General features: G+C 62.6%; 47 protein-coding genes, 1 tRNA gene, 1 other RNA gene and 9 pseudogenes (1 of these 58 only partly in view). 29 read left to right on the plus strand and 29 right to left on the minus strand.

Annotation, left to right across the window (positions count from 1 at the left end; all coding sequences use genetic code 11):
• Window positions 1-371: 371 nt before the first annotated feature.
• Complete coding sequence (locus tag AUC70_RS12180; protein WP_069445130.1) at window positions 372-671, minus strand: GIY-YIG nuclease family protein; 300 nt, start codon at window positions 669-671, stop codon at window positions 372-374.
• A 152-nt stretch (window positions 672-823) separates the two neighbouring features.
• On the opposite strand from AUC70_RS12180, the gene AUC70_RS12185 reads away from it, so the two are divergent.
• Complete coding sequence (locus AUC70_RS12185) at window positions 824-2,140, plus strand: GGDEF domain-containing protein (protein WP_069445131.1); 1,317 nt, start codon at window positions 824-826, stop codon at window positions 2,138-2,140.
• Window positions 2,141-2,362: 222 nt separating this feature from the next.
• Here AUC70_RS12185 and AUC70_RS12190 read toward each other — a convergent pair whose 3' ends face one another.
• Window positions 2,363-3,031, minus strand: a complete 669-nt coding sequence (locus tag AUC70_RS12190) for a GNAT family N-acetyltransferase (protein ID WP_069445132.1) — start codon at window positions 3,029-3,031, stop codon at window positions 2,363-2,365.
• A gap of 557 nt (window positions 3,032-3,588) precedes the next feature.
• Here AUC70_RS12190 and AUC70_RS12195 point away from each other — a divergent pair.
• Both AUC70_RS12195 and panD read left to right on the plus strand, forming a co-directional pair.
• The gene (locus tag AUC70_RS12195; protein WP_069445133.1) at window positions 3,589-4,905 is read left to right on the plus strand and encodes an adenylate/guanylate cyclase domain-containing protein; all 1,317 of its coding nucleotides are present in this window, start codon (window positions 3,589-3,591) and stop codon (window positions 4,903-4,905) included.
• Window positions 4,906-5,084: 179 nt separating this feature from the next.
• Window positions 5,085-5,429 (plus strand): aspartate 1-decarboxylase, encoded by a 345-nt coding sequence (gene panD / locus AUC70_RS12200; RefSeq protein WP_371515024.1) that lies wholly within the window; start codon window positions 5,085-5,087, stop codon window positions 5,427-5,429.
• Window positions 5,430-5,450: 21 nt separating this feature from the next.
• Here panD and AUC70_RS12205 read toward each other — a convergent pair.
• Both AUC70_RS12205 and AUC70_RS12210 read right to left on the minus strand, forming a co-directional pair.
• Window positions 5,451-7,456 (minus strand): annotated as a pseudogene (locus tag AUC70_RS12205) (protein-L-isoaspartate(D-aspartate) O-methyltransferase).
• A gap of 214 nt (window positions 7,457-7,670) precedes the next feature.
• Window positions 7,671-8,390, minus strand: coding sequence for an SIMPL domain-containing protein (locus AUC70_RS12210; protein ID WP_069445135.1), 720 nt, complete (start codon window positions 8,388-8,390; stop codon window positions 7,671-7,673).
• 173 nt (window positions 8,391-8,563) lie between these two features.
• On the opposite strand from AUC70_RS12210, the gene AUC70_RS12215 reads away from it, so the two are divergent.
• A tRNA-Ile gene (locus tag AUC70_RS12215) sits at window positions 8,564-8,640 on the plus strand.
• Window positions 8,641-8,678: 38 nt separating this feature from the next.
• On the opposite strand, the gene AUC70_RS12220 is transcribed toward AUC70_RS12215, so the two are convergent.
• From AUC70_RS12220 to AUC70_RS18915, 5 genes and pseudogenes are all read right to left on the minus strand, one after another.
• A complete protein-coding gene (locus AUC70_RS12220) occupies window positions 8,679-10,232 on the minus strand; it encodes a PepSY-associated TM helix domain-containing protein (protein ID WP_069445136.1) in 1,554 nt (517 codons plus the stop codon).
• Window positions 10,229-10,588, minus strand: coding sequence for a hypothetical protein (locus AUC70_RS12225; RefSeq protein WP_069445137.1), 360 nt, complete (start codon window positions 10,586-10,588; stop codon window positions 10,229-10,231). Before AUC70_RS12225 ends, AUC70_RS12220 begins: the two co-directional genes overlap by 4 nt.
• 14 nt (window positions 10,589-10,602) lie before the next feature.
• Complete coding sequence (locus AUC70_RS12230; RefSeq protein ID WP_069445138.1) at window positions 10,603-10,788, minus strand: hypothetical protein; 186 nt, start codon at window positions 10,786-10,788, stop codon at window positions 10,603-10,605.
• Between the two features lie 116 nt (window positions 10,789-10,904).
• A complete protein-coding gene (locus AUC70_RS12235; protein ID WP_069445139.1) occupies window positions 10,905-12,785 on the minus strand; it encodes a TonB-dependent siderophore receptor in 1,881 nt (626 codons plus the stop codon).
• A 206-nt stretch (window positions 12,786-12,991) separates the two neighbouring features.
• Window positions 12,992-13,333 (minus strand): annotated as a pseudogene (locus AUC70_RS18915) (TonB-dependent receptor plug domain-containing protein); the annotation flags it as partial.
• A gap of 1,118 nt (window positions 13,334-14,451) precedes the next feature.
• Between AUC70_RS18915 and exbB the strand changes: the two are divergent.
• The 5 genes and pseudogenes from exbB (at window position 14,452) to AUC70_RS17195 (ending at window position 18,315) form a co-directional block, all read left to right on the plus strand.
• Complete coding sequence (exbB, locus tag AUC70_RS12245; protein WP_083241534.1) at window positions 14,452-15,342, plus strand: tonB-system energizer ExbB; 891 nt, start codon at window positions 14,452-14,454, stop codon at window positions 15,340-15,342.
• A gap of 4 nt (window positions 15,343-15,346) precedes the next feature.
• Window positions 15,347-15,799 (plus strand): TonB system transport protein ExbD, encoded by a 453-nt coding sequence (gene exbD / locus AUC70_RS12250; RefSeq protein ID WP_069445141.1) that lies wholly within the window; start codon window positions 15,347-15,349, stop codon window positions 15,797-15,799.
• A gap of 513 nt (window positions 15,800-16,312) precedes the next feature.
• Window positions 16,313-16,591 carry a TonB family protein gene (locus AUC70_RS16400; protein WP_158007440.1) on the plus strand — a complete coding sequence of 93 codons (279 nt, stop codon included), beginning with the start codon at window positions 16,313-16,315 and terminating at the stop codon, window positions 16,589-16,591.
• Between the two features lie 83 nt (window positions 16,592-16,674).
• Window positions 16,675-17,969 (plus strand): annotated as a pseudogene (locus AUC70_RS18105) (dicarboxylate/amino acid:cation symporter).
• A 205-nt stretch (window positions 17,970-18,174) separates the two neighbouring features.
• The gene (locus AUC70_RS17195; RefSeq protein WP_158007441.1) at window positions 18,175-18,315 is read left to right on the plus strand and encodes a hypothetical protein; all 141 of its coding nucleotides are present in this window, start codon (window positions 18,175-18,177) and stop codon (window positions 18,313-18,315) included.
• Between the two features lie 68 nt (window positions 18,316-18,383).
• Here AUC70_RS17195 and AUC70_RS12260 read toward each other — a convergent pair whose 3' ends face one another.
• Both AUC70_RS12260 and AUC70_RS12265 read right to left on the minus strand, forming a co-directional pair.
• On the minus strand, window positions 18,384-19,079 hold the full coding sequence (locus AUC70_RS12260) for a sulfotransferase family 2 domain-containing protein (protein ID WP_069445142.1): 696 nt from the start codon (window positions 19,077-19,079) through the stop codon (window positions 18,384-18,386).
• 74 nt (window positions 19,080-19,153) lie between these two features.
• Window positions 19,154-19,570, minus strand: coding sequence for a TerB family tellurite resistance protein (locus tag AUC70_RS12265; protein ID WP_069445143.1), 417 nt, complete (start codon window positions 19,568-19,570; stop codon window positions 19,154-19,156).
• 132 nt (window positions 19,571-19,702) lie between these two features.
• Here AUC70_RS12265 and AUC70_RS18110 point away from each other — a divergent pair.
• The 3 genes and pseudogenes from AUC70_RS18110 to AUC70_RS16855 all read left to right on the plus strand — a co-directional run bounded on the left by AUC70_RS18110 (window position 19,703) and on the right by AUC70_RS16855 (window position 21,684).
• Window positions 19,703-20,745: pseudogene (locus tag AUC70_RS18110) on the plus strand (ELM1/GtrOC1 family putative glycosyltransferase).
• 78 nt (window positions 20,746-20,823) lie between these two features.
• On the plus strand, window positions 20,824-21,351 hold the full coding sequence (locus AUC70_RS12280) for a hypothetical protein (RefSeq protein ID WP_069445146.1): 528 nt from the start codon (window positions 20,824-20,826) through the stop codon (window positions 21,349-21,351).
• 90 nt (window positions 21,352-21,441) lie between these two features.
• Window positions 21,442-21,684: a hypothetical protein gene (locus AUC70_RS16855; RefSeq protein WP_069445147.1), complete on the plus strand. Its 243-nt coding sequence runs from the start codon at window positions 21,442-21,444 to the stop codon at window positions 21,682-21,684.
• Between the two features lie 19 nt (window positions 21,685-21,703).
• Here the strand turns inward: AUC70_RS16855 and AUC70_RS12290 are convergent, their stop codons facing one another.
• Window positions 21,704-22,102 carry an EF-hand domain-containing protein gene (locus tag AUC70_RS12290; RefSeq protein WP_141702155.1) on the minus strand — a complete coding sequence of 133 codons (399 nt, stop codon included), beginning with the start codon at window positions 22,100-22,102 and terminating at the stop codon, window positions 21,704-21,706.
• A 226-nt stretch (window positions 22,103-22,328) separates the two neighbouring features.
• Here AUC70_RS12290 and ettA point away from each other — a divergent pair.
• A pseudogene (gene ettA / locus AUC70_RS12295) lies at window positions 22,329-23,986 on the plus strand (energy-dependent translational throttle protein EttA).
• Between the two features lie 23 nt (window positions 23,987-24,009).
• Here ettA and AUC70_RS12300 read toward each other — a convergent pair.
• Together AUC70_RS12300 and AUC70_RS12305 are read right to left on the minus strand one after the other, a co-directional pair.
• Window positions 24,010-24,738 (minus strand): class I SAM-dependent methyltransferase, encoded by a 729-nt coding sequence (locus AUC70_RS12300; RefSeq protein ID WP_206599381.1) that lies wholly within the window; start codon window positions 24,736-24,738, stop codon window positions 24,010-24,012.
• A gap of 266 nt (window positions 24,739-25,004) precedes the next feature.
• Window positions 25,005-25,814, minus strand: a complete 810-nt coding sequence (locus AUC70_RS12305; protein WP_069445150.1) for a peptidoglycan-binding protein — start codon at window positions 25,812-25,814, stop codon at window positions 25,005-25,007.
• A gap of 155 nt (window positions 25,815-25,969) precedes the next feature.
• Here AUC70_RS12305 and AUC70_RS12310 point away from each other — a divergent pair, with 155 nt between their 5' ends.
• The 5 genes and pseudogenes from AUC70_RS12310 to metH form a co-directional block, all read left to right on the plus strand.
• The gene (locus tag AUC70_RS12310) at window positions 25,970-27,082 is read left to right on the plus strand and encodes an ArsR/SmtB family transcription factor (protein WP_069445151.1); all 1,113 of its coding nucleotides are present in this window, start codon (window positions 25,970-25,972) and stop codon (window positions 27,080-27,082) included.
• On the plus strand, window positions 27,082-28,053 hold the full coding sequence (gene metF / locus AUC70_RS12315; protein ID WP_083241537.1) for a methylenetetrahydrofolate reductase [NAD(P)H]: 972 nt from the start codon (window positions 27,082-27,084) through the stop codon (window positions 28,051-28,053). Before AUC70_RS12310 ends, metF begins: the two co-directional genes overlap by 1 nt.
• Window positions 28,050-29,111, plus strand: coding sequence for a homocysteine S-methyltransferase family protein (locus AUC70_RS12320; protein ID WP_069445152.1), 1,062 nt, complete (start codon window positions 28,050-28,052; stop codon window positions 29,109-29,111). Before metF ends, AUC70_RS12320 begins: the two co-directional genes overlap by 4 nt.
• Window positions 29,112-29,115: 4 nt before the next feature.
• Window positions 29,116-29,808 carry a class I SAM-dependent methyltransferase gene (locus tag AUC70_RS12325; RefSeq protein WP_158007443.1) on the plus strand — a complete coding sequence of 231 codons (693 nt, stop codon included), beginning with the start codon at window positions 29,116-29,118 and terminating at the stop codon, window positions 29,806-29,808.
• A gap of 70 nt (window positions 29,809-29,878) precedes the next feature.
• Window positions 29,879-32,536, plus strand: a pseudogene (gene metH, locus AUC70_RS12330) (methionine synthase); the annotation flags it as partial.
• 500 nt (window positions 32,537-33,036) lie between these two features.
• Here metH and AUC70_RS17200 read toward each other — a convergent pair.
• The 5 genes from AUC70_RS17200 to AUC70_RS12355 all read right to left on the minus strand — a co-directional run bounded on the left by AUC70_RS17200 (window position 33,037) and on the right by AUC70_RS12355 (window position 36,658).
• A complete protein-coding gene (locus tag AUC70_RS17200; protein WP_158007444.1) occupies window positions 33,037-33,531 on the minus strand; it encodes a GNAT family N-acetyltransferase in 495 nt (164 codons plus the stop codon).
• Entirely contained in the window at window positions 33,528-33,971 is a 444-nt protein-coding gene (locus AUC70_RS17205; protein WP_069445155.1) for a polysaccharide deacetylase family protein, read from the minus strand. Before AUC70_RS17205 ends, AUC70_RS17200 begins: the two co-directional genes overlap by 4 nt.
• Window positions 33,914-34,339, minus strand: a complete 426-nt coding sequence (locus tag AUC70_RS12345) for a polysaccharide deacetylase family protein (protein WP_206599382.1) — start codon at window positions 34,337-34,339, stop codon at window positions 33,914-33,916. The genes AUC70_RS17205 and AUC70_RS12345 overlap by 58 nt, the downstream gene beginning before the upstream one ends.
• A 312-nt stretch (window positions 34,340-34,651) precedes the next feature.
• Complete coding sequence (locus AUC70_RS12350; RefSeq protein WP_158007445.1) at window positions 34,652-35,392, minus strand: vWA domain-containing protein; 741 nt, start codon at window positions 35,390-35,392, stop codon at window positions 34,652-34,654.
• 132 nt (window positions 35,393-35,524) lie between these two features.
• Window positions 35,525-36,658 carry a calcium:cation antiporter gene (locus AUC70_RS12355; protein ID WP_069445157.1) on the minus strand — a complete coding sequence of 378 codons (1,134 nt, stop codon included), beginning with the start codon at window positions 36,656-36,658 and terminating at the stop codon, window positions 35,525-35,527.
• A gap of 120 nt (window positions 36,659-36,778) precedes the next feature.
• Between AUC70_RS12355 and AUC70_RS12360 the strand changes: the two genes are divergently transcribed.
• Window positions 36,779-37,489 carry a TetR/AcrR family transcriptional regulator gene (locus AUC70_RS12360; RefSeq protein WP_244505613.1) on the plus strand — a complete coding sequence of 237 codons (711 nt, stop codon included), beginning with the start codon at window positions 36,779-36,781 and terminating at the stop codon, window positions 37,487-37,489.
• 61 nt (window positions 37,490-37,550) lie between these two features.
• Here AUC70_RS12360 and AUC70_RS16415 read toward each other — a convergent pair.
• Window positions 37,551-38,335, minus strand: a pseudogene (locus AUC70_RS16415) (GH25 family lysozyme).
• Window positions 38,336-38,535: 200 nt separating this feature from the next.
• Here AUC70_RS16415 and AUC70_RS12365 point away from each other — a divergent pair.
• Together AUC70_RS12365 and AUC70_RS12370 are read left to right on the plus strand one after the other, a co-directional pair.
• Window positions 38,536-38,910: a DUF2852 domain-containing protein gene (locus tag AUC70_RS12365; RefSeq protein ID WP_069445159.1), complete on the plus strand. Its 375-nt coding sequence runs from the start codon at window positions 38,536-38,538 to the stop codon at window positions 38,908-38,910.
• A 185-nt stretch (window positions 38,911-39,095) separates the two neighbouring features.
• Window positions 39,096-39,479: a hypothetical protein gene (locus AUC70_RS12370; protein WP_158007446.1), complete on the plus strand. Its 384-nt coding sequence runs from the start codon at window positions 39,096-39,098 to the stop codon at window positions 39,477-39,479.
• A gap of 21 nt (window positions 39,480-39,500) precedes the next feature.
• Here the strand turns inward: AUC70_RS12370 and AUC70_RS12375 are convergent, their stop codons facing one another.
• The 3 genes and pseudogenes from AUC70_RS12375 to AUC70_RS12385 form a co-directional block, all read right to left on the minus strand.
• Complete coding sequence (locus tag AUC70_RS12375; RefSeq protein WP_069445161.1) at window positions 39,501-40,700, minus strand: FAD-dependent monooxygenase; 1,200 nt, start codon at window positions 40,698-40,700, stop codon at window positions 39,501-39,503.
• Window positions 40,701-40,783: 83 nt separating this feature from the next.
• Window positions 40,784-44,417, minus strand: a pseudogene (locus tag AUC70_RS12380) (hydantoinase B/oxoprolinase family protein).
• Between the two features lie 19 nt (window positions 44,418-44,436).
• Complete coding sequence (locus AUC70_RS12385; RefSeq protein WP_069445162.1) at window positions 44,437-44,967, minus strand: gamma carbonic anhydrase family protein; 531 nt, start codon at window positions 44,965-44,967, stop codon at window positions 44,437-44,439.
• A gap of 171 nt (window positions 44,968-45,138) precedes the next feature.
• Here AUC70_RS12385 and AUC70_RS12390 point away from each other — a divergent pair, with 171 nt between their 5' ends.
• From AUC70_RS12390 to AUC70_RS12400, 3 genes are all read left to right on the plus strand, one after another.
• Window positions 45,139-45,441 carry a hypothetical protein gene (locus tag AUC70_RS12390; RefSeq protein ID WP_069445163.1) on the plus strand — a complete coding sequence of 101 codons (303 nt, stop codon included), beginning with the start codon at window positions 45,139-45,141 and terminating at the stop codon, window positions 45,439-45,441.
• Window positions 45,442-45,551: 110 nt separating this feature from the next.
• Window positions 45,552-46,277 (plus strand): TerB family tellurite resistance protein, encoded by a 726-nt coding sequence (locus tag AUC70_RS12395; protein ID WP_069445164.1) that lies wholly within the window; start codon window positions 45,552-45,554, stop codon window positions 46,275-46,277.
• A 108-nt stretch (window positions 46,278-46,385) separates the two neighbouring features.
• Entirely contained in the window at window positions 46,386-47,150 is a 765-nt protein-coding gene (locus AUC70_RS12400; protein ID WP_069445165.1) for an N-acetylmuramoyl-L-alanine amidase, read from the plus strand.
• 106 nt (window positions 47,151-47,256) lie between these two features.
• Here AUC70_RS12400 and AUC70_RS12405 read toward each other — a convergent pair whose 3' ends face one another.
• From AUC70_RS12405 to AUC70_RS12420, 4 genes are all read right to left on the minus strand, one after another.
• Window positions 47,257-47,526, minus strand: a complete 270-nt coding sequence (locus AUC70_RS12405; RefSeq protein ID WP_045366304.1) for a hypothetical protein — start codon at window positions 47,524-47,526, stop codon at window positions 47,257-47,259.
• 228 nt (window positions 47,527-47,754) lie between these two features.
• A complete protein-coding gene (locus tag AUC70_RS12410; RefSeq protein ID WP_141702113.1) occupies window positions 47,755-48,015 on the minus strand; it encodes a hypothetical protein in 261 nt (86 codons plus the stop codon).
• A gap of 245 nt (window positions 48,016-48,260) precedes the next feature.
• The gene (locus AUC70_RS12415; protein WP_141702114.1) at window positions 48,261-49,328 is read right to left on the minus strand and encodes a hypothetical protein; all 1,068 of its coding nucleotides are present in this window, start codon (window positions 49,326-49,328) and stop codon (window positions 48,261-48,263) included.
• A 135-nt stretch (window positions 49,329-49,463) separates the two neighbouring features.
• Window positions 49,464-50,183, minus strand: a complete 720-nt coding sequence (locus AUC70_RS12420) for a Crp/Fnr family transcriptional regulator (protein ID WP_069445167.1) — start codon at window positions 50,181-50,183, stop codon at window positions 49,464-49,466.
• Window positions 50,184-50,418: 235 nt separating this feature from the next.
• Between AUC70_RS12420 and rnpB the strand changes: the two genes are divergently transcribed.
• Together rnpB and AUC70_RS12430 are read left to right on the plus strand one after the other, a co-directional pair.
• An RNA gene (rnpB, locus tag AUC70_RS12425) (RNase P RNA component class A) lies at window positions 50,419-50,810 on the plus strand.
• Between the two features lie 141 nt (window positions 50,811-50,951).
• Window positions 50,952-51,122, plus strand: a complete 171-nt coding sequence (locus AUC70_RS12430; RefSeq protein WP_069445168.1) for a DUF1328 domain-containing protein — start codon at window positions 50,952-50,954, stop codon at window positions 51,120-51,122.
• A 136-nt stretch (window positions 51,123-51,258) separates the two neighbouring features.
• Here the strand turns inward: AUC70_RS12430 and katG are convergent, their stop codons facing one another.
• Window positions 51,259-53,427, minus strand: coding sequence for a catalase/peroxidase HPI (gene katG, locus AUC70_RS12435; protein ID WP_069445169.1), 2,169 nt, complete (start codon window positions 53,425-53,427; stop codon window positions 51,259-51,261).
• 206 nt (window positions 53,428-53,633) lie between these two features.
• Window positions 53,634-54,581, minus strand: a complete 948-nt coding sequence (locus tag AUC70_RS12440) for an alpha/beta fold hydrolase (RefSeq protein ID WP_069445170.1) — start codon at window positions 54,579-54,581, stop codon at window positions 53,634-53,636.
• A 457-nt stretch (window positions 54,582-55,038) separates the two neighbouring features.
• On the opposite strand from AUC70_RS12440, the pseudogene mraZ reads away from it, so the two are divergent.
• The 3 genes and pseudogenes from mraZ to ftsL form a co-directional block, all read left to right on the plus strand.
• Window positions 55,039-55,524, plus strand: a pseudogene (mraZ, locus tag AUC70_RS12445) (division/cell wall cluster transcriptional repressor MraZ); the annotation flags it as partial.
• The gene (gene rsmH / locus AUC70_RS12450; protein ID WP_083241543.1) at window positions 55,517-56,554 is read left to right on the plus strand and encodes a 16S rRNA (cytosine(1402)-N(4))-methyltransferase RsmH; all 1,038 of its coding nucleotides are present in this window, start codon (window positions 55,517-55,519) and stop codon (window positions 56,552-56,554) included. The pseudogene mraZ and the gene rsmH, both read left to right, overlap by 8 nt.
• Before the next feature lie 46 nt (window positions 56,555-56,600).
• Window positions 56,601-56,781: the 5' portion of a cell division protein FtsL gene (gene ftsL / locus AUC70_RS12455; protein WP_069445173.1), read on the plus strand. The gene runs 173 nt beyond the window's last position; 181 of the gene's 354 nt are visible here — the first part of the coding sequence; it begins with the start codon at window positions 56,601-56,603; the stop codon falls past the right edge of the window.

A 56,781-nucleotide genomic window follows, 5' to 3' on the forward strand; every position in this document is an offset into this window, starting at 1 on the left:
CGCCGGAAGGCTGCCCAACAAACAAAAACGGACGGCGGCCGACCAGCGCCCCGCACGTCCCTTCGGGACGAAGTCCCCGCTTCGCGGGTCTGACTTAGGAAACGTAGAGAGATTTTGGTGAACCTGGTGCCGGACGGAGCGGGGGTCTTGGCGCGCCTTCTCGGCTGTCATGCCCCGACTGATCGGGGCATCCAGTAGACACCGCCCGTCGTGATCCGGCACGTCACGGATTACTGGATCGCCCGGTCACGCCGGGCGATGACAAACAAGAGGGATGCTTTAGCGTGCCTTCTCGGCTGTCATACCCGCACCGGCGCTCAAGTAGCGCGAAGCGCGGTAGCGCATAAAACACATGCGGGCATCCAGTAAGCTTAGGTGGTTGCGATTGATGGGTAGAGGTCGTCCCAGTTGGCGTTACGCTCCTCGATCAGCTCGATCTTCCAGGCCCGGTTCCATTTCTTCAGCCGCTTTTCGCGCTCGATTGCGGCCGTGATGTCGTCGAACTGTTCGAAGTAGACCAGTCGCGCTACGCCATATCGCTTTGTGAAGCCTTCAGCGGTTTTGGTTCTGTGTTCATGAACACGCCGGATGAGATCGTTGGTCACACCGACATAAAGCGTGCCGCCGATGCGGCTCGCGAGAATGTAGACGTAGTAGCGACGGTCCTTCACATCGCTAGATTGGTGAGTACTGGATCGCCCGGTCAAGCCGGGCGATGACAAAGGCGCGTTAGGGTCGTGCGCTCAAGCAGGCCGCTTATTGGATTTCTTGGGCCGCCGTGTTTTGCTCTGGCGAAAGTCTCACCGTCGCCTAGAGAGGAAGCATGTCGCTCAGCACGCTCCTGAAGACCAGATCGCTGCGGTTTTGGACGGGCTTCAGTCTGGCGATCGCGATCCTGCCGCTCGCCCTGTCCGCGGTCGGGGGATTTTTCCTTCTCCACCATGGCGTGATCGCGGGGTTCAAGGATGTGTCCTATCGCCATCACGAGCAGATCGCGCCGACGCAACGGCTGCGCCTGTCGATCTTGGAGAGCATCAGTCCGGTCGATGAGTATGTGGACGGGGCCGGCGCGACCCGGCCGCTGATGTATCGTGAGCTGCGTAAGCGGATCGAGACGGAATTTGCCGCGCTGACCAAATCATTGCGCGCCGAACCCGAGGCTCAAGAGCTGGTTCGGCGTGCCTACGAGGATTGGTCGAAGGCCGACCATGATGCGGCAGAGCTTATTGCGAGGTCTGGCGGAAACTTGGGGCCGGGCGTGCTCGAGAAGGTCGAGCAGTTCCACGGCGATGTCTTCAGCGCCGTCGACAAGCTGTCGGCCGTCTACGACCGGGTTTCCCAGGACATCGAGAAGGACCACGAGGTCGCGCTGCGCTCCTACGAGCGTGCCATATGGCTCGGCGGCATCGCGGCCGGCGTGTCGCTCCTGACCGCCATCTTCGGCATTATCCTCATTGGACGGATCATTTCCGGCAGTGTCGACCGCTTGGTCGATGGCGCGTCGCGATTTGCGGAAGGCGACAGAAGTCACCGTATCAATGTGGCGGTGCCTCCCGAACTGCACCGTGTTGCCGAGGAATTCAACCGCATGGCCGGGCGCGTGCGTCAATCGGAAGAGGTTTTGGCCGATCTGGCGCATCGCGACGCCCTGACCCGGCTCTTGAACAGACGGGCCTATGACGAAGCGCTCGATGAGATGTTTGCGCGCGCGCAGCGGTTAGGCGAACGGGGCGCGGTGATCGCGCTCGATGTCGATCATTTCAAGACGATCAACGACACCTACGGGCACGCCGCCGGCGACGAGGTGCTGCAGGGCATCGCGGACGTGATGGCGTCCGAAGTGCGGCCGACCGACAAAGTGTTCCGGACCGGCGGCGAGGAATTCGCCATTCTGCTGGCGGCGGCGGACATAACGAAAGCGGCCGAGACGGCGGAGCGCATCCGCCAAGCCGTCAAGTCGCGTCGTTTCCGGTTCAAAGACACGGTGCTCGATGTGACGGTCAGCGCCGGCGTGGCGGCTGCGACGGACCGCATCGGCGCCGACAAGCTGACCGAGGCCGTCGATGCCGCGCTTTATGAGGCCAAGGAAACCGGCAGAGACCGCGTCGTGGTCAGCGGCCAGAGCGGGACGTCACAGTAAAGCGTCGCATAGGCGACAGCGCAAATCGCGCTCAAGCAGGCCGCTAGGCCGGTAGCGCTAATCAACCGCGCCCAAGCAGGCCGCGCCCTCAAGTAGCGAAGCGGTAGGGTAAATAGGAAGGCCGGTAGCGCAAATCAACCGCGCTCAAGCAGGCCGCTAGGCCGGTAGCGCCAACAAACCAGCTCAAGTAGCCGCTAGGCGGTAGCGCCAACAAGAAGACTCTTACAAATCCCCTTCGGACACCATCAGGGCGGCGTCGTTGGGGTCGCGGTGCACATGCAGGTTGAGGCTGTGGGCGAGTTGGAGCATGGGGCCATTCTCCGAATGGATCGTGCCCCAGATATGGGTGTAGCCCATCTCGCGCGCCGCTTCGAACACGAGCTCGAGCGCCTTGTGGGCGAGACCGAGCCCTTCGGCTTCCGGGCGGAGCGTCACGGAATATTCGGCCGTCTTGCCGTCCTTGCTGCCGGTGATGCGTGCGCCGCCCAGGATCTCGCCTTCGAGCGGCCCGTCGCCTTCCAGCACGATGCACAGATCGCGCTCGGGGTCGGGCGTGCAGAAGTCGCGCGCCATGTCTTGCGTGAGATGGGGCAGGTGATGCAGCACGCGGAACCAGCGGCCCCGGTCCGTCATGGCGTCGTAGCAGCGGATGAGCCTTCCTGCGTCCGTCTCGTTAATGGGGCGGGCGAGATGGGGATGGCCGTCCTTGCCGGCGATGGTCACCTTGCGGCGGAGGAGCCTTTCGCGCAGCGGCGAGAGGGGCCGTGCCGACGTTAGCGTCGACACCTTGTTGATGGGCGCACGGGCGGCGGGCGCCGCATTGATGGCAGGCGCCGTGATGGCGCCCGTCGTGATAGCGCCCACGGGGTCGGTGTCGAGCGCATGGCTCATCCGAGTGGCCCGGCGGGTCTGCCCGGTTTGGCCGTCTCGAAGGGCTTGGCTGTTATGGTGGGCTTGGCCCATAAATTCTGCGTCCGGTCTTGTTTCTCGAAAAAGCCTCTTAGAGGCTAGGCCTCTTCAGAGGCCCTTTGGCCGACCTTGACGCTGCTCCCTTGGCTGTGCCGCCGATTCACTCGGCTGTTGTCATTGGAGATAGGCATAGCTTGGGCAAAAGCCATGGCCGGATGGTGAAGTTTTTGCGGCGCAACAAGCGGCGTTTCGTCTCACGCGCTCTGGGTGTTTCTCGCTCGAGCAGCCGCTAGGCGGTAGGGCAACGAGCCCGCCCCGCGCTCAAGTAGGCCGGAGGCCGGTAGGGCAAGCGATCAAGCCCTCAAGCAGCCGCTAGGCGGTAGGGCAAGCGATCAAGCCCTCAAGCAGCCTCTAGGCGGCAGGGCGTATCGCGCTCAAGTAGCGCGAAGCGCGGTAGCGCAAATAAGGCGCGCTCAAGTAGGCCAGAGGCCGGTAGCGCCCACAAAAACTTGAGCATCGGCCCCGATGCGGACACCGGGATGCGTGATAAGGTCCGCGTCATGACGGATACGTTGATTCACCATCTCAAGGACGCGCCGCCGCCCCCGCTGGGGCCGAGCGACACGGAGGCGTGCGTCTCCGGGCAGATCGCCGATGCGATCATCGCCTCGGGGCTCACCGACCGCCCAATCGGCGATTTGATCCAGACGGTCATGGACCGGCTGACCCAGGCCGGCGTGCCTCTGGCGCGGATGATGGTTGGCTTTCGTATCCTGCACCCGCTGTTCGACGGCATGACCATTGCCTGGACGGCCGAGAACGGCGTGGAGGTCGAGTATTATCAAGCCCTTACGGAGGACAATCCGGATTTCACGCTGAGCCCGTTCTACTGGATGATCAAGGGCCAGGTTCCGGAACTGCAATTGCGGATCGACCGGGACGCACTGGTCGACAAGTTCCCGCTGCTGCAGCGCCTGCGCGACCAAGGCTTCACCGGCTATTACGCGCGCGTGGTCACGTTTGGGGAAGGGCCGATGCAGGTCGGCACCACGGACGGGCTGGCGCTGTCCTGGTCGACGAAATCGCCCGCCGGCTTCTCGGAGCGGGACGTCTGCATCATGCAGCAGATCCTGGCGCCGCTTTCTCTGGCCTTGCGGGTGATGATCAAGGATCAGATCGCGAAGAATACCCTCAACGCGTTTCATGGGCCGCTGGTGGGCGAGCGCATCCTGTCCGGCACGGTCAAGCGCGGGGACGGCGAACGGCTCGCCGCGGCGCTGTGGTACAGCGATTTGCGCAACTCGACGGGCCTTGCGGACCAGCTTTCCGTGGAGGGTTTCCTCGAATTGCTGAACGTCTATTTCGATTGTGCGGCCGGCGCCGTGATCGAGGAGGGCGGTCAGGTGCTCGACATTGTGGGCGACGCGATCCTCGCCTTCTTCCCGGCCGATGCGGCCGGCGAAGAAGCGGCGGCCACGTCCGCCTTGCGGGCGGCGCTCAAGGCGCAGGAGCGGCTGGTCGAGGCCAAGGCGGCCGAGTGCAAATGCGCCGTCGAGATCAATTTCGGCGTCGGCGTCCATTTCGGCGATGTGGTGTTCGGCAATGCGGGCACGCGCGAGCGTTTGAAATTCGGCGTCATCGGCCGCGCCGTGAACGAGGTCGCCCGGACTCAAGACATGTCGAAGCTATTGGGCCAGCCGATCGTGGCGACGGACCAGGTGGTGAGCCGCGCGCGGCCCGACGCGGGCCTCAGGTTGAACGATATGGGCTTGCACGATTTGCGCGGAATTCCGGCAGCGAAGCGTCTGTGGGCCCTGCGGCACAATGCCGATATTGCGCCCGCTAACGCCGGGTAACTGTGGATTTTTTTCTAGAACTGTCACAATTGACGGGTAGAAAATCGCAGATTCGCGCGGATGTTGCGTTGCAACACCTCCACTCTTGCTCTATATCCACAAACGAGAGCAATGGGTCCTCGGAAGGGCCTGCTTGGGATTCATATTAGGAATCTTGGGGCGAACAATTGTTCCTGACCATGTTGAAGACAAAGCTGCACCGGGCCACGGTGACCGGCGCCGATTTGCATTATGAAGGCTCGATCGGGATCGATCGGGACCTGCTTGATGCGTCCGGCATCCTGCCCCATGAGCAGGTGGATGTGCTGAACATCAACACCGGCGCACGCTTCACCACCTACGCTATCGAGGCTCCGCGCGGCTCGTCAGAGATTGCCGTGAACGGTGCCGCGTCCCGTCTCGTACAGAAGGGCGACAAGGTCATCATCGTCGCCTATTGCCAGCTCCCGGCGGAGGAAGCCCGCAACTATCATCCCAGCGTGGTCTTGCTCGGCGAAGGCAACGAGATCGTCTCGACGTCTTAGAAGCGCGCCACGCGAATACGCCTACAGACCAAACGGATAGGTTTCGTCGGGCCCATGAGGATGGGCTTGCGGCCTTGCATCGACGGCCTGGGTTTCGGTGAACCAGATCCACGCGTCGAACTGTTTCGACAGTTCCGCCTGGAAGTAGTGCGACAGCAGTTCCGTCTCCGGCCGGTAGATGACGCCGATGGCCCGTTCCAGCATGGGTTCGGCAAGCGCCTCACGCACGCTGTCCGTTTGTCCCGCGCCCGTCTCCAGGAAGAAGGCCTCGATGCCGGCGTCGCGGGAGCGTCCCTCATAGGAGTCGTTCCGGGCAGGGCGCACGCGCTTGATCTCCATGGGCTCGTCCCAGTTGGAGGCGGCAGCGACCGTGCCGCGATCCGTGCCGAAACCGATAAGCGCACACTCCTTGCCAAAACGCGCACGCGCCAGCTGACCGATATTCAGCTCACCGCGTACCTGGCCCATCTCGGTGAACTCCGCATTGCCGATATGGGAGTTGTGGGCCCAAACCACAGCCTTCGCGTCGGGACCGCGGTGCTCCAGAACGCGCTCCAGCGTGTCGAACATGTGCTGGTCCCGCAGGTTCCATGACTGCGCGGCGCCGTAATACATGATGCGGTAGTATTGCTCGGCGGCAACGACGATGCGGGCGTTCTGCTCCGCATTGAAAAAGGCGCTGCCGTCGCGGGCAAGATAGCCCAGACGCTTCTTCAATAGATCGACCAGGGCCTGGGTTACGGGCTTCTCGCATACGGCATAGCCCTGCGACAGCGCCATGCGGCCATAACGGGCCGGGTCCGAGCGGAACGGCGCCAGGCAGCCGTAGCGCTCGCGTGCGATGCGGGCGGTTTCAGGATCGACATTGTCCAGATAGTTGAGGACCGCGCCGATCGAGGTCGCCAGGCTGTAGACGTCGAGCCCGTAAAACCCTGCGCGCTTGTCGGGGTCGGTGATGGTCTCGTTGATGGCCTTCAGCCGTTGCAGGAAACCATTGACCTGACCGTTGCGCCACATCCAGGCGGGGAAACGGGTGAATGCGCTGGCGGGAGTCTCAGGCCTGGGAAGGCCACGCACGAAAGCGTCGTAGACCGCAGCGTCCGGCCAGTCGGCCTCCACGGCAACGACATTGAAGCCATGTTTTGCGACGAGCATCTCGGTGATGTGGGCACGCGCTTCGTAGAATTCGGCGGTGCCGTGCGTCGCCTCGCCGAGAAGCACGACGCGCCGGTCCGCGAAGCGCTCCGCGAGCGCGGTCAGTTCGGTGAAGTTAGCAAACGGTTCCGCCGCGCCGGCGATCACGTGGCTGAGGCTCGTGCGGGGAGCCCGTGCCTGCGGCGCGGGCTTCAACAACCCATTGGCAAAACCAGACGTTTCGGAATCAATTTGGGTTTCCGCCTTGGCTTGGCGTGGGGCCTCCCAGCTTCTTCACCGATAAGGGGAACGAAGGTCACCCCGCCATGGTCTTCCTGCTCGAACGTATCCTCTCCGGTACGGCGTACGCGAATGAGGGTCTGGTACACGTCACGGCCGACGGGGATGACGAGACGGCCGCCAATGGCGAGCTGCTGCTTCAAGGCCTCCGGAACTTTGGGACCGCCCGCCGACACGATGATCGCGTCGAACGGTGCCTCCGGCGGCCAGCCTTTGGTGCCGTCGCCGCAGATGATGTCGACATTGTCGTAGCCAAGATGCGCCTCCCGCTCGCGCGCCAGGTCGGCAAGTTCTTCGTGTCGCTCAATGGCATAGACGGACGACGCGATACGGCCCATCACGGCGGCGGCGTATCCGGAACCGGCTCCGACCTCGAGGACGGTGTCGCCGGGGCGGATCTCGGCCAGTTCGATCATCCGCGCGACGATATAGGGCTGCGAAATGGTCTGCCCCGCCGCGATCGGCAGGGCCGAGTCCTCATAGGCGAATTCGGAGAGGGGCTGTGACACGAAGACTTCGCGCGGCACCTGGGCCATTGCGGCAAGCACATGGGCGTCGCTGATACCGCGGGCCTCGAGATGGCGCGTGACCATCAAAGCCCGGTCGTGGGCGTGCGGGTCTTCGGTATGCGGGTCTTGGGCATGGATGTCGTCCACGCCCGGGGAGTTTCCGGGTGATGACATCATCCTGGAAGACTACACGATGCCGCGAATGCCGACCTTGATTCTGATCAGGGGGACGGCGGGATTCGGCGGTTTCGTCCGAAACCGCCCGAGGCGCACCGTTTTCCCGGATTCCAGGTTAGCCCTACCTGAGTTCCCAAGAGACCTGGACTTTGGCTTCGACCGACATCGTGCCGCCCTCCACGGGGACCTGCTTTGCTTCGGCCATCATCGGGGCCGCGGTTGCCATGGCGCGATAGGGGCGGGGCGTGTAGTCGCCGCTTTCGGTAATCTTGACGACGGGTCCGAGCTCCACGCCGGCCGCTTCCGCGTAGAGCTTGGCGTTGTCGATCGCGTTGGTCATGGCGAGCTTGCGGGCCTCGTCCTTCATCTTTTCCGGTTCGGCGATGCCGAAGCTGATCGAGTTGATCTCATTGGCGCCCGCCTGCACCACCTTGTCTAGGACGTCGCCGAGCTTGTCGATGTCGCGCACGGTGATGTTGACGTTGTTGCTGACCCGATAGCCGGTGATGAACGCGGCCTGTTCGTCCTTTTTGCGTTCGTAGACCGGCGAGACGTTGAAGTCCGTCGTTTGGATGTCCTTCGCCTTGAGGCCGGCCTCCTTGAGCGTGCTGACCACCTTGGTCATTGCGTCCGTGTTCTTGGACAGCGCGTCCTGCGCGGTCTGCCCTTCGGAGGTTACGCCTGTGGAGATGCTCGCCATGTCCGGCGCCGCCTTGACGGTCCCGGAGGCTGACAGGGTGATGGTCCGCTTGGCGCCGGCTGCGGAAGCCGAGAGAGGAAGCGCGGCGGCGAGCACGGCGATGGCTGGGACAAGCATCCGAAGGGGGCGGGCAAAGGTCATGGGAGGCTCCAGGTCTTTCGAGGTGGTCCTTGAGTTTGGGACACATAAGGAATCTGTTATGAGGCGGAATTGTGAGGCTGGGCAGAACGCTCTACAAGGCCAGCCTCTGCCGCGCACGACTCGTTACGCGCGGCGTGTGACATTCGGATCATCATCCGTCATTCGCACATCGGGGGCCCGTAGCTCAATTGGTTAGAGCCGGCGGCTCATAACCGTCTGGTTGCTGGTTCGAGTCCAGCCGGGCCCACCAACCTTGGAGCGCTCAACGACATAGGCGCGGACGCGCGCTCACAAACTCGGGAAAGTCGGCTTTCGTAACATCCGGCCGGGGAGTTGTTTCTTTGCGAGAGGAATCAGAACGCCGGCCATCAGGATGAGGCCGCAACCGGCCAGAAGCCCGTCGATGATCCAGGACACTGGATCGGCCATGCCCTCACTGCGGAACGTTGCGATATGCGCCGCGGCGACGGCGCACAAGGTCAACCCGGTCAAGAGCCGCAAAATCCGGGCGCAGGCGGATTCCCCCGGGGCGAAGTAGCCGATGACGAGCGCAAGCCCGAAACACACGAGATAGGTCGTGAGTGCGAGATTAGACGCGACGGCGAGCACAACGAGAGCCGTGGCGGCCAGCGCGAAGGGCTGGCTCCATGCGAGGGCGGCCCAGATCCGCTCCCAGAACGGTTCGGGATTTCCCTTTTCGCGCTTCCGGTGAAGCCAGATGGTCACGCCGGTATGCGTGACGATCGTCAGCGCCAGCCCAAGCAGGCCGTAAGCGATCTTGACGAGCGTGCCGCCGAACCACCCGAAATGGATCGGATGAAGCGCACCGAGAATCTGCTGCCCCACCGACCCCCGCTCGAGGCCGCCATCCCCCACGAGATCACCGGACCCGTCGAAATAATAAGGGTTTGCTGACGACAGATGCCCAGGCGTCTGCATGGACAGATGGGTCATCTGCCCGGCGGTGCCCGCATGTTCGACGTGGACGCTTCTGAACTCCGCCTCGGGGTGCTCCTTCCTCACATGCGAGATCATGGCGTCGAGATCGGGGAGCGGCGCCAACTTGTGATCCTTGCCCGCTTGCGGACCGATGAGCACCGCGAATGCCTTTTCGGAGTCGCCTTCATACGCCGCCAGCGCCAGCACCCCGATGACCAGGACGGACAAGCCCAGAAGGGCGCCGGTCAGCGAAACGGCAATGTGAAAAGGCAGCCCCCACACGCCGAGCCTGTTGTGCAAATCGGCATCCTGCAGCCGGCGTGACCCGCCCAAGCGAAACGAAAAGGCGTCGCGGAATATTCTCGGGTGGGACAGCACGCCCGAAATCAGCGAGGAGAGGAGTGCGACGCCGGTTAGCCCGACGATGAACAGGCCATAGGTTTGCGGCAGATGCAGATGGATATGCAGCTTGGCGAGAAATTCGGACCAAGGTGCATGAGCCTTGTCGACGATCCGACCTTGCTCGTTGGCGAGCCATTCGCCCTGGGCGCTGCTCTCATGGTCGTGGAAGCTGACGTCGAAATGAAGCGTTCGCGATCCGTCCCACGCGAGGAAGAGGTCGGGGACCTTCGAGCCCATCTTCGCACGGCCATAGGCCGCGCGCATGGCGGCTTCGAGTGCCGCCGGCGCGGGCTCCGTGGCGACCAGCGGGGCATTGGGTTGTTCCCAGCGCTTGAACTCGAGCACGAACACAGCAAGCGTTCCCGACAGACATACGATGTAGATGAGCGCCGCAAAGGCGAGGCCGAGCGCGGAGTGGCCGGCCAGCATGGCGCGCACGAAGTCCGGCGAGAGCCAGTTCTTCTTACGGGGCGCGTTGTTTGAACTCGATGTGTCGGTCATGAAAGGAGGCTCGGGAGGAAGGCGATCCCATAGCCGGCAACGCAGATGGCGAAGAGGATGGCAGTTGCCCGCAGGAGCTTCGAGTCGGCCAGCGTCCAAGCCATGCCCGCGCCCCACAGCACCGGAACCATGATGCCGCCGATGACCATCTTGTCCGTTGCGGGCATGGGCATGGCAACGGCGAAGGCGACGCCGACACCGATCGACGCAGCGCCCGCAAGCACGATGGCCAACAGGCTCTTGGCGATCGCCCGCGTCCAATTGGTGTTGCGCTGCTCGGGTTCCGCCGGCTTGTCGCGTCCATTGGAGCGCCTCTCACGGAACTGAACCGTAGCGCCGACGCCGAGCAGTGCCACCAGCGAGAAGACGATCAGGCAAAGGCCGTTCCGCGCTCGCCCCCAAACGCGTCCGCGAAGATGGCGAAGCTTGCGCCGATCGCAAGCCAGCCGGTTAGGACGACGGCCGTCATGCCGTTGCGTCGTTTCGCGAGCCAAGCCCACCTTAGGAGTGCGATACCCGTGGCGAGCAGGCCAACGGCCACCGCGATCAGGCCCAACTCCGAACTCCCTCAAACATCTTTCGCCTTCTTTCCCAGCCGTCTCATGCAGCGGTGCCCACCCGCCACCGCATGGGGCAGGGGGTGAGCGCCGGAACCTTAGTCTTGAGCGCGGATCAGTATCTGTATGTCGCGCTGCCGATAATCGTGCGTGCTTGGCCAATGCCGCAGGTGAGGCTGAACGCGCCGCACGACACGAGATACTCCGTGTCCGCGATGTTCTGTCCGGTAACGGCCAGCCGCCAATGCTCGGTTTCGTAGCCGATCGAGGCATCGAACAACGTGACGTCGGGCGTCGTGACCGTGTACTGCAGCCCGGTCAACAGGTCCTCGCCTACGTCCGTGACCTCGCCGATGTAGCGGACGCCACCGCCGACCGACACGCCTTCGAGGAAGCCCCCACCGAACGTGTAGATGCCCCAGAGGGACGCCAAGTGTTCCGGCATGTTCGGATCTTCGGTACCGATCTTGTAGCCGAGCGGATCGGGATAGTCGGTGAATTCGGAGTCCGTGTAGGTGTAGGACGCGATCACCTTGAGCTCGGGGGTGAGGTTGCCGATCGCCTCGAACTCGAAGCCCCTGATCCGCCGCGCGGCGCCGATCAAAGTCTCGAAGAGCGTGTCCGGCGACACGGTGAGATTCTCTTCTTCGATCTCGTAAGCAGCGAGATTCACGGCGAATTGCGATCCGCGCGGCTGGATCTTCAGGCCGACCTCGATCTGATTGCCTTCGCGTGGTGTCGCACCCCGGCCGTTTGTTCTGACATAGAGCGTGTCGGAAACGATCACGCCCGGCTGAGGCGTAAAGGACTGCGACCAGGACACGTAGGGTGCGAACCCGGCGTCGAACTCGTACATGAGCGCGGCCCGGCCCGAGACGGCTTGCTCGTGATCGTCGGGCGATCCTTCGAACCCGATATTGACCCAATCCTGCCGGATACCCGCAACGCCGATCCAGTTTCCAAGACGCATCTGATCCTGAAGGTAGATGCCCGTCTGGTACTGAGCCTGATTGGGGTTCCGTGTCGGTTTGACGTCTTTCGGGCTGACGGGCTGCAGGTTGTCGAGGTTAACCTGATAGCTGGAGCGCTTATGATTGCCCTTGAAGACGTTGTACTTCTTCTGCGTGCCCGGATAGCCGGCGAAGTCGAGTATGTAGTTGCGGTCGATGCCGAGCCCCGCGACATAGTCGTTCGACAGCCCGGACGTAATGCCCGGCGCTTGCGTGAGGGCCTCTGCGAGAACCGAATCCCGATAGCCCGGCGGCAGGAAGGGAAGAAACGGCGCCAGCTCCGCGTCTACGGCTGACGTGATGCCGGCCCTCACCTGCGGCAGGATGAACGAGTACGCCTGATCGTAAGCCAATGCCTCGGCGGCCGGGATGGTCGCCGGATTGACGCCCGATGCGGTCAGAAGATTGTCGATCAGGTTGATGTCGGAGGAACTCTCCCTGAAGCTCATATAGTCGGCGCCGCCGGTGACTTCGTGCTCGAGCTTCCCGGTGTCGAATTCGCCGGTCAGGTACGTGTCCGTGGTGAACACGCGTGTGTCCGTCTCGGACACATACCGAGACCTGGCGAGCTCCGTTTCGTCGGCGTTCAGATACGGGGCGTAGTCGGGAATGACCAGCGGCACACCGAGGAATTCCTCGAACGGCCCGTTGAGGATGTTCAGCCGGGCACTCGTCAATCCTGCAGGGTAAGTGGAATCGTATTGGTTCTTGGTGTGCGTGTAGCGCATGCCTGTGTGGAACTTCAGGCCGCTGTCGAACTTCTTGTCGACCAAGAGCGTGCCGGATTCCTGCTCTGTGTCGTAATAGTCCGTCGGAATGCCGGCAAACGTGTTCGGGGGAATCTTGCGGCCTTGCGCGTTCGGATAGAGCGTTCCCTCCAGGGGGAAGAACTGGGCCGAGGAGCCGGAGTCGTCCTGTTGGAAATTACCCAGCAGCAGAACCTCGGTATCCGCATCCGGCCGGTACGCAATCGACGGCTGAAGCATCCAGCGGTCGTTGTCGACGTAGTCGACTTGCGTCTCCGAAAGGCGGCCAAGGCCGGTGATGCGGTAGTAGAGACCGGCCTCCTTGGAAATCGGGCCGCTGAGGTCGCCTCTGAGCTGCTTGAACTCGAACGACCCGTAGTCGATGCCCGCTTCGGCAGAGGCTCGAGCGTTGGGCGCTTCGAAATGCCGTTCACGATGCCGCCGACGCTCGTGGCGCCGTACAGCATGGCGGATGGGCCGCGCAGAACCTCGATGCGCTCGAGGGCGTAAGGCTCGATTGGAATTGTATTGTAGTAATAGCCGCCGTGGATGCTTTTCGCCAAACCGTCGACGAATAGCGAGCCCTCAGTGCCGCGAATGACGATGTTGTCGTTCCGTGTGTCGACGCCGAAACCGTTGGCGAAAACGCCAGGGGTATAGCGAACGGCTTCGTCGAGGGTCTGGACGCCCTGCTCCTGCATTTGCTCTACACCGATGACGCTGATGGACTGCGGCGTTTCGATGAGGGGCGTGTCGGTTTTCGTGCCCGTCGCGGAGCGCGTCGCCACATAGCCTTCGACGGGGCTGTACGCCGTCGGCTCGCCTCCGGCGAGGGAGTCTTTAACGCCTTCCGGCGCCGGGACGTCAACGGAGCGGGGACGGCCGTCCGAACGGGAGCGACAGGCTGCCGTGGGGCCGGGGTGCGAACGTAGCTGGTGGTGCGGCGTGGCGTAGCCGCCGGGGCCGGGTCGGCCTCAGGCGTGGGCTCGCGCCCTTCGACCACCATGGGGTCGAGTTCGACGCCCGAAGCGGTGTCCGCTTCCTGGAGTGCATCGGGCTCGGACCCGGTGTCGGCCTGTTCTGTCGGGGCGGAGTCCGACGGTTCCGTTGAAGACTCCGAGGTGCCGGATGAAGACTCTGAAACCTCGGCGGACGACTCCGAGACGGTCGGTGAGGCCTCTTGCGCCTTGGCGATGCCTAGACCCGTGCACGCTGTTACAAGAAGCAGCGCAGCCGAGTGAAAGCGAACATAACCGAGCAGGCTGCCAGTAACGGCAGCCGTCTTAGCGAAAATCCTCAATTTAACCCCCCAATCACTTCCAAAAGGCCGGGTCTTTGACCCATTAACCTTCCGTTAAGCGTAGACGGAGGGGTGTTCAGATCAGTACTGAATTCTCCTCAACAAGTTTGTTGAGAGCTGTTGTGCGACAACTTGTTCAGCAACGCATTCTCGGAACAGTACTGCGGGGGGATCAAGAGTCGAAAGCATACCAATTAGTATCCAGGTCTGCTTTAGACCTTCTCAGAGGCTTCAATTCTACGGTCGCGGGGAAATAATCATCTAAGTATATTTGGTCGCAGATGCACTCACAAGGTGCAATGCGGCTAGGGCCATTGGCGCCGCTGACACAGCGTTTAGCGAGCCAACGCGGGCGAGAATGAATGCTCGCAGGCCTTCGGTGCTTCGCGCAGGCGCCCACGTTCGCACACGTGCAGCCAGGGCCGGGTCTTGACAGACCCAGGTCGGTGGGAGAAGAGAGCGGTGCTGGGCGTTGGAGAATATTAGTGCGCTTCTTGAATTTCGGGAGGCGGCCCGCGCTCAGTGCTGCCAGCCTTCTTACGCTTCTCGCGTGGGTTTTCGGAGGAATTCCGAGCCCGCTTGCACCCATCGTTGTGCCTGCCGCCTATGCGCAGGAGGCACCGCAATCCGCGCGCGAGTGCCGGTTTCGCCGCTCGGCGAGACCCCCTTGCAGTCCGAGGAGCGCCGCCGCCGGACAGCGAGTCCTCTGCTTCTGAGGCCGTTCCGGAGCCCGAGGCGACACCGGAACAGTCCGAGCCTGCCGACGACGAGACGGCCGTAAGCGAGGGCGACACCCTTCCGCATAATCTATCTCCGTGGGGCATGTTCATGGCCGCGGACATCATGGTGAAGGCGGTGATGATCGGGCTGGTCATCGCATCGATTGTCACCTGGACGGTGTTCCTGGCCAAGTCGCTGGAGCTGTCGGCGGCCGGAGGCAAGGCGCGTCGTGCGCTGGGACTCATCGCCAAAGAGACGTCCCTGGCCGGCTCCGCGCGGCGACTCGGGAAGGCGCGCGGGGTGGTTCCCGCGTTCGTCGACGCCGCGAGGACGGAACTGAAACTCTCTCAGGGCGGCGCGGACGCGGCCGGGATAAAGGAGCGAGTGGAGTCGCGTCTCGACGGGCTGCGTGTCGCCGCGGTCCGTCAGATGAACGCGGGCACGGGCGTGCTGGCCACGATCGGCTCGACGGCGCCGTTTGTCGGTCTGTTCGGCACGGTCTGGGGCATCATGAACAGCTTCATCGGCATCTCGAAAGCACAGACGACCAACCTTGCCGTGGTGGCACCCGGCATCGCCGAAGCGCTGCTGGCGACGGCTCTGGGACTGGTCGCGGCCATCCCGGCGGTGATCGTCTACAACTACTTCGCCCGGTCGATCGCGGGCTACCGCGCGCTCGTAAGCGACGGCGCGGCCGAGGTCATGCGGCAGCTTTCGCGCGACCTTGATGCGTCACCGAGCACGGACAAGCCTGAGATTCAGGCGGCGGCGGAGTAGCGCGATGTCGATGAAGTTCAACGACGACGGCGAGGATCTCACGGAGAACGGCGAGATCAACGTCACGCCGTTCATCGACGTGATGCTGGTTCTCCTGATCATCTTCATGGTGGCGGCGCCGCTGTCGACGGTCGACGTTCCTGTGGATCTGCCGGTCTCGACGGCCGCCCCGAAGAAGAAGCCGGATAAGCCGCTCTACCTGACCATCAAGTCGGACTTCACGATCGCGGTCGGCAACGACACCTTGGCGCGCGGCGGCATGGCCGCCGCACTCGACAAGGAGACGAACGGGGACCGGAAGCGCCGCGTGTTTCTTCGGGCGGACAAGACCGTGCCCTATAGCGAGCTGATGGAGGTCATGAACCTTCTGCGCGCCGCCGGCTATCTCAAGGTGGCGCTGGTCGGCCTCGAGGGTACGACGGTGGGCGAGGGGCAGCAGCACGTTGACGCTCCATAGCGATGTCTTCAAGGAAAGCGCCCCGAGCTTCCACCGGTGGTGCGAGATTGCGGCGCTGATCCTCGTCCTTCATGTGGGGGGAGGGATCGCGGCGACGGTCACCTGGCCGAAAGAGGTCGAGCCGGATCCTGCCGGTGCGGTGGTGATGGAACTCTCCGCGATGGCGGTCGCGCCGCTCCGGCCTGAGGACCTCGCCATCGGCCCCCTTTTGCGGGAGTCGGTGCCGACGCTTCAGCCCATCGACGAAGCCGTGCCCGAAGAGTCCGAGTTTCCCGAGCTCGCGGAGGCGCCCCTGGCGCCGGACCCCGAGGTCGCATTGCCCAAGGCCGAAATGGTGGAGACGGTGCAGGAGGCCGAAACGGTCGACACGCTGCGCGAGGCTCAGCCGGGCATCGAGTTGAATGCAGCCGCGGCGGTCGCCACGGCGCCGCCGAAATTGGATGCGGTTCCCGGTGAGACCATCACGGCGCAATCCCTTGGCGCGAATATCCGTTCCAACCCCGCCGAGATCGCGTGGCAAAAGGAAATCCTGTTCCACCTCAACCGGTACAAGCGCTACCCCGCGGCCGCGCGCGCCCGCGGCGTTCAGGGTGTAACCAAGGTCGAGTTCAAGATCGCGCGGCGGGCAAGCTGGTGGATGCGCGGCTCATTCGCGGATCGGGGTCGGAGCCCTTGGACGAAGAGGCATTGGCCGTGCTGCGCCGGGCGAGCCCGTTTCCGGAGCCGCCGGACCGGCAGCCCGGCGAGCAGGTCCATCTCGTGCTGCCGATCGAGTTCCTCATTCGGCGCTGAGCCGACATTCACGGTTGACACCGAGGCGATAGAGATGCGGCACTCGAACCGCTTCCTTTCGGCCCGCTTGAGGAGAAATCTCGGTGCGCAAGCTTGCACTCCATTGGCAAATACTCATCGCCATCGTTCTTGCGGCCGTCGTCGGGTCGATCGTCAGGCAAGTCACCACCGACACTTTCGCGCCGGGGTTCTTCGGCGTCAGCTTTGTTTCGGTGTTCGAGTTTGTCGGCGCGATCTTTCTCAACGCCCTGAAGATGATCATCGTGCCGCTGATTACGTCGTCGATCATCGTCGGCGTTGCCGGGATCGGATCCGGCGGCAATATCGGCGCGCTCGGCATACGTACATTGCTCTTTTATGCGGTGACGACGCTGGCCGCTATTCTGATCGGCCTCATCACGATCAACATCATGACGCCCGGCCATGTCGACGGCCAACCCGCCGGCGACATTCTGGCGCTCGAGGCGCCACCCGAAGACATCAGCGACAGGATCGAAGGGAGGGGCGTGGGCGACGTCGTGGAATTGTTCAAGCGCCTGGTTCCGCCGAATATCGTCATGGCGGCGGCCGAGGGGCAGATGCTCGGGCTGATCTTCTTTGCCATTCTGTTCGGTTTCTTCATGACGAGGCTCCAGCACGACTATGCCGAGCCCTTGTTCAAGTTCTGGAATGGCGTCTTTCACGTCATGATGCACATGACCGAGTTCATCATGAAGTTCGCACCGATTGGCGTGTTTGCCCTCATCGCTGCGGTGATCTCTCAAACAGGTTTGCGGCTGCGAGACCGCTGGCCAATTTCGCGCTGGCGGTTGTCGCAGCGCTGCTTCTGCATTCGCTGATCACGTTGCCGCTGCTCTTGCGGTTCGTCGGCCGGGTCAAACCGTTTGCGACGATGCGGGCGATGTCGCCGGCCTTGCTCACAGCCTTCTCGACCTCGTCGTCCTCGGCAACCTTGCCGGTCACAATGGATACGGTCGAAGAGAAGGTCGGTGTGTCGAACCAAGTGTCGAGCTTTGTTTTGCCGCTGGGCGCCACGGTGAACATGAACGGGACGGCGCTTTATGAATGCGCGGCGGCGATGTTCCTGGCTCAGGCTTATGGGCTGGAACTTAGCTTCGGCGTGCAGTTCACGATCGTCACGATTGCGCTCCTGACATCGATCGGCGTTGCCGGGGTCCCGTCCGCATCGCTGGTTGCGATCGCGATCATTCTCGCCGCCGTTGGCTTGCCGGTGGAAGCCATCGGCGTGCTCATGGTCTTTGATCGGGTGCTCGATATGTGCCGCACCAGCGTGAATGTCTGGGGCGATGCGTGCTGCGCCACCATTATTGCGCGGCTGCGGGGCGAGGAGACCAAGGTCGCGATTGGCGCGCCCTAGAGGCCACGGTCATCGGGCGGCGAGGCCAGCTTCGCAACGCGGGGGAGTTGGCTTGGCGTGAGATCGGCGCCGGGCATCGGAGGCACAATTCAGGTCATTTCAGGGCACGCTGCCTTAGTTCGCCCGCGAGGGAACCAACCTCCAGACCGGCGTTTTTTCGTCCGCCTGCAGCAATCGCAGGTGCGTTCAAACGGAGGAAAAGACCATGAAGTATTTCGTCACCATGCTCGCTCTCGCTACCACGCTTGCCGCCGCTGCACCGGCTTTCGCCGGCCCGGACAACCAGGCCGACTGTGAGGCCGCTGGCGGTACGTGGAACGCCGACAGCAGCTCCTGCACGGAGTAGGTCGTCGCGCGGAGCGGCGGGCCGGACGCGGCCTGCCGCACGCGCCCACGACACCATCAGACCACTGATCAGAAATCGTAACCCAGCAGCTCGATTTCCGGCTGATACCAGTTCGCCACCTGCTCTTGGAGCGCCGGCGTGTAGTAGCTGCGGTAGCTGCGTTCCGAATCCTTGTTCGGCGTCACATTGACTTTCGGCACGCTGACCTTCGTCTCGACACCGGCTTGGCGGAGCGCCGTGTTCAGATCCTCTTCCAAATTCTCATAGCGGCCGAGGAAGTCGACGGCCAACGCTCCGTCCAGCATGTAGAGTTCGTGATTGTCCACATAGGCCGTGGGCCGCTGCATGTAGCGCTCGAAGCTTGGACGGGTTTTCTTCGACTTGGTCTTGTAGTTGTACCAGGACACCTGCCGGTCCCACGGATTCCGGTCGAACGCGAACTTGAAGTAGCTGTTCCAGATATCCTCGCCCACATAGTTGCGGATGCGCCAGGCGGGCATGTGCTCGTAGTAGCCGATGGTGGGATGCCAATAACGTTCGGGGCGGCCGAGGAGCTTGCGCCAGAGCGGCCGCTGCGGCTTGAGCGGATGCTCGATCCGGTAATTTTGCGGGCCGAGACCCTTGCGGTCTTTCTCGCTCGCCGCGCGATAGGGCGTGATGACGTCGTCCGGCCCGCAGAGCTGCGAGATCGCGGCTTCGATCGCCGTTCCGGCCGTCTTCTTCGTCTTGATGAAGATGAATTTGTGCTTGTGTGAGAGGATCATGGGTCCGTGTGCCGCGAGACGTGCGGGCGGGACCCTAGTCGGTTCCGGGGCGCCTTCGCAAGCCGGATTGGCGCTTACTCGTGGAGCGAGGCGGCGAGTTCCTCGAGGAGCGCGCTGAGGTGAATCTCCGAGATATGAAGGGCCCTGGCCATCTCATGCAGCTCCTTGCGCTCTTCGCCGGCCACCCGGTTGTCCGCCAGCAGCACGCGATAGGCGGCGCACAGGATCTCGTCCTTCGTGGTCAGGTCTAGGGAGGGAGCCAGATCCGCGAGAACGTTGCGGATATCCTCGGCTTCGTTCTGGTGGGCCGCGCGCGCGACCGCATCCGCCCCCAGCGTCTTTCCGGTGCAGTCCTTGAAGATATCTTGAATGAGGCCGACCTCGCGCGAATCCAGGTGCCCGTCGGCGCTCGCCATGGCCACCATGGCTTTCAAGATCACGTCGCAGCTGCCAATTTCGTCGCTCACGGAGGGCTCCTTTTCTCGCGTCACGGCTCGGCCGCGTAGCGGCTGGGCGGATTGTGCTGAAACGCGTCCGGTTTGCCAAGCACACTTGAAGGGCTTTGAAGAGGCCGCCAGGGTGCGGTATCAACCTGCCGCCGGTCCAGAAGGGTTGCCGCATCGATGTCAGACACAACGCCCCTTCGGGTCATCTTCCTCGCCGACACGCGGCCCGGGCACTACCACATCGCCCAGGGCGTGATCGCGGCCCTGGCGCGGCTGCGGCCCGTCGACGTCACCCGGATCGAGGTGAAACGCAAATGGATCGTCCCGACACGGTGGCTGCGGGCGCGCATCAACGCCGACAGCTTCTATCCGCCGCGCATGCTGCGCATGGCCTACCGCATCGACGCGGACACGCTCCCCGAAGCCGACCTTGTGGTCTCCGCGGGCGGTGAGACGCATATGCCGAATATTTGCGTCACGCGGTTATTGGACGTGCCCAACATCTTTTGCGGCTCGCTCCTGCGGGGGCTTGAGCCGGACAATTTCAGCTTGATCATCTCTTCCTACGAGCGCGATGAGGGCAGCGACAAGCATCTGGTCGTGCTGAAGCCATCCTCAATCGATCCGGACGAGCTTGGGCGGCCTGCGACCGTGCCGCGCTATGGACCGGACAACCTGCCGAAGACTTTGGGCTTGCTTGTCGGCGGTCAGGCAGGGAGCTTCCGGTATCGCGACAGCGAGTGGGCCGCATTGCTCGCCTTTGTCGCGGCCGTGTCGAAGTCCTGGGGTACGCGGTGCTGATCTCTACCTCCCGGCGCACGCCGGACAGCGTGGCCGACCGGATCGCCGAGATGGCGCACGATGAAAGCGTGGTGGAAAAGTTCATTGATTTCCGCGCCGCGGGGCCAGGCACCCTGCCGCAAATCTTCGCCAAGTCGGACGCCATCGTCTGCACCGAAGATTCCAGCTCGATGATCTCCGAGGCGGTGTCGGCGCGGCTGCCCGTCATTGGCGTGTCGCCGCGTGCCGCCCGCTTCACCGAGGACGAGCAGCTCTACCGGGACTTCCTGATGGGCAAGGGCTGGTCGCGCACGATCCCCATCGCCGACCTCACTCCGGAGCACTTCGCAGAGGTTCTGTCCACGATCGAGCCCTTGCAGGAAAACCCGCTCGATGCCCTGGCGCAGAAGCTGAAAGCCCGATTGCCCGAACTATTCTGACCGCCACGATTCGCCTTTTAGTTACCTAGACAATGATATACACTTTTTAAGTGTGCATTTGGCTCTAGAGGTATTGATATGGCAAACGGCGAGGGTGGACTGAGTGACTTCCTGCATACGCAGTCGATGATAACGCCTGGTGCCGCAGGCGGGCTGACGTTGACCATCACCAACACCGTGGGGAATGTTTTTCATCTGCCGCTTGGATATGTCGCGCTAGGCGTGAGCGCACTGTTCGGTGTTGTGATTTTGGCCGTGACGGCAACCGCCCCCGTTTGGCAGAGGTGTGCATTTTTCGTGATCAACACGCTGATCATCTTTTGCGTCGCCATGGGCTCCAATGCGGCCGGTCAGCAGATCGTCCATGCACGTACACAAACCGCGTCGTTTTCGCTGTTCGGGTCTGCCCATGCGCAGAGCCCCGAGGCCGAGGACGAAGCGAGTAAGATTGTCGAAGAGGTCGAAGCGATAACGCGGGATTCAAAACTGACGGCGCAGCAGAAGGTGGATGACATCGCGGCTGAGCTAGAGGCCGGAGAATCCGCGGACACTCAGTCGGACTCCCTGAGCGGTTCAAAGGGCTTCTTCCAGACCTGGGGATTCTAGGCGGCCAAATAAGCGGCAAGGCGCGGGCCCTGCCGCGCGGGGCCCGCGTGTTCGAGCCGTGCCAACCGTATTGGGGTCCGGCTAGCGCCTGTGGCGCTTGTCGTAGTTGCGGCGCTGACGGCGCCTGTCCTTCTGGATTTCGTTGCCGACCACGCCGCCGACCAGCGCCCCTCCAATCACGCCCACCGCGCTGCCGCGCGTGAGCGCGGCGCCGACGCCAATGCCGATCGCGCCACCGACCAGCGCCCCCTCTTGAGCACTGCGGGACGAGGAGCGGTCATCGCCATGGTGGTGATCGCCACACCAGCCAAGAGGGCGAGAGCACGTTTGTGAAACTTGGAAACGGTCATGGCTAGTTCCCCTCGCTCTTCTTCGTTTCGTACTTGGTGACTTCGTCGACGTTCAACGCGCCGTCCTTGTTGGTGTCGGCCGCCTCGAAATCGGCGAGCTTCTCCGCGATGACTTCCTCAAGCGACAGGCTCCCGCTCTTGTCGCTATCGCCGTCGGCGAATTCGGCATCCTTGGCCAGGTCACCCAGTTCCTCAGGCTCAAGCGCGTTGTTGGCGTTCGTATCGAGCTTTTGGAAAACCTCGATGGGCGCGAGCAGATATTCGGTCTTGCTGAGGAGCAAGTCCCCATCCTTGTCGGCCAGGATGAAGTTGACTTCCACGACGGTGTAGTCAGCCTCGGCGCGCCCTGCGGGCAGCGCGAGCAGGCATAGGGCAAGCAGCCCCAATACAGCATTTTTCAAGCTTTCCTCCCTGGGCTCCGGTCTTGGCTCTGTCGTCGGCCTCTTGACCGCGCCAGCTGCCGGGAGCTGGCGGAACTATCATCCTGCCCCCGAGCCATTTCAACCCTGTGATGAGGGAAACATGTTTCGACTCTGATAGGCCGCTACGACATTGAGTTCGCGCGCACGACCCGCTAAAGCTGCGGGCAAATTTCCTCAATTCGAGACACACGCCAAGGGACCCCGAATGGCCAATCCCCAATACGTCTACGTCATGACCAAACTCAACAAGACCTATCCCGGCGGGAAGCAGGTCTTGAAGGATGTGACCCTCGCTTTTCTCCCCGGCGCGAAGATTGGCGTGGTGGGCGTGAACGGCGCCGGTAAGTCCACGCTGCTGCGGATCATGGCCGGCGACGAGAAGGAGTTCACGGGCGAGGCTTGGGCCGCGGAGGGCGTGCGCGTCGGCTATCTGCCGCAGGAGCCCCAGCTCGATCCGGCCAAGGACGTGATGGGCAATGTCATGGAAGGCGTGGCCGAGAAGAAGGCCAAGCTCGACCGCTACAACGAGCTCGCGGTGAACTACTCCGACGAGACGGCCGACGAGATGGCGCAGCTCCAGGACGAGATCGATGCCCAGGATCTGTGGGATCTCGATACCCAGGTCGAACAGGCCATGGATGCGTTGCGCTGCCCGCCCGGCGATGCGGATGTGAGCAAGCTGTCGGGCGGTGAGCGCCGCCGCGTGGCCTTGTGCAAGCTGCTGCTCGCGAAGCCCGACATCCTGTTGCTCGACGAGCCGACCAACCATTTGGATGCGGAGAGCGTCGCCTGGCTCGAACATCACTTACGCGACTATCCCGGCACGATCGTGATGGTGACCCATGATCGCTACTTCCTGGACAACATCACCGATTGGACGCTCGAACTCGATCGCGGGCAGGGCGTCCCCTACAAGGGCAACTACTCGTCCTGGCTCGAGCAGAAGCAGAAGCGGCTGGAGGTCGAGGGCAAGCAGGAAGAGGCCAAGCAGCGCACGCTCGCCCGTGAGCTCGACTGGATCCGGGCGAGCCCCAAGGCGCGGCAAGCCAAGTCCAAGGCCCGCATCAAGGCTTATGACGAACTGCTCGCGGAGGCCGGCGCAGACAAAACGACGAAGGCGCAGATTACCATTCCGCCGGGCCCGCGGCTGGGCGACGTCGTGATCGAGGCCGAGGGCCTGGAGAAGGCTTTCGGCGACCGGCTGCTCGTGGATGATCTGTCCTTCAAGCTGCCACCCGGCGGCATCGTGGGCGTGATCGGGCCGAATGGCGCGGGCAAGACTACCCTGTTCCGCATGATCGTGGGGCAGGAGACGCCGGACAACGGCGCCATCCGTGTCGGCGATACCGTCAAGCTCGGCTATGTGGATCAGTCCCGCGACGCGCTCGACGAGAAAAAGTCGGTCTATGAAGAAATCTCCGAAGGCGCCGAAGTGGTGACGCTTGGCAAGCGCGAAGTGCCGTCGCGCGCCTATGTGGGTTGGTTCAACTTCAAGGGCGGCGATCAGCAGAAGAAGGTCGGCCAGCTTTCGGGCGCGAGCGCAACCGCGTTCACCTCGCCAAGATGCTGAAGTCCGGCGCCAACCTGATCCTACTCGACGAACCGACCAACGACCTCGACGTCGAGACGCTATCGTCGCTGGAAGCCGCACTGGAAGACTTCGCAGGCTGCGCCGTCATCATCAGCCATGATCGCTTCTTCCTCGATCGCATCGCCACCCACATACTAGCCTTCGAGGGCGACAGCCATGTGGAATGGTTCGAAGGCAACTTCGAGGACTACGAGGAAGACAAGAAGCGCCGCCTCGGTGAGGACTCGATCGTGCCGAAGCGGATCAAGTACAAGAAGTTCGCCCGGACCTGAGTGTGCCCGGGCGTCTTTATGGCCTAGCTCGCGGGCTTGACGAATTTCAGCGTCATCCGGTCGCTCTCGCCGATCGCCATATATTTCTCGCGATCCTCGTCGCCGAGAGTTAGCGAAGGGGGCAGAGTCCACACGCCCTTGTCGTAGTCTTTCGTATCCTTCGGATTGGCGTTGATCTCGGATTTCTCAGCGAGTTCGAAGCCCGCCTTCTCGGCAATCGCGATCACGTAGTCTTCGGTTACGTACCCTTTGCCGCCTTTGGGGTCCTGCTCCACGTCGGGATCGCCACGATGCTGGACGACGCCGAGCACGCCGCCGGGCTTCAATGCATTGAACATGGCGGTGAAGGTCGCATCCTCAGCACCCCTTCTCATGAGACTATGGGTGTTGCGAAAGGTGAGGACGAGATCGGCCGGTTCCGAAAGCTCCATGTCCCCCTCGTTGGTGAGCGTTGTGCGTTTCACGTTGCCGTAAAGCTCGGGCGCGTCCTTCATTTTCTGGTCGAAAGCCTCGACCGCTCTCTGACCCGGCGCGTAGGAGGGGTCGCTCGGGCGTTGGGCGGCATAGAACGTGCCGCTGTCCTTGAGGTAGGGCGCGAGAATTTCCGTGTACCAGCCGCGGCCGGGATAGATCTCGACGACCGTCATGTCCGGCTTGATTCCAAAGAAAGTCAGCGTCTCGTATGGGTGGCGGTACGCATCGCGTGCCGTGTTGTCGGCGGATCTGTGATCACCAGCAATCACCTCCTTCAAGTGACTGTCTTCTGCCGGCGACTGTTCCGCGCTTGCGCCTGTAGACACAAGCGCCAAGCATCCGGCGATTAGGGACAGAAGGGTGGTTCTGGTGCGTCCTGAGATCATGATCTTCCCTTGGCTGGTGAGCCCTTGAATTGTGCGTGGGGATGCAGTCTGCGATCCCGCAGGGACCGTCGCACCGATTCAAGACCAGGAGAAGGCAGCGCGCCGTCGGCTGCGCAGTCATCGTCAGGCATACCCCCCGCGCGGGGGGTATGGCAGGATCAGGCCGCCTTCTTTTTGGCGGTCCTCTCCAGCGCCGTCCACGTCTTCTTGCCGACAATGCCATCGGCCTTAAGCCGGTGCGCCGACTGGAACTCCATCACGGCGAGTTCTGTGGCAGGCCCGAAGTCGCCGTCGATGGCGAGAGGATAGCCCAGCTCGTGCAGTTGTTCCTGGAGGTCGCCCACGGCCTCTCCCACCGAGCCCCGATGCAAGACGGGGCGCTTGTCGGGATTACCACCGGCGATGATGAAGCCCTCGATGCGTGCAACGGCGGCCTTGGCCTTGGCGGTATAATGGCGCCGGTCCTCAAGTCCCCTCAGGCCACCGTTGATCTTCCTGGTAACCGTGATGATGTCGTCGCGGTCGCAATCCGGGTTGATCTTACGGTCCTTCCAATATTCGCAAGCGATCCGCAGCGAAAGTCTAGGCTCGGCGGCTTGGTAGGGATCACTCTCGAGGTCAATCCCCAGAGCCTTCCCGAACTTGCGGTAGTTGAATTTGCCGGTGAGCTGAATTAGGCCCCGGCCCTTGTATTTGGGTCCGTCGCGCTTCTTGTCATTCCCGAGATCGAGCCGGCCCTCGTAGGCCTCGCCGCTGGCAAACTCCTCCGTCGTCCTGAATCCTGCCGCCTCATGGCAGGTCTGGCCGATGAAATGGGCAATCCGGAGTCGATTGTTGATGTCGTACTCGTCGAGCGTCGAGGCCAATACCGGGCTGATCTCGTCGATGATCTCCTTCTGACGCCTGGCCCTTGCGCCGCTGAATCGGGGGGCGACGTCGTACATAAGCTGTCCATCGATCGGAATCATGCTCGGTCTCCTTGGAAGCTTCCACTTGCCTGACGGCATGGATGCAATGCCCGGTATACGAACAATAACATAACTATACACGTATAGGTAGATATCAATCCGGGCGGCGGCTTTCGCTATTGCGCATCGCTCAGTGCTGACATAAACATATCTTTATGTCAGATGGTCTCCAGCATACCGCTCAATCGCCCGAGGCACCGTCGGCCGTGGCCGGGAAACGCACGGCTGCGCAAGGCCTGGACTCGGGGCAGGGGCTGTCCAGCGCGCAAGTGCTTGCGGCTCTGCGCGGTGCGGGCGAGGCCACGCGCTTGCGCATTCTAGCGCTGCTGGCGGCGACCGAGCATAACGTGAAGGACCTCACCCAGATTCTGGTGCAGAGCCAGCCCCGTATCAGCCGGCATTTGAAACTGATGGCCGAGGCCGGGATCATCACGCGTTTCCGCGAGGCTCGTGGGTTTTCTTCCGCATCGCCGATAGGGCCCAGGCGCGCTCGCACGCGCATCGTCGACAGCCTCGATCCGTCCGACCTGACGCTGGCACGCGACCGGGCGCGGGCGGAGGCGGTTCAGAAAGCGCGGGCCGAGGCCGCACAGGACTACTTCAAAGCCCATGCCGCCGAATGGGACTCGATCCGGGCTCTGCACGTGGCCGAGAGCCAGGTCGAAGAGGCGATGGAACAGGCGCTGGGCCCCGGGCCGTTCGAGCTCCTGGTCGATCTCGGGACCGGCACGGGCCGCATTCTCGAGCTGTTCGGTCCCCGCGCGGATAAGGCGTTGGGGTTCGACCTCAACCACGACATGCTGGCCTACGCACGGGCGAAGCTGGAACGCGAGGGGCTTGCCCAGGCCCAGGTGCGCCACGGCGACCTCTACAACATTCCGCTGCCCGACGGCGCGGCCGATGCGGTCGTCGTCCATCAGGTGCTGCACTTTCTCGACGATCCGGCGGCCGCCGTTGCGGAAGCCGCGCGTCTGCTCGCGCCTGGCGGCCGGCTGCTCGTGGTCGATTTCGCGCCGCACGAGCTCGAGTTCTTGCGGGAGCAATCGGCACATCGACGGTTGGGATTTGGCCGCGCGCAGCTCGGCCGCATGATGGAGACAACGGGGCTCAAGCTTTTGAGCTTCCAGGATATGAACCCGCTTGGTTCCGCGTCGCCGGACAAGGCGTCTCCGGAAGGCAAGTTGACGGTCTCTCTGTGGCTCGGCGAAAAGCCGGCCGCGACGGGCAAGACAAGAAGACGGAATGGCAAGGTGGAGGTCGCCGCATAATGTCCGGGACTAAAGACACGCAAGGACAGCAACCGCCGAAGCGCCGGTTTCTCGGTCGCGGTGACATTGAGGTTTCGTTCGAGTTCTTCCCGCCGAAGAACCCGGCGATGGAGGAGACGCTCTGGCGCGCGATCAGGCGGCTGGAGCCGCTGCGCCCGAAATACGTCTCTGTGACCTACGGGGCCGGGGGGTCGACGCGCGAACGCACGCATGCCACCGTGGCGCGCCTCTTGAGCGAAACGACACTCATTCCGGCGGCACATCTCACGTGCGTAAACGCGACCAAGCAAGAGATCGACGAGATCATTCGTGAGTATTGGGACCTTGGGGTTCGCAACCTTGTGGCCTTGCGCGGCGACCCGCCGGAGGGCGTCGGCGAACGCTATGTTCCGACCCCGGGCGGCTATGAAAACGCTGCGGGGCTGGTTGCCGGCATCAAGAACATTGCGCCCTTTGTGACGTCCGTGGCCTGCTACCCCGAGAAGCACCCGGAGTCGCCGTCGGTCGAAGCCGACATCGACATGCTGAAAGCCAAAGTCGATGCCGGTGCGGATGGAGCCATCACGCAGTTCTTCTTCGATAACGAAGTTTATTTCCGCTATCTCGACAGGGTGCGGGCCGCGGGCATCGACATTCCGATCATCCCAGGCCTCATCCCCATCAACAATTTCAAGCAAGCTGCCAGTTTCGCGAAACGATCGGGTGCGAGCGTCCCCGATTGGCTGGAGCGGCGCTTCGAAGGGTTGGAGGACGATGCCGAAACGCGCCATCTCGTGGCCGCCGCGGTTGCGGCGGAGCAGGTACTTGGTCTCGTCGACCAGGGCATCACCTCGTTCCACTTCTATACGCTGAACCGGGCCGATCTCGTCTATGCGATCTGCCATCTGCTTGGCTTGCGGCCGGCCAAGGCGTTCGCGCATAAGGCGGACGAGAGTTCGGAGCCGACAAAGATCGCAAAGGTGGCGTCATGACCCGCGAAGAACGTATCAAGCGTCTCTACGAAGCCGTCAAAGAACGCATCCTCATCTTGGATGGCGCCATGGGCACCATGATCCAGCGCCACAAGTTGGACGAGGACGGCTATCGGGGCGAGCGCTTCAAGGATTTCGACCGCGATCTGAAGGGCAACAACGACCTCCTGGTCCTCACCCAGCCCGATATCATCCGCGATATCCATAGTGCTTACTTGGAAGCGGGCGCGGATATCATCGGGACGAACACGTTCAATGCGCAAGCTATCAGCCAGTCCGACTACGGTCTGGAGGATCAGAGCTACGAAATGAACGTCGCGGCCGCGAAGCTCGCGCGCGAAGCGGCCGACGAGTGGGAGGCCAAGACGCCGGACCGGCCGCGTTACGTCGCCGGTGCCATGGGCCCGACCAACCGCACCGCGTCCATCTCACCCGACGTCAACAATCCCGGATTCCGCAATGTGAGCTTCGACGAGTTGGTGGAGGCCTACTCGACGCAGGTGCGCGGGCTGATCGAAGGCGGCGTTGATCTGATCCTGATTGAGACCGTGTTCGATACCTTGAACGCAAAGGCCGCGGGCTTCGCGGTCGAGGAGGTGTTCGACGAGATGGGTGTGCATTTGCCCATCATGATTTCGGGGACGATCACGGACCTGTCCGGGCGCAACCTGTCCGGCCAGACGCCGGAAGCGTTCTGGTATTCCATGCGCCATTTGCGGCCGTTCTCCATCGGCTTCAATTGCTCGTTCGGCGCCGAACAGTTGCGGCCGTCCGTGGACGAGATCTCGAACGTGACCGACACCTATGTCAGCATCTATCCCAATGCGGGGCTCCCCAACGAGATGGGCGCGTATGACGAGACCCCCGGACACATGGCGGGGCTACTGGAGGATTGGGCCAAGAACGGGCTGATCAATATCGTCGGCGGCTGCTGCGGCACGACGCCCGAGCACATCCGGGCGATTGCGGAAGCCGTGGCGCCGTACCCGCCCCGGAAAATTCCGGAGGTCGAGCACAAGCTGCGTCTCTCCGGTCTCGAGCCCTTTGTGCATGGGTGAGCAGATGACAGCCCTGAAGTTTGAGGATCAGGAGCTTCCTGATCTGGATGAGTATGCCTCGCTCGCCGAGAAATTTATTCCGGGCCGGCAGGCGATCTTCGCCATTGTCGAGGCCTCGCTGCTGGAACTCGTCCCCAAAGGTCCTGCGAATATCTTGGTGGCCGGTGCCGGCGGCGGCGAGGAAATCCTACGTCTCGGGAGCAACAATCCGGACTGGTCTTTTGTCGGATTCGACACGCATCCGCCCATGGTCGAGTTGGCGCGCCGCCGCTTGGTCGAAACCCCGGTCGGCGCACGCGCACGCGTGGAGGCAGTGACAATCGAGGAACTCGAGGACAGGGACTTCGACGCCGCCACTTGTGTCCTCACAGCACATTTTGTCCCGGACGATGGAGCCAAGCTCGCTTTCTTCAAGGCGATGCATCTGCGTTTGAAGCCGGGAGCGCCGCTCGCGATTGTCGATGGTGTCGGTGTTGCGGGAGATCCTGAGACCGAGTTACTGCGCCGCATTTGGATGCGCCATGCCGTCCTGAAGGGCGTGGCGGAAGAAACCGCCGCGCGCAATGCGGACAATTTCAAGAAGGTCGCGGTCGTCTCGGCGGAACGCGAGGAAGAACTGCTCAAGGGCGCCGGGTTCGAACGCCTGACGCCGATCTTCCGCGGCCTTGCCATCAAGGGCTGGCTAGCCTTCGCATGATGCAATCTCTTTCGTCCGTCACGGCTAACAAGAACTGGGAACCGACTGAATGACTTCCTCAGCAGCGCAAAGTTTTGTGATGGTTGGTGAGCGGACCAATGTCACGGGGTCCGCCCGCTTCCGCAAATTGATCGAGGCCAACGACTACGCAACCGCGCTCGAAGTCGCGCGCCAGCAGGTCGAGAATGGCGCGAACATGATCGACATCAACATGGACGAGGGCATGTTGAACTCTGAGGAGGCCATGCAGACCTTCCTCAATCTGATCGCGTCGGAGCCCGATATCTCGCGCGTTCCCATCATGCTGGATTCGTCCAAATGGTCCGTGATCGAGACGGGGCTCAAATGCGTGCAAGGCAAGGCGGTGGTGAACTCCATCAGCATGAAGGAAGGCGAGGCGCCGTTCCTGGAACACGCGCGCAAGGTTTTGCGCTACGGCGCGGCCGTGGTCGTGATGGCGTTCGACGAAACGGGTCAGGCGGAAACGGCGGAGCGCAAATTCAAGATTTGCAAGCGGGCCTACGATCTGTTGACGAAAGAGGTCGGTTTTCCGCCCGAGGACATCATCTTCGATCCCAACATCTTCGCCGTTGCGACCGGCATCGAGGAACACAATGATTACGGCCGCGCCTTCATCGAGGCCACGCGGCGGATCAAGGCTGAACTGCCGTACGTGCATATTTCGGGCGGCGTCTCGAATCTGTCGTTCGCGTTCCGCGGCAACGAGCGCGTGCGCGAGGCCATGCACACGGTGTTTCTTTACCACGCATCAGCGGCATGGGACATGGGCATCGTCAATGCGGGTCAGCTCGGCCAGTACGACGACATCGAGCCGGAACTGCGCGAGCTTGCCGAGGATGTGATCCTCAATCGCCGCGACGACGCCACGGATCGTCTGCTGGAGGCTGCCGAGCGCTACAAGGGTGGCGCGTCGCAGAAGAAAGAAGCGGATCTGTCCTGGCGCGAGAAGCCGGTCGAGGAGCGGCTGACTTACGCGCTCGTGCACGGGATCGGCACCTATGTCGAGGAAGACACAGAAGAAGCGCGGCAGCGCGCCGAGCGCCCCCTGCACGTGATCGAGGCCCCGCTGATGGACGGCATGAACGTGGTGGGTGATCTGTTCGGCGCAGGGAAAATGTTCCTGCCGCAGGTCGTGAAGTCCGCGCGCGTGATGAAGCAGGCTGTCGCCTATCTCATGCCCTTCATGGAGAAGGAAAAGGAGGAACTCGGCATCGTCGACCGGCCCGCGGCCGGCAAGGTCCTCCTCGCGACCGTGAAGGGCGATGTCCACGACATCGGCAAGAACATCGTGGGCGTCGTACTCCAGTGCAACAATTACGAGGTCATCGACCTGGGCGTCATGGTGCACTCCCAGGTCATCCTCGATACCGCGAAGGAAAAGAACGTCGACATTATTGGCCTGTCGGGCTTGATCACGCCGTCTCTCGACGAGATGTGTCATGTCGCGTCCGAGATGGAGCGGGAGGGTTTCGATATTCCACTGCTCATCGGCGGCGCGACAACGAGCAAGGTCCATACCGCCGTCAAAATCAGCCCCAACTACCAACGCAACCAGGCGATCTACGTTACGGACGCAAGCCGCGCGGTGGGCGTTGTCTCCGGCTTGATCTCGAAGGAGCACCGGGATGCCCACATCGCAAAGGTTCGCGCGGAATACGTTCAGATGGCCGAGAAGTACGCTCGCGGCCAGGCGGAGAAGTCACGGGCGAGCATCGCGCAGGCGCGCGCCAATGCGCTCAAGCTCGACTGGAAAGACTATACGCCGCCAAAGCCATCGTTCGTGGGAACCCGGACTTTCGAGGCCTACGACCTCGCGGAGCTTGCGCGTTACATCGACTGGACGCCGTTCTTCCATGCCTGGGAACTGAAGGGGACGTATCCGCGCATTCTCGACGACGACAAATATGGCGAGGCCGCGCGGCCGCTCTTCGAAGACGCGCAAGCCATGCTGAAGCAGCTGATCGAGGAGAAATGGCTGACGGCAAATGCCGTGGTGGGCTTCTGGCCTGCAAACAGCGTCGGCGACGATATCGAACTCTATACGGACGAGAGCCGGGAGAAGCCGTTCGCGACCTTCCATACGCTACGCCAGCAAATGGCGCGCGATACGGGCAAGCCGAACCTGGCCTTGGCCGATTTTGTCGCGCCGAAGGAGACGGGACTCCCCGACTATTTGGGCGGCTTCGCCGTGACGACCGGCATCGGCGAGGACGAGGTCGCGCGCCGCTTCGAACTCGCCAATGACGACTATTCGAAGATCCTGGTGAAGGCGCTTGCAGACCGTCTGGCCGAGGCTTTCGCAGAAGCTATGCATGAAAAGGTGCGTCGTGAACTCTGGGGCTACGCGCCGGACGAGAAGCTGTCGAACGACGCGCTGATCGCAGAGGACTATGCGGGCATTCGCCCAGCGCCCGGCTATCCGGCCCAGCCTGACCACACGGAGAAGCGTACGCTCTTCCGCACGCTGGATGCTGAGAAGGAGATCGGCATCAAGCTCACGGAGTCCTGCGCCATGTGGCCGGGAGCAGCCGTGTCCGGCATGTACTTCTCGCACCCGGACGCCCGGTATTTCGGCGTCGGTAAGATCGGCCGCGACCAGGTCGCCGATTACGCGGCGCGCAAGGGCTGGTCGCTGGACGAGGCCGAGAAGTGGCTCGGGCCGATCCTCAACTACGATCCGAAGCGGGTCACCGACGCGGCGGCGTAAAAGCCAACACAACAGAGGAGGCGCCAAGACGGGATCGTCCGTCTACGGCGTTTGTTCTCTGTTGGCTTGATGTTGGCGGCCCTTTGGGCCAATAACTCCCCTTAGATCATTCCCAGAATGACGAGGGCGAGAAAGCTGAACGATAATACGACCGAAGCCACGGTCAGTTTGGCTGTGAATTCCATCGGAAGTTCTCCTTTCCGATTGGAGGGGTGCCCGTTCTGCAAGGTCGTCATTTTACAAACTCCCCGAATTACGTGCCAAGCTGTTTTCTTGTTGCGCCGCACAAATGAATGAACGCCGCAAGCGTTGCCATTCAACGCGTCAAGTGCAATTCGGTTCGCGCGTGATGCATTTTTTTTGATTTTCGGCGCTGGATTGAGCGCCGTGCAGAGGGCTGGCCGGTGCGACATCGTTGCGCGCGGGCCGGTGCATAGCGTGTGGACAATTAGCCCGGCGAATCGGGCTCGAGGCCTTGCTCGCGCCCAAAAACGGCGGTGTTAGGCGAGCGCCTTTCTGAACAGCACTTCGGCAAAACCGTCCGTGACGAGATCGGGCAGCGTCCCGACTTCGACGAATCCGCGGCGTTCGTAGAAGCGCCGTGCGAGGCCGTTGAACTCAGAGGCGCAGACCCAGACATTGCGTGCCCCGGCCCGCTTGGCTTCGGCCTCGACGAACGTCAGAGCCTTGGTCCCGAGCCCGTGTCCTTGATGACCGGGAAGGACGGCAAGGAGCTCGACATAAGGACCTTTGAGCCAGGGAAAGCGCGTGCAGACGACGCCTGCCGTCGCGCCGTCGACGGTGATGGCGTATTGCCGCGTGCCTTCGTCCCCGCCAGCCAGAAAGCGGGAAAGGCCGTCTTCCGGAATTGCCAGGGTCGACCACGGCGCCATTGTCGCGAGAACCGCAGCTAACGTCCGCCGCGCGTCGTCCGTGATGGGGCACAACCACGCGGACCCGAGATCGGCCGTTGGCGGGAAGGCGGAGGCCGTCACTTGCTTTGCGCCCGGCGGCGCTTCTTGACTTGCGCGTAGCGGTGCTGGTCGCCCGGATGTTCGGTGTAGCAGCTCTGCGCGATCACCGGGTCGCCGGCCGCGAGTAACTCGCTCACGGTCACGAAGCGATAGCCGTCCTCTTTCAGCTTGGGGATGGCGATCTTGAGGGCCTCGGCCGTATTGCGGCCATGCCCGTTCGCGTGACCGATCACGATGGCGCCGGAATGGGCCTGGTCGACGATGGCCTTGGCGATGCGCTTGGCGGAGAGGCCGGGATCCGGATCGCCGGTCACGATGTCCCATTGTATGGCGAGCTGTCCCGCATCGGCGACGGCGGACAAAGACTTGGCGTTGCACCAGCCGTACGGGAACCGCATCAGGGTCAGGTCCTCTTGCGGCGTGGCATGCTCCGCGAGGTTCGCGGCGCAGCTCTTCGCCATGAGCTGATCGCGGGCGCGGAGGAAGGCAGCTCCGTTAGGTGAATTTCATCGTCGATTGTGGCCGCGCTCGCTTTCGTGAAATCGCGGTGGGCGAGACCATGGCCGCCGATCTCGAAGCGGCTGTCGGCGATGAGCTGGCCGGCCCGCTCGGGGTGGGACTCGAACCATTTGCCGCTCACGAACAGCGTGGCTTTGACATCCTCCGCGCGCAGATAGTCGATGACATGCCCGTCATAACCCGTCCGATGCCCATTGCTTTCGCAAAGGTCGAAGGTGAGGGCGATGATCTTGTCGTCGGTGGGGACCTTCACGCTGCGGATCGAACCGCGCAACGGTTTGGCCACCGGCGACCGCTCGGGCCGTGCCACCTTGCGCAAGGCCTCGAGGTCCACGCGCGTCGGTCGAAGGTGGAAGCGCGCTCCTTGTCGGTGCCTGTAAGCGCGTCGCTGCTCCAGCAGTGAGAGAGGAGGCTGTCTTCCGGGTCCGCCGCTGTGGGGACACGATCGTCCGCCACGGCAAGCGACAGTCCGGCTATCAGGATGCCAAGGCCGCCGAATGCCCGCCTGCACAGAACCATTGCCGCCCATCCCCAAAGAACCCGATCGACGGCTTCTTGAGCCGGTTTGCCGGCACGCGTCAATGAAAAGATCGGCGATGAAAAGCGAGGGAGCCTTGGCGCCCTAGCGGACTGCGCCCATAGACAATGGCGCCTGCGAAATCATCGGGCAGTCCAGCGTCTTCTCGAGGGCGTCGGCGAGCTCTTCCTCGTTGTTGGCCTTGATGTAGAGCCCGTTGTTCTCATTCGCGAGACACATCAGATCCATGACGCTGTTCTGGCCCGTCCAGGAATAGCCCGAGTAGCGAAAGCCGATCACATGGATGGTGAGCCGCGCCGCGTTGTCGTGAAGCCGCTTGGCGAGCTCGCACGGGGCCCGGCCGCAGGTCTCCTCGCCGTCCGTCACGACGACGATCACGCCGGGATTGTTGCGATAGTCCAGTGCCTCGGCCGCCTGCTCGACCCCGGACGTGAGGGGCGTTTTACCCGCCGGGATGATCCGGTTGACGGCCCGCATGATTTTCTTGGCCGCGTTAGCGGTCGGTTTCAGGGCGAGCGACACGTTGCACTGATTGTAGGGTCCGGGACCGTATGTCACGAGACCGACGCGGCGGTAGCGTGTCGCGCTTGGAAGGACCTGCGCCAGCGCCCAGCGCACTTCATCGATGCGGGGCTTGGAATTGGGAATGCCGAGTTCCTGGTTTCCCGACATGGAGCCCGAAGCGTCGAAGACGATCATGGCGTCGTCCGTGCAGGGCGCCTTCGACGGATCAGCCGTCTCGGCATCCTCCGCCTGCGCAATGGCGGACGTGCCGACCAAGGCGGTGGCTGCAATGCCAGCGACCAACCATTTGCGCCAACGCATTGCAATTCCGCTGCCACGATCTTGCATTTTGTCTGGGCTCCCTAGGCAATTTTGCGCAGCATAACCTAACTCCATTTTGTGCGGAATGGCAGAAAATGAGGGAATTTGAGGGGGCAACCGCCACGCCTGACGCTACGGGCTGAAGATCAGGATCACGTAGACCAAGAATAGCAGCAGGTGCACCACGCCATTGATCACGTTGGTCCGGCCGCCGCCGAAGGTCATGCCGCTCACGAACAGGGTCAGGACCAGCAGGACCGTTTCCAGCTGCGTCAGCCCGAGTTCCGCGTCGCGCCCGGTGATCATGCCGATGGCCAGAACCGCCGGCACTGTCAGCCCGATCGTCGAGAGTGCCGATCCGAGGCAGATATTGATCGATCGCTGCAGCCGGTTCGCCAGGGCGGCGGAGAAGGCGCTCAGGCCCTCCGGCGTTAAGACCAGCACTGCGATCAGCACGCCGCCGAGTTGGTCCGGCAGCCCCAAGTCCTCGATGCCGTAGTTGACGATTTCACCGAGATACTCGGCGAGGATCACCACCGGCAGAAGACAGAGGATCAGCATGATCGTGTGGAAGGCCAGGGAATGGGATGTCTTCCCTTCCTCGCCGGTATCCGAACCGACCTTGCTCGCCGAGGCTGCTGTCCCGTTCTGCTCCGGCTCGTCGAAAAACGAGCGGTGACGCATGGTCTGAATGACCACGAAGGCCGCGTAGAAGAGAAGGGTGATCGCCCCGAACAGGATCGCCTTTCCGGGAGCATTCACCGGATCCGGCGCCGTCTCCGTATAATTGGGAACGACCAGAGCGAACACGGACAGTGCTGTGAGCACCACGAGGAAGGCGCGCGCACCGGCGAGGTTGTAGTCCTGCTCCCAATAGCGTAGCGCCCCCATGATCAGGGCAAGGCCCACCATGCCGTTGAGCACGATCATCAGCGTGGCGAACATGGCGTCGCGCGCCAGCGTCGGGTTGTTCTCGCCTTGCAGCATGATCGAGGCGAGCATCGCGACCTCGATGATGATCACCGAGAACGTCAGGATCAGCGTGCCGTAGGGTTCGCCGAGTTCCTCGGCCACGGCCTCGCCCTGCTGCATCACGGCATAGGCGCACCACATCATGACCGGAAACAGCCAAACGAAGAGCAGGGTGGACTTCAGGTGGTTTTCGAGGTTCGACAGGAGGTCGGCGCCAAACAGGACGAAGATTACGGCCGTAAGGCCGCCGACCACTGTCGGCGCGATTGCGTGCAACAGGATGTGCTTGTTCATGACTGCTCTATGAGACGGGGCCTGCGGGAAGGTCCGCCCCTTGGAATGGCTTGCGGGAACGACTTTGGACTGATTCTGGTACCGGTATAACAGGGGGGAGGTGACGGTGAAGCTAGCCGAGTGACCGGCTTTTATGTAATAGCCGTTTACATGACCGATCCCAGCCGCCGTTGGCAGCGGCGCTCCTATCACCACGGCAACCTCAAAGAGGTGTTGGTGGAAGCCGCGCGCAAACTCATCGAAGAGCACGGCGCCTTCGGCTTCAGCCTTACCGAAGCGGCGCGGCTGGCCGGCGTCAGCCCGGCGGCGCCTTATCGGCATTTCCGTGACAGGGACGCCTTGCTTGCGGAAGTCGCCCGCAGCGGGTTCGAGCGTTTCGCGGCGCGTTTGGACGCAGCCTGGAATAACGGTATCCCGACGCCGCTATCGGCATTCGAGGCTTTGGGCCGCGCGTATCTCACCTTCGCCCGCGATGAGCCGGCCAGCTATGCGGTCATGTTCGAGACAGGCGCGTCGGCGGACGAGGGCGGTGATGCGATCCAAGCGGCCTCCTCGTCGCCGGCTGCCGAAAAGGCCTTCAACGTGCTTCTCGAGGCGGCCGCCGCGCTATGCCGGCAGTTGCCGGAGAGCGAACGCCCGCCGCTGAAACTCGTCGCTATGCACATCTGGACGATGTCCCATGGTGTCGCCTCGCTCTTCATTCAGGAGGGCAGTGCGGCCAAGAAGGTCCCGCTCTCGGCTGAAGAGGTACTGGAGAGCGGCCTGCTCATCTATTTGAAGGGGCTTGGTGTGCTGCCCGAGTCGCCGGACGAGGGCGCGTCCGCGGAGTAGCGCTAGCGGCTGGCGGTTCTGGAGACCTGGCCCGCTTGCGTGGCGCTCGCCTCGAGCCATCTTAGGACCTGATTCCAGTCCGCCCGCGACCCGTTGTAGATGTTGCGGTCGCACTTGCCCGGCACGCCCGGCACGCTTCCCGTTGCGGTGAACTGCCAGAAGGCCCATTTGCGGCCGGGATATCTCTTGTGTGGTTCCGCAGCGACCGACCGGAGCCAGAATGATAGTCCTCGAATTGGCCCTGGAGGATGTCCCTGTGAAATCTCGGGTCGGTGTAGATGATCGGCCGCTTGCCGGTATGGCGCTCCATGGCCTCGAGAATGATCTTGATCTTCTTGAGCGCGAGTTCCCGTGAGACCTTCTTGGGGCAGGTCTTCGAATCCGGGTGCCACTCGAGATCCAAAACCGGCGGCAGCGCATCGGGATCGGCCGGAACGTTCCGGACGAACCAGTCGGCCTGCTCCGAGGCATAGCGGCACCAATAGATGAAGTGATAGCGCCGCGCGCGACGCCTGCGCGCTTGGCCGCATACCAGTTCTGACGAAACTTCGGATCGAGGTGGTCGCCGCCCTCGGTCGCTTTGATATAGGCGAACTCGATGCCCGCCTGGCGGACCCGGTTCCAGTCGATGTCGCCCTGCCAGTAGGAGACGTCGATTCCTTGGACCGGCATGGAATGGGCGCGCTTCACGCCCGCATGCGGCTTGTGGTCCTTCAGCGACCGGGCAACGGCCGTGCCGCTCCCGAACGCGCCGGCAGCAACGGCTACCGCGACGGCAAAACTGATGACTTGGCGATACGCAGAACTCATAGTGACACCCCCAGAAAACGCCCGATAACCGTACATTTTTCGGCGAATTGACGGGGAACTCTCGCGACTTGCGGTTAATTTTCTCTTGGCCGGTGGCGCACCTTGAGTCGCACCGGTGGCCTCCGAAAACCGCAAAAGGTAGACGAGAATCAGGCGCGGGGGCGTTGAACGGCTTGTCAGCAGGGCCCATATATGTGAATGTGAATAACATTCACTTACCCCCTGAAAGGACCCCGATGCAGCTAGCTGCGACCCTCGACGAGTACGGAAAGCCCGCTTGGTTCGCCGCGACGATCCTCGGCTTTATCGTCTGGTGGCCAATCGGCCTTGGTGTTTTGGCTTATCTAATCTGGAGTGGACGAATGGGATGCGGAAATAAGAAGGCTTGGCGCTCGTACTTCAAGGAAGAGGCGCAGCGGTTCCAAAGTGGTTTCGGCTCGACCGGCAACCGTGCCTTCGACGCCTACCGTGAGGAAACCCTGAAGCGGCTCGAAGAAGAAGCCGATGAGTTTCAGGCTTTTCTGAAACGGCTTCGCGATGCCAAGGACAAGGCGGAGTTCGACCAGTTCATGGCCGAGCGGAAGCAGGTTCAACCAGTCCAGACAAGCTAGGCGCGTTCGTCCCCTGCGAACGGGCGCTGGAAGGCGCGGGGCTTTTCCCCCGCGCCTTTAATTTTGTGTGCAGTCCGGTCTTTTCATCGCCAAGGTGCCTTGTAGGATGCGGCCCAACGCGCTCGCGCAAGGGGCGCGGCACTGAAACCCGTAAGCGTTCGAGGTAGGAAGCGATGACTAATTTCATGAGTCGCCACGCGGCTTCTCTTGTTGCCGGCGTAGGCTTGTTCGCATGCGTCACGCAGGTCCAGGCCAGCGAGATCGAGGATCTCGTCAAGAGCCCCCAGAAATATCTCGGGCAGCAAGTCGAGATGAAGGCGCACTGCACCAAGGGCGGCCGGTCGGGCGACGTGTTGGGCTATGAGTGCACGACAAAGGACGGCGTCTATCTCGACACGGACGACATCACCCCGGACGAGGCGAAGGAAAAGTTTGCCGATGACTGCGCGGGTGGAAAATGCGAAGCGACGGTCACCTTCGAACCGCACTCCTACTCGGTGTCCGGCGTGATCGAGCCGGACAAAGAAGTCGTTATCTTCAACGCCAAGACCGCGAAGGTCAGCTTCTAGGCGAACGCATTTTCGGCGTGCCTAGGCCTCTTCATTTTCATCGTTTTCGTTCTCGAGGATGCTCTTCGATCCGAAGTAGCGAAGGGCGAACGGCAGGACGAGCGGGTTGAAGCCGGCCTGGATGACGAGGCGCCGCAGCCAAGGCTTCGACTGCGCCGTGGGCATGAAGATCTTGGCGAAGGCCGCGGCGTCCTCCTGCCGTCTAGCGATCTCGGGCTTCATCATCGCCTCGTAGGAGGTGAAGGCGGCAACATGGTTGCCGTCATAACGCTGCAGCTCCTGCGCAAGCAGATACGCGCCTGCCATCGCCATGTGCGAGCCCTGTCCGGCCAGCAGCGTCAGGCATCCGCATGCATCGCCGAGCAACGTGACCCGGCCGCGCGACCAGCGCGGTATCGCGATCTGTGTCAGCGTGTCGAAATAGAGCGGCGCGGTCCCCTTGTACGCGTCGAGCAGCGCCTCACCGATCCAGCCAGAGCCTTTGAAGGAGCGCCGAACGAACGAAAGCTGCTGGTTAGGCGGGACGTCCACCTCGTCGAGCCGGAACACGAAGGTCGCGTCGAGCGAGCGGTCGCCGAGCGGATAATAGAAGGCGACGCGGTTCGGCTCTTCGTGGATTTGTGCCGTCCGGCGCACCGGCAGATCGTGGTCCTCGATATGGAACGCCGCGACATAGGCCCCGAGAAAACGCGCGAACTGGCTCTCCTCGCCGAACATCAGGCGGCGAACGCCCGAGTGTACGCCGTCGGCCCCGAACACGAGCGCGAATTCGTCGGAGCTGCCGTCGTCGAACTTGACGTCGACATGCTCTTCACGCTCTCTCAGGTCCGCGATCTCTTTGCCGAACCGGACTTGAACACCGAGGGCCTCGGCGCGGTCGAAAAGAATGCGCACGAGATCGGGGCGTCGCAGATAGACGTACTTCCCGTCCAACGCGCGCTTGATGCGCTTGATCGGCACCGATGTGTACGGCTTCCCCTCCGCATTCACGAACTGAAGCTTGTCGATGGGATAGCGCAGTGCACGGAGCTTGTCGGTGAGACCCATCCGCTCAGCCACATCCCAGCCGGAGCCGAAGAAGTCCATCATGTAGCCTTGGTCGGGCAGTTCGGGACTCTGCTCCACCACGACGGGGTCCTCGCCGTACTCTTTGAGGCAAATGGCAAGCGTGAGCCCAGCGATCCCTGCGCCGGAAATTAAGACCCTGCCGTTGATCGCCATGCACTCTTGCCCTTCACGCGCGAACGTTCTTGCCAATTGCCCCAGGCATCGGCGCGCCCACACCTCGCGCCAACGCTTATCATCTAGGCGGACTTATCCCCGGACGGCTTACCATACCCGCCGCCGGTCGGTGTTCTGATTATCACGGCTTCGCCGGCAGCGATTGAGGTTTGATCGGACCCTTTGAGCCGCTCCAGAGTTCCCGTGTGCCGGCGCACCGAGTTCTCCCCGGTGCGGCCTGGTGCGCCACCCTTTGTGCCAAATGGCTGCTGCTTGCGAAAGCCCGACAGGATCGCGCAGTCCATCTCCTCCAAAAATCTCAGCGTCCGGACCGTCCCGTCGCCCGCGCGCCAACGCCCCGCGCCGCCCGAGCCGCGTTCGATCTCGAAGCGCTCCAGCAACACCGGGTAGCGTAGTTCGAGGACCTCCGGGTCTGTCAGACGGGAATTTGTCATATGCGTCTGGACCGCCGAGGCGCCGTCGAAGCCGGGTCCTGCCGGCGCGCCGGAGCAGATGGTCTCGTAATACTGCACCCGCGCGTTGCCGAAGGTCAGATTGTTCATCGTGCCTTGCGCCGACCCAAGGACACCCAGCGCACCGTAAAGGCAGTTCACGACAGTTTGGCTCGTCTCCACATTCCCGCCCGCGACCGGTGCCGGATAGCGCGGTTTCAGGAGCGACCCTTCAGGCACGACGATGTCGATATGCCGGAGGCAGCCCGCATTCAGCGGAATGTCCTCATCCACCAGGGTGCGGAACACGTAAAGCACACAGGCCCGCGTTGATGGCTCGGGCGCGTTGAAGGTCGTCTCCGTCTGTCCGCTCGTGCCGGTGAAATCGACGAGTGCCTTGTTGGTCTCGCGGTCGACCGTGATGGCCACCGCGATTCGGCTCCCCTGATCCGTCTCGAGCGAGAAACGCGAATCCTTCAGCGTGCCGATGACCTGGCGCACCGCCTCGGCCGCGTTGTCCTGGACGTGACCCATATAAGCCGCGACCGTCGCGAGCCCGTACTGGCGGACCATCTTGCGCAGCTCGATGACGCCTTTCTCGTTGGCAGCGACCTGCGCTTTCAGGTCCGCGATATTCTGCTCGACGTTCCGGGCCGGGTAGGGCGCGTCGGTGAAGAGGCGCCGCACGGCGTCTTCCTGAAAGCGTCCCCCGCCCACAAGCCGGAAGGGATCGATATAAATGCCTTCCTCTTCGATCGTTGCGGCTTGCGGGCTCATGGATCCCGGCGCGATGCCCCCGACATCGGCGTGGTGGCCGCGCGCGGCGACGAAGAAGAGTATCTCCACGCCCGCCTCGTCGAACACGGGCGTCACGACGGTGATGTCGGGCAGATGCGTGCCGCCGTTGTAGGGCGCGTTCAGCATCCACACGTCCCCGGGGCGAAGTTCGCGGCCCACCTCCCGCACGATGGTTTCCACGCTCTTGTCCATGGAGCCGAGATGCACGGGGATGTGCGGCGCGTTCGCGATCAGCGCGCCGCTCGCATCGAATATGGCGCAGGAGAAGTCGAGCCGTTCCTTGATGTTGACCGAGCGCGCCGTGTTCTGCAGCGCATAGCCCATCTGTTCGGCGATCGAGACGAAGAGGCTGTTGAATACTTCCAGCATGACCGGATCGGCTTCGGCGCCGACGGCCTCTTTGGTCTGCTTCTCGCGCGTGCGCGTCAGCAGGAGGTGGTTCTTCACCGTAACGGCCGCGCGCCACGCGGGTTCGACCACGACGGTCTGGTGGTCCTCGATCAGAAGGGCGGGACCCTCGATAGCGGCGCCCGGCGTCAGATCGGTGCGGGTGTAGACGGGAACGTCGTGCCAGTTCCCATGGGTGAACATGTCGGCCCGCGTGTGTGGGGCAGGCTCGGAGCGCTCGCCGGGAAGTGAGATGTCGGTCTCGGTGATGGGGACGCCGCCGCCAATGGCTTCCACTTCGACGGCTTCGATCTCGATTTCCTTTTCGGGGCTGATGAAGCCGAAGCGCTTCTGATGGGCCGCCTCGAACGCCGACCGCATCGCTGCCAGCGAAGCGACGGGAATGGGCAATGAACTGTCCGTGCCCGCGTACCGCAGATGCGCCTGCGCCTCGACCGTGGCCTTGTCGGCATCGATGCCCTGAAGGGAAAGTTCGTGCCGGGCGTCGCGCTCCATGGGAGCTTGGGTCTCGGCGAGTTCGTCAAGTCCCTCGGCGTCGAGCGGTGCGAGCACCGCCTGCGTGCGCGTCGCGCGGACGCTCGCGAGCCCCATGCCATAGGCGGACAACACGCCCGAGAACGGATGCAGCAGCACGTTTTCGATACCGAGCGCGTCGGCAACGAGGCAGGCGTGCTGCCCGCCCGCGCCGCCGAAACAGTTCAGCACGTAGCCGGCGACGTCGTAGCCCCGCTGCACGGAAATCGTCTTGATGGCGTTGGCCATGTTGGCGACAGCGATCTTGATGAAGCCTTCGGCGATCTCTTCCGGTTGGCGCCCGTCGCCGAGCTGCCGGGCAAGTCCATGAAACGCCTTCACCACCGCGCGGCGGTCGAGAGGCTGGTCTTGCTCGGGACCGAAGATGCGCGGGAACAGGTCAGGCTGGAGCTTGCCCGTCATCACATTGGCGTCCGTGACGGTCAGGGGACCGCCACGGCGGTAGGCGCACGGTCCAGGGTCGGCGCCGGCCGAGTCCGGCCCCACCCGGAACCGGGACTCGTCGCAATGAAGGATCGATCCGCCGCCCGCTGCGACCGTATGGATGAGCATCATCGGTGCGCGGACGCGCGCGCCCGCCACGACGCTTTCGAAGGTGCGCTCCAACTGGCCGTCGTAGTGGCACACATCGGTCGAGGTGCCGCCCATGTCGAAGCCGATGACTCTGCCGAAGCCGGCCGCTTCCGCCGTCTCCACGGCGCCGACGACGCCACCGGCGGGGCCCGACAGGATCGCGTCCTTGCCGCGGAACAAATGCGCGGATGTGAGCCCACCCGAGGACTGCATGAACAGCAGCGCGGCGCGTGCCCCGTTGGCGTCTTCGCTGCCGTGGGCGGACAGCGCACCCGCCACGCGGTCCACATAGCGGCTGAGCAGGGGCGACAGATACGCATCCACCACGGTGGTGTCGCCCCGGCCGACGAACTTCACCAAGGGACTGACTTCGTGGCTCACGGAGACCTGCGCGAAGCCCATCTCGCGGGCGAGCTTTGCCGCCGCGTGCTCGTGACCGGGATGGGCGTAGGCATGCATGAAGACGATGGCGACGGACTCGATGCCGTCCTTGCGGGCATCTCCGAGAACCGCACGCGTGGCATCGAGGTCGAGGGCAACCTCGACCGCGCCGTCGGTGCGCACGCGCTCGGGCACCTCGACGACGCGCTCATAGAGCATCGACGGTTTCTCGATATGTCGCGCGAAGATTTTCGGCCGCGCCTGGTAACCGATCTCCAATGCGTCGCGAAAGCCCTCGCTCACGATCAGGAGAACGCGGTCGCCCTTGCGCTCGAGCAGCGCATTGGTGGCGACGGTCGTGCCCATGCGCACGGTTTCGATGAGGTGAGGGGGTAGGCGTGTGTCGCGCGGCACTCCGATCAGATCGGCGATCCCGGCAATGGCGGCGTCCTCATACGACTCCGGATTCTCCGAGAGCAGTTTCGCGGTAAGCAGCGTGCCGTCGGGCGCGCCCGACAATGTCGGTGAACGTGCCGCCCCGGTCGATAAAGAACTGCCACTTGCCGGTCATGCCGCGGTGTATCCGCCTGTCACGCGATCCGCTTCAAGCCTGCCGCGTATTGCTTCCAGCGCCGGACATAGACGTCGGCGCCCCGGGCGATCATGGCGCGCATCTTGTCGTCCACCTCGCGCACGGTCTTGGCGGGCGATCCTATGATCATGGAGTTGTCGGGGAACTCCTTGCCCTCGGTAACCACGGCGCCAGCCCCGACAAGACAGTTGGAGCCGATCTTGGCACCGTTGAGCACGATCGCGCCCATACCGATCAGCGTATTGTCGCCGATCGTGCAGCCATGAAGGATAACGTTATGCCCGATGACGCAGTCCTGGCCGATGGTCAGCGGGAGGCCTGGATCGGTGTGGAGCGTGGAGTTGTCCTGAACCTGCGAGCGCGTCCCGATCTCGATCCACTCGTTGTCGCCGCGCAGCACCGAGCCATACCAGACGCTGGCGTCCGACTTCAGCCGCACCTTGCCCGTCAGCACGGCTGTTTCGGCGACCCAATAAAGCCCGTCTTCCGGAAATTCGGGTGCCTGCCCGTCAAGCTCGTAGACCGCCATCGTTACTCCTTTCGCCGTTTCGCTGCCGTGGATACAATTCTGAGGCATCCTTGTCATGCAAGTTCGGGACGGACTTCAGGCCGCCCGGCGTGCTTGAACCTCTTGTAACAAGGGGATCGCCCCGGTAAGGAAAAGCGCCCCTAGAAGATTCTCAAGGGTTTGAGCGAGCTGATGAGCACCGAAGACACCAAAAAGGGCGGAAATCCGCTGACGATCTTTATCGTTTCGCTTTGCGCCGCCATCGTGATGGCAGGCGGCTTCGCGATTGTGATCGAGGCCTTTATCCTTGCCGCAGCCAATCTCTTCGAACTGGGATCGACTTTTGTCTGGGTCGCGAGCGGCGCCAACGCCCTTCTGGCGCTGTGGTTCGCCGTCTGGACCTTCGTCCGGTCGTGGCATGTGGAGCGGCGCCTTGGGGCCGGCCTCGAGGTCGATGAGCCGAAAATGTCGATACTGGCCAATCTGCGAGGATAGCAGCAGGCAACGCACCCGGTAGCGAGGCGCTACGGGGACGAATATCCCATGCGGTGCAGCTGAAAAGCCCGTATGGTTTAATAGGATCAAGAGTTTCAAGGGGGTCCACTATGTCGGTTTGGGGAAAGCTCGCAGGTGCAGCCGCAGGTCTCGCGGTCGGAGGGCCGATCGGTGCGCTGGTCGGCGGTGTCGCCGGACACTATGTGATCGACCGGGACGGTGAACAGAAGGGCGCCGGCGACGGTGAGGACCAGGTGGCCTTCACAGTCGGTGTCATCGCCCTCGGCGCCAAAATGGCCAAGGCGGACGGCGTCGTCACCATGGACGAGGTGAATGCCTTCAAAGAGGTCTTCAAGGTCCCCGACGGTGAAATGAAGAACGTGGCGCGGGTGTTCAACCTCGCCAAGCAAGAGGTCTCCGGCTACGAGGCCTATGCCGACCAGCTCGCAGGGATGTTCAAGGGCAACCGCAAACTGCTTGAAGATGTCCTGGACGGTCTGTTCCACATCGCCAAGGCCGACGATGAGTTCGATCCCAGCGAAGAACAGTTCCTGCATCAGGTTGCCAAGCGTTTCGGGTTCACCGACACCGAATTCAGCTACATCAAGGCGCGGCACGTGGTGGCGTCGAAGCGCAATCCCTACGAGGTGCTCGAGGTCCAGCCGACCATCTCCAACGATGAGCTCAAGGCCCAGTACCGCAAGCTGATCGCGGACAACCACCCGGACAAGCTGATTGCCCGCGGCGTACCGGAAGAGTTCATCGCCATCGCCACGGACAAGGTCGCCGCTATCAACGAGGCCTATCAGCAGATTGCGAAAGAGCGCGGTCTCTAGGCCTGCGTATTCCGCTGCTGCCACGCGTGCGGGAATCCTGGGGCCGGCTCAGCGCCAGTGCAGGGACCGACTTGCATCGTGGACTATCTTGCATGAGGACCCGGTGGGATGACGTCTTCGCCCGACAGTAAGCTCGCCGCGCACTGGGTTCCGTCGCCCAATTTCGAGCCGCGTCGCGAGGGACGGCGGCCCGACATGCTGATCCTCCATTACACGGGCATGGAAACCCACGATGCCGCGCGCGATTGGCTCGCATCGGAGGAGTCCAAGGTGTCCGCGCACTATGTCGTCGACGAAGATGGGACGATCACCCAGATGGTGCCGGAGTCCGAACGGGCCTGGCACGCGGGACAAAGCCACTGGGCCGGCGAGACGGATCTGAACTCCGCATCGATCGGCATCGAGATTCACAATCCCGGTCATGATTTCGACTATCCGCCGTTTCCGGACGTGCAGATGCAGGCGGTCGAGGCATTGTGCCAGGACATTTTGTGCCGCCATGCGATTCCGGCCGCACGCATACTGGCTCATTCGGACATCGCACCAGGACGCAAGCGCGACCCGGGCGAGCGCTTCGATTGGGCGCGGCTCGCCCGCGCCGGCATCGGCCTCTGGACCGAGCCGGTACCGGCCGGCGAGGATTCCGGCCTTGGTCTTGGCGACGAGAGCGCGGCGGTCGCCGAACTGCAGCAGGACCTCTTGGACTTCGGCTACGGGGTGGAGGCCACCTCGACCTACGGCCGCGGCACCGAGAGCGTCGTGGAAGCGTTTCAGCGGCACTATCGGCCGGAGCGCGTCGATGGCCGGGCGGACCGCTCCACGTGCGAGACGCTGAAGAAGCTGCTTGTGATCCGCGCGGGCGCTGCCGTCTGAGCCTGCCGCGCTGTCTTAGCCTTGGCCGCCACGAAAAAGGCCCGCCCAAGAGTTGGGCGAGCCTTCGCAGCCGTGCCGTTCGGCGCTGAAAGCGCCGTAGGCCTAACTAGTTGTCGTTGTAGAAGCTCTCGGCCTTGGCCACGTTGCCTTCGGGGTCCTTCATGAACTCCTCTTTGGCTTCCTGCTTGCTGAAGCAGTAGAGCTTGTCGCCGACCTTTTCGTGGACCGAGCAGTCCGTGTATTTCTTCGTGCCCTGGGTCAGGCCCCAGGCGCAGTTGTTGCCGAATTCACCGAGAGCACCGGCGGCAAGAGCAGCGGAACCGGAAAGAGCAATCACGGTGCCGGCAACCGCAGCGGCAAGAACAACCTTCTTCATAAATTTTTCCTCCAAGACTTTGCGTACGAGACTTTCGTGTATCTGGCGTATTCGGCCGATGAGACGGCATTGAATCGTCAGAAATGCCCGCGCCGTCAATGGACAATTGCTCTGCCAACTCAAGGTCGGTCAGCAAGACGGCGGGAAGGTCCGGCGCCGCGCACCGGATCTTCCCGCGACACGTCATTGCGAACGTTGTCGGCATGCGCCTTGGAAAGGGGGCAGGGCCTACTGATTGTCGTCGTAGAAGCTCTGCGCCTTTTTGAGGTTCCCCTCGGTGTCCTTCATGAACAGGGTCTTGGCCGTCTCGTTGCCGAAGCAATAGGTCTTGCCGTCGATCTCCGCGTTTACCGAGCAATCGGTCTCGACCTTCTTGTCGAGCGCCAGACCCATGGCGCACATGTTGTCGTACTCGCCGGTCGCGGCGATCGCCGAGCCGGTGAAGAGAAGAACGCCTGTGATAAGGACGGGGGTCAGAAATTTCGTCATGGTTTCCTCCACTATTCTGTCTGTTCCATGTCTCCGCTTTCCGGGCAGGCCGAGTTGGTCCCGCCTACCGCGAGCGTTTGACAATGTTACAGAGGGATAACGCGCCGGAAGTGTGACTGGGATCACGCAGAGACCATCACAACTTCGCGATTTCCAGCCGGAACTTTGGCAAAGAAAAGCCGCCCCGTTGGCATGAGGGGCGGCGGATCGTTTCTGGCGGGCCGTCCGAAGACGGGCCCGCACCACTAAAGCGTTTCGTCGAAGTCCATGCCTTCGAACGTGTAACGGTCGACCTGGGTCCAGATGCCGTCCTCTTGGACCGGGACCTTGTGAACCTTCACATTGCCGACCTTTAGCGAGCCGTCCTTCTCGTCGACCCAGAAGTCGAGATCGTAATACTCGTCCTTGCTGCCGGGTTTGCGGAAGTCGGTGCAGGCAAAGTATTTGTCCTCGCCTTTGAGGCGGCGCACCGGCCGGTGCATCTCGACGAATTGCAGTGTCAGATCCTCGCCGGTCTTGTCATCCTTGACGGTGATGTTCCCATCTTCGTCCTTGTTCTCGAGGATGTAGTCGTGGATCGAAGCCATCACTTCCCACGCCCGCGTGCCTTCGATGCTGCCCGGATGTTCCTGCACCGGCAGCCACCACCAGGCCACGGGGAGGCGCGTGATCATGAAGTAGCCGTCGCCGTCGCGCTTGGGGCCCTTTTGCACGCGGATGTCCTGGAGCGTGAGCTGCTGTCCTTCGGGCTTGAACCAAAAGTCGAGGGCGTATTGCTTCTTCGGCTCTTCGATATCGCTGAAGATGACATTGGCGAACCAGCCGTACCCTTCCATGCCGCGCACAATCTTGATCTCGTCGAACTTCAGATTGAGGTCGGTGTTAAGCTTGGGGTCATGGAACACGAAGGCGCCACCGTCAGAGCGTTCCTTGATGACTTCCTCGACCCGCGCATTCACGTCCTTGTCGGTGAAAACCTTCTGGCCGGAGGCCGCCTTGGCCTCCTGCTCGTCGAGAAACATCTTGGCCTTGGCGATATTGCCTTTCGGGTCCTTCAGGAACGCGGACTTCGAATTCTCGGACGAGAAGCAGTAGACCTTGCCGTCCTCGTCGGTCCAACTGACCGAGCAATCCGTCTTCACCATCTGCCCGTCGGCAAGTCCCATGGCACAGCTCTCGTCGAACTCTGCGTCGGTGTCTCCGTGACCATCCATGGCGACCGCAATCGCCGGGAGGCCAGTTGCAAGCATGCCCGCCAAGAGCGCTCGCAATGTCAGCCGGGTAATAAACCGTGTCGGTGTCGTGTCTGTCATTGTCATGAGTCCTTGGGCGTTTCGTCTCGTTGGCCACGCGTTGGTGTTTGTTCGTTTTTGAGGAGCGTTGGTCCTCAACCTCCTTAGGTCCTGATCACGGCGCTCGTCTGTGACCTGAGTTACGTTGCGCGCGCGTCACGCTTGCGAGCCCGATTGCAGCGTCGCGCCGTGGGAGGCGCTATCGCCCGCACCGTAAGCGGCGAGGGCGCTTCGGTTCAGAACTTCGATCGATCCGCGCGAGGAGCGCACCCAGCCCATGCGCTCCCATTCGGAGATGTAGCGGCTGATGACTTCGCGTACGCTCCCGAGATCCAGAGCCAGTTGTTGATGCGTTTTCGAAATAACGCTCGCGTCCTCCGCCTCCGCGAGCAGGCGCCGGGCCAGGCGAAGATCGAGGCTTGCGAAGGCCACCTCGTCCACCAGCATGATCAGGCTCGACAACAAGTCTCCGTAGTTCGACAGGACGTAGTTCCGGAACTTCGGCGAGGCGGACATGAGCCGATGAAACACGTCGGCGGGTATGGCTGCGAGCAAGAGGTCGGCCTGGACAGTGCTTTCGGCGGGGAAGGGGTTCCCGGCGATCAAACAGGACGTCGTCAGGACGCAGGTTTCGCCGGCCCCGACCTGGTAGAGCATGATCTCCCGGCCGGTCTCCGAGGTCTTGAAGACGCGCGTCTGCCCCTCAATGCACATGAGGTAGTTCAGGCAAAGCTGACCCTGATAGTAGGCCACGTCGCCGCGCCGCAGCCGTTGGAACTGCGTGACGTCGAACAGGGTGTCTTTCGTCTCCGCCTCAAGCTCTGCCAGTTCCGGAAAGACGGTGAGCCAGCGTGCGATGAGAACCTGATTGGTCATTGCTCGAAGTCGTGTTGCCCAGGGTTGCAGCGTGTCCGCGCGCGGCGGAAACGCTCTGTTTTTGCCATTATGCGGCAAGTTGACGCGAGCATATGGGAACATTGGTAACCCGGGGATCAAAAAGCCGTGACGAGTTCGGAAGGTTTGCAACCGGGACGTCGCCGGGTTTCGAGCGAGAAATCGCAACAGCCAGAGCACTTGACGATAGGCTCCCGTTCCCCCTTATGTCGGGCAGTCAGCAGGCCGGATGGCCGCTCCTCAAGCCTGAGGAGAGGAAAGTCCGGGCTCCATGGAAGCACGGTGCCGGATAACGTCCGGCGGGGGCGACCCCAGGGAAAGTGCCACAGAAAGCAAACCGCCGTTCGACGGCTGCAAGGCCGGACAAGGGTAAGGGTGAAAGGGTGCGGTAAGAGCGCACCGCGTCTTTGGTAACAAAGGCGGCAGGGCAAACCCCACCGGGAGCAAGACCGAATAGGGGCCGCAGGGGCGAATTTTCGTCCAAGTCTGTTTCCAGACCGGCGGCCCGGGTTGGTTGCACGAGGCGCCTCGCAAGACGCGCCCCAGATGAATGGCCATCACCTCGCACCATGCGAGGTACAGAACCCGGCTTACAGGCTTGGTGACATGTTTAGGGCCGGCGTGAGGAAAACCTCACGCCGGCCTCCAATTTCCAGCCCCTTGAGCGTACTGATGCGGCGTCTTTGGGAACAACGCTCCCGTTTCCGTGTTTATTCGAGTAGACTGTAAACTCAACGAAAGGAGATCGTCATGCTTGGATGGGCTTTGACATTTCTCGTAATCGCTTTGATCGCAGGACTACTTGGCTTTGGCGGCATCGCCGGTGCATCGGCTGGTATCGCCAAGATTTTGTTCTTTATTTTCCTCGTCCTCCTCGTCGCATCGCTGATCATGCATGTGGTGCGAGGCGCAGCGCGCTGACGCGCGGGCATATCAGCCGACAGAATAGAAGAACGGCCGGCGGTGGAATCACGCCGGCCGTTCTCTTAGGAAGCGCCGCGATGGGGGGAGGGGCGCTTCAGCTTTGGCTCAGTGGCGACGCGCGTCGCCCTGTCTCTTACGCCAGGTCGAACCGATCCGCGTTCATGACCTTGGCCCAAGCCGCGACGAAGTCCCGGACGAACTTCTCCTTGTTGTCGTCCTGGGCATAGACCTCGGCGTAGGCGCGCAGGATCGAGTTCGATCCGAAGACCAAGTCCATGCGCGTCGCGGTCCATTTGACCTCGTCGGTCTTGCGGTCGCGGATCTCATAGATGCCGTCGTCCACGGGCACCCACTTGTAGGCCATGTCGGTCAGGTTGACGAAGAAGTCCGGCGTCAGCGCGCCCTCACGGTCGGTGAAGATGCCGTGCTTGGTGCCGCCATGGTTGGTCCCCATGGCGCGCATGCCGCCGACCAGAACCGTCATCTCAGGCGCAGTCAGGCGCATGAGCTGGGTACGGTCGAGCATCAGCTCTTCCGGCGTGACGACGTAGTCCTCCTTCAGCCAGTTGCGGTAGCCGTCGGCGAGCGGCTCCATCGCGTTGAAGGACTCCGCGTCGGTCATCTCGTCGGTGGCGTCGCCACGTCCGGGCTCGAACGGCACGGTGACGTCGAAGCCCGCGGCTTTCGCGGCCTGCTCGACACCGAGATTGCCGGCAAGCACGATGACGTCGGCGATGCTGGCGCCGGATTCCTTGGCGATCGGCTCGAGGACGGACAACACTTTCGCCAGACGCTCCGGCTCGTTGCCTTCCCAGTCCTTCTGCGGGGCGAGGCGAATACGGGCACCGTTGGCGCCGCCGCGCATGTCAGACCCACGATAGGTGCGGGCGCTGTCCCACGCGGTGGAGACCATGTCGGAGAGGCTGAGACCGGATGCTGCGATCTTGGCCTTGACGGCGTCCACGTCGTAGTCGGTGGAGCCGGCTGGGATCGGGTCCTGCCAGATGAGATCTTCCGCAGGTACGTCCGGACCGATGTAACGAGGCTTCGGACCCATGTCGCGGTGGGTCAGCTTGAACCAAGCCCGCGCGAACACGTCCTTGAAGTACTCGGGATCCGCCATGAACTTTTCGCAGATCGCCTTGTAGGTCGGGTCGAACCGCATGGCCATGTCGGCATCGGTCATCATCGGGTTGTGGCGCTTGGATGGGTCCGTTGCGTCGACCGGCTTGTCCTCTTCCTTGATGCCGATCGGCTCCCACTGATAGGCGCCGGCCGGGCTCTTGTTCAGCCACCAGTCGTAGCCGAACAGCAGATCGAAATAGCCCATGTCGAACACGGTCGGGTGCGTGGTCCACGCGCCTTCGAGGCCGGACGTGACGGCGTTGGCAGCCTTGCCTTCCATGTGCGGATTGGCCCAGCCGAGGCCCTGCATCTCGGGGCCCGCGCTCTCCGGATCCGACGACTCGTCCGCATCGCCATTGCCGTGGGTCTTGCCGACCGTATGACCGCCAGCGGTTAGCGCGACGGTTTCTTCGTCATCCATGGCCATGCGCTTGAAGGTCTCGCGCACCTGCGCGGCGGTCTTCAGCGGGTCCGGCTTGCCGTTCACGCCTTCCGGGTTCACGTAGATCAAGCCCATCTGCACGGCCGCCAGCGGGTTCTCCATCGTCATCGGATCTTCGAGGTCCCCGTAACGACCGTCGCTCGGCGCCAGCCATTCCTTCTCGGCACCCCAATAGGTGTCGATCTCCGGATGCCAGATGTCCTCGCGGCCGAAACCGAAGCCGAAGGTCTTCAGCCCCATGGAATCGTAAGCGATGGTGCCCGCCAGGATGATGAGGTCGGCCCAGGAGACCTTGTTGCCGTACTTCTTCTTGATCGGCCACAGCAGACGGCGGGCCTTGTCGAGGCTGACATTGTCCGGCCAGCTGTTCAGCGGCGCGAAACGCTGGTTGCCGGTACCGCCACCGCCACGGCCGTCTGCCAGACGGTAGGAGCCGGCCGCGTGCCAGGCCATGCGGATCATCAGACCGCCATAGTGGCCCCAGTCGGCGGGCCACCATTCCTGGCTCTCGGTCATCAGCGCGGTCATGTCTTTCTTGAGCGCATCGAAGTCGAGGGTCTTTACTTCCTCGCGATAGTCGAAGTCCTTGCCCATCGGGTTGGTCTTCGTGTCGTGCTGACTCAGGATGTCCAGGTTGAGAGCATTCGGCCACCATTCCATGACGGAACTGCCGCTTTCGGTAACCGCTCCGTGCATCACGGGGCAGCCGCCCGATTTCTCGACTTTCGCGTCCATTTCCTCATCTCCTACTTTTATTTGCTTGGTATTGGGGTGCCCCAAGGGCATGCGCCGGTTGAGGGCACAGTGCGCGCTGAGTGCGATAAGGGCAAATCGTATTTCCTTATTGCGATCATAAGAAAAACTAATACTGACGCGCGTCAGCCAAGGCCCGAAGACTTGAGCGCAAAACGACCCTAGCGGCGTCCCAAGACAGGTTTGATTCAGCCTCCCAGGAAGTCCTGGATGAGCCGGAGCGTCGCCTCGGGCTGCTCTTCCTGAGGCATGTGTCCGCACTGCTCAATGATTTCGAGCCGGGAGGTCGGCATGTTGCGCCGAAGCTCGAGGCCGATGTCGAGCGGCACGATCTTGTCGCTGTCGCACCAGGCGATGAGCGTCGGCTGCTTGATCGTCGGATAGCGCTTCGAAATCTCGTCGAGGCCTTGTGGCACGATTTGGCGGGCGCTGTGGATCACCGCGTGCTTGCCCGCCGTGGTGCGCAACGGGGCCGCATACATCTCGACCGTATCCTCGCCGATCTTGGTGTCGTCGAAGTAGGCGAGCTTGAGCGCGACACGGGCCTGCACCTCTGGCGGCACCATCCGGACGCCGAGATGAGACATCAACGGCATGTCCATCATCTTGAAGGCGACGGGGATGTTTTGCGGGTACGCGATCGTGTCCAGCAGTACGAGCCTTTCGATCCGTCCCGCGAGCCGTGGGTCGTCGTCGAGCGCAAGCATCAACGAAATGCCGCCACCATAAGAATGGCCGATGAGGGTCAGGTTCTTGAGGTCGTTATCGAGGATGAGCTGCTTGATGAGTTCGGCTTGGTCGAAGATCGAGTAGTGCTCGTCGAGCGGCTTGTCGGATTGTCCAAAGCCTTTCAGGTCGACGGCGATCACCTTGTGGTTTTCGGCCAGCGCCGGCGCGATCCGTCGCCAGGTGTACGTGCTCGATCCGAACCCGTGGATCAGAAGAATGGGCGAGCCTCTGCCCTTGGTCTCGTAGAACAGCTTGACCGGTGCCTCGGGCGGTCCGAGCCGCATGAAGGCGGGACCGTCGGCCATCATCGAGACGGCGGCGGCACGCACGGCCGGAACGCTCGCGGCCAGCACGAAAATCGTGACAGCCGTCAGGCCTAAAATGCGGTGGAGAGTTCTTCCCTGCATAGCCGCCAATCGCGCATCGCCATCCCGTCAATGGCTTGTCTCAGGCCGTCAGTAGGCGTCGCAATTGCGCCGGCTATGTGACCATGAAGATCAGCCTCGCCGGGCGTCCTCGAACTCACGTCGGTCGCGCCCCTGAAGCACATCTAGCGCGGTTCGCGGCTTGCCGACAATCGGCGGGCGCACACGTTTCATTGCGCGAAAGGCTGATGAGCACCCATTTCCCATGAAATCGCAGTAAATCCCGGCCGTTTCCATTGACGCCCATGATATCCCATGCTATCCCATAAATGCCCGTTCGGTGAGTGGGGTGGAGGAAGCAAGGCAGCGCTTCCTTTGAGGCCACGGGGGGATCCGCGCCGCTTCCTCCACCCGTTACCGAATTCGCGGAAGGCCAGCGCCGAAGCGCAGTTTTTAGTTCCGTGTTCATCCAGTCGGCTTCGTAGCGCGTGAGGGGGAGATGGATCAGTTTGTCTCATCATTCACCAATAGGATCGACGCCAAGGGCCGTGTCTCGGTTCCCGCATCCTTCCGCACGGTTCTCGCCAAGGACGGGCTCGACGGCATCTACTGCTATCCATCGCTTGATGCGCCCGCGCTCGACGCCGGCGGCCAGCGCCTCGTGGATAAAATCAATTCTCTCGTCGAAGACATCGCGCCGTACTCCGATGAGCGCGATCAGCTCGCCACGGCCCTCTTCGGCACATCCGAAATTCTCTCAATCGATCAAGACGGTCGTACGATTCTTCCCGAGCGCCTGCGCGAACACGCCGGCATCACCAGCCACATCACCTTTGTGGGGCTGGGGGAAAAATTTCAGCTCTGGGAGCCGAAACGTTTTGAAGCGCATTTGGCGGAGGCGCGGGACAAAGTCCGCGACCTTCGCAAGTTACTCGGCGCGGGGCGCGCGGAAGCGGCGGTGCAGAGGGAACACGGGAATGATGACGGACCGCGGCAGGCCATCGTCTGTCGCTGGCGGACTGGTCCGTCACATTCCCGTGTTGCTTTCCGAGGTTCTGACGGCGCTCGGGCCTGAAGACGGCGACATCATCATCGACGGCACGTTTGGAGCGGGGGGCTATTCGAGAGCCATTCTCGAAGCGGCCGACTGCCGTATGTTCGCGATCGATCGCGATACGGAGGCGCTGGCCAACGCGCCGGCGCTCGCAACGGACTTCCCGGGTCGCTTCGAGGCCGTGCTCGGCCGCTACAGCGACATGGAAAGCCTCGCTACTGAAAACGGCATCGAGGCTGCCGACGGCATCGTGCTCGATATCGGGGTGTCGTCGATGCAGCTCGATGAGCCGGAACGCGGCTTCTCCTTCGCCAAAGACGGTCCGCTCGACATGCGCATGGGCGCGGATGGGCTCTCGGCGGCCGACGTCGTCAACACCTTTGAAGAAGCTCAGATTGCTGAAATCATTTATGTTTTTGGAGAAGAGCGCCGCTCGCGCGCCATCGCCAAGGCCATTGTCAGGGCCCGCGCGGAGGCGCCGATCGCGCGGACCGGCACGCTGGCGGACATCGTGGCCGGTGTCCTCGGCCGCGGCCGGGACCACACGAAACACCCCGCCACGCGGACGTTTCAGGCCCTTCGGCTTTATGTGAATGCGGAATTGGAGCAACTCGCCGAGGGGCTTAGCGCCGCCGAACGGCTCTTGAAGCCCGGCGGACGCCTGGTGGTGGTGACGTTTCACTCTCTGGAAGACCGGATCGTTAAGCGTTTCTTCACCAGCCGCAGCGCGCCGCCCCAAAAAGGGTCGCGGCATCTGCCCGATCACGAAGGCAAAGAATTTTTGCCAAGCTTCCAGCTTCTTAACCGTCGCCCCGTAGAACCGAGTGAGGATGAGGTCCGAAGCAACCCGCGGGCCCGGTCAGCCCGGCTCAGAGCCGGGCGCAGGACCGAGGCTCCGGCCAAAAAACCGGACTTCGCCGGGCTTGGGGTGCCCGAACTGCGCCGAACGGGGAGCGCTTGAAAATTTGCGTTGAGGGGGCGCGTCGCTGATTGGACGCGGTGTCGTGATGTTGCGTTTTGTGAATATCTGCCTGGTCCTCGGCCTCGCCGCCTTGGCCACCGTGATCTACCAAGTGAAATACGAGGCACGGAGCCTCGACGAGAAGATCGTACTGCTGAAGCGGCAGATCGAGGAAGAGCGCGATTCGCTGGCCGTGGCCCGGGCCGAATGGAGCCTTCTCAACAGCC

The organism is Methyloceanibacter stevinii (assembly GCF_001723355.1).
Classification (GTDB): Bacteria; Pseudomonadota; Alphaproteobacteria; order Rhizobiales; family Methyloligellaceae; genus Methyloceanibacter; species Methyloceanibacter stevinii.

Excerpts from the sequence above, each read along its gene's own strand:
- AUC70_RS12185 (WP_069445131.1), top strand. The coding sequence starts at position 824 with ATGTCGCTCAGCACGCTCCTGAAGACCAGATCGCTGCGGTTTTGGACG.
- AUC70_RS12190 (WP_069445132.1), bottom strand. The coding sequence starts at position 3,031 with ATGAGCCATGCGCTCGACACCGACCCCGTGGGCGCTATCACGACGGGC.
- AUC70_RS12195 (WP_069445133.1), top strand. The coding sequence starts at position 3,589 with ATGCGTGATAAGGTCCGCGTCATGACGGATACGTTGATTCACCATCTC.
- panD (WP_371515024.1), top strand. The coding sequence starts at position 5,085 with ATGTTGAAGACAAAGCTGCACCGGGCCACGGTGACCGGCGCCGATTTG.
- AUC70_RS12210 (WP_069445135.1), bottom strand. The coding sequence starts at position 8,390 with ATGACCTTTGCCCGCCCCCTTCGGATGCTTGTCCCAGCCATCGCCGTG.
- AUC70_RS12220 (WP_069445136.1), bottom strand. The coding sequence starts at position 10,232 with ATGACCGACACATCGAGTTCAAACAACGCGCCCCGTAAGAAGAACTGG.
- AUC70_RS12235 (WP_069445139.1), bottom strand. The coding sequence starts at position 12,785 with ATGCTTCAGCCGTCGATTGCGTACCGGCCGGATGCGGATACCGAGGTT.
- exbB (WP_083241534.1), top strand. The coding sequence starts at position 14,452 with ATGCGCAGGAGGCACCGCAATCCGCGCGCGAGTGCCGGTTTCGCCGCT.
- exbD (WP_069445141.1), top strand. The coding sequence starts at position 15,347 with ATGTCGATGAAGTTCAACGACGACGGCGAGGATCTCACGGAGAACGGC.
- AUC70_RS17195 (WP_158007441.1), top strand. The coding sequence starts at position 18,175 with ATGAAGTATTTCGTCACCATGCTCGCTCTCGCTACCACGCTTGCCGCC.
- AUC70_RS12260 (WP_069445142.1), bottom strand. The coding sequence starts at position 19,079 with ATGATCCTCTCACACAAGCACAAATTCATCTTCATCAAGACGAAGAAG.
- AUC70_RS12280 (WP_069445146.1), top strand. The coding sequence starts at position 20,824 with ATGGCAAACGGCGAGGGTGGACTGAGTGACTTCCTGCATACGCAGTCG.
- AUC70_RS12305 (WP_069445150.1), bottom strand. The coding sequence starts at position 25,814 with ATGATTCCGATCGATGGACAGCTTATGTACGACGTCGCCCCCCGATTC.
- AUC70_RS12310 (WP_069445151.1), top strand. The coding sequence starts at position 25,970 with ATGTCAGATGGTCTCCAGCATACCGCTCAATCGCCCGAGGCACCGTCG.
- metF (WP_083241537.1), top strand. The coding sequence starts at position 27,082 with ATGTCCGGGACTAAAGACACGCAAGGACAGCAACCGCCGAAGCGCCGG.
- AUC70_RS12320 (WP_069445152.1), top strand. The coding sequence starts at position 28,050 with ATGACCCGCGAAGAACGTATCAAGCGTCTCTACGAAGCCGTCAAAGAA.
- AUC70_RS12325 (WP_158007443.1), top strand. The coding sequence starts at position 29,116 with ATGACAGCCCTGAAGTTTGAGGATCAGGAGCTTCCTGATCTGGATGAG.
- AUC70_RS17205 (WP_069445155.1), bottom strand. The coding sequence starts at position 33,971 with ATGGCGAAGAGCTGCGCCGCGAACCTCGCGGAGCATGCCACGCCGCAA.
- AUC70_RS12350 (WP_158007445.1), bottom strand. The coding sequence starts at position 35,392 with ATGCGTTGGCGCAAATGGTTGGTCGCTGGCATTGCAGCCACCGCCTTG.
- AUC70_RS12355 (WP_069445157.1), bottom strand. The coding sequence starts at position 36,658 with ATGAACAAGCACATCCTGTTGCACGCAATCGCGCCGACAGTGGTCGGC.
- AUC70_RS12365 (WP_069445159.1), top strand. The coding sequence starts at position 38,536 with ATGCAGCTAGCTGCGACCCTCGACGAGTACGGAAAGCCCGCTTGGTTC.
- AUC70_RS12370 (WP_158007446.1), top strand. The coding sequence starts at position 39,096 with ATGAGTCGCCACGCGGCTTCTCTTGTTGCCGGCGTAGGCTTGTTCGCA.
- AUC70_RS12375 (WP_069445161.1), bottom strand. The coding sequence starts at position 40,700 with ATGGCGATCAACGGCAGGGTCTTAATTTCCGGCGCAGGGATCGCTGGG.
- AUC70_RS12385 (WP_069445162.1), bottom strand. The coding sequence starts at position 44,967 with ATGGCGGTCTACGAGCTTGACGGGCAGGCACCCGAATTTCCGGAAGAC.
- AUC70_RS12390 (WP_069445163.1), top strand. The coding sequence starts at position 45,139 with ATGAGCACCGAAGACACCAAAAAGGGCGGAAATCCGCTGACGATCTTT.
- AUC70_RS12395 (WP_069445164.1), top strand. The coding sequence starts at position 45,552 with ATGTCGGTTTGGGGAAAGCTCGCAGGTGCAGCCGCAGGTCTCGCGGTC.
- AUC70_RS12400 (WP_069445165.1), top strand. The coding sequence starts at position 46,386 with ATGACGTCTTCGCCCGACAGTAAGCTCGCCGCGCACTGGGTTCCGTCG.
- AUC70_RS12405 (WP_045366304.1), bottom strand. The coding sequence starts at position 47,526 with ATGAAGAAGGTTGTTCTTGCCGCTGCGGTTGCCGGCACCGTGATTGCT.
- AUC70_RS12410 (WP_141702113.1), bottom strand. The coding sequence starts at position 48,015 with ATGACGAAATTTCTGACCCCCGTCCTTATCACAGGCGTTCTTCTCTTC.
- AUC70_RS12415 (WP_141702114.1), bottom strand. The coding sequence starts at position 49,328 with ATGACAGACACGACACCGACACGGTTTATTACCCGGCTGACATTGCGA.
- AUC70_RS12420 (WP_069445167.1), bottom strand. The coding sequence starts at position 50,183 with ATGACCAATCAGGTTCTCATCGCACGCTGGCTCACCGTCTTTCCGGAA.
- AUC70_RS12430 (WP_069445168.1), top strand. The coding sequence starts at position 50,952 with ATGCTTGGATGGGCTTTGACATTTCTCGTAATCGCTTTGATCGCAGGA.
- katG (WP_069445169.1), bottom strand. The coding sequence starts at position 53,427 with ATGGACGCGAAAGTCGAGAAATCGGGCGGCTGCCCCGTGATGCACGGA.
- AUC70_RS12440 (WP_069445170.1), bottom strand. The coding sequence starts at position 54,581 with ATGCAGGGAAGAACTCTCCACCGCATTTTAGGCCTGACGGCTGTCACG.
- rsmH (WP_083241543.1), top strand. The coding sequence starts at position 55,517 with ATGATGACGGACCGCGGCAGGCCATCGTCTGTCGCTGGCGGACTGGTC.